Annotated in this window: 55 protein-coding genes (1 of these 55 running past the window's edge); 27 read left to right on the top strand and 28 right to left on the bottom strand. The window is 60.8% G+C overall.

All coding sequences use genetic code 11. The features are described 5' to 3' along the window. Positions 1–814, bottom strand: the 5' portion of a protein-coding gene (gene yegS / locus CFII68_RS20685) for a lipid kinase YegS (RefSeq protein ID WP_018603175.1). 104 nt of this gene lie to the left of the window's left edge; the window shows 814 of its 918 coding nt (coding positions 1–814); its start codon is at positions 812–814; its stop codon lies beyond the left edge, outside the window. Between the two features lie 348 nt (positions 815–1,162). Here yegS and CFII68_RS27835 point away from each other — a divergent pair, with 348 nt between their 5' ends. Continuing rightward, positions 1,163–1,471, top strand: coding sequence for a hypothetical protein (locus CFII68_RS27835; RefSeq protein ID WP_233903679.1), 309 nt, complete (start codon positions 1,163–1,165; stop codon positions 1,469–1,471). 60 nt (positions 1,472–1,531) lie between these two features. Here the strand turns inward: CFII68_RS27835 and glp are convergent, their stop codons facing one another. Next, a complete protein-coding gene (gene glp, locus CFII68_RS20695) occupies positions 1,532–2,719 on the bottom strand; it encodes a gephyrin-like molybdotransferase Glp (RefSeq protein WP_177325033.1) in 1,188 nt (395 codons plus the stop codon). A gap of 22 nt (positions 2,720–2,741) precedes the next feature. Further along, the gene (gene moaB / locus CFII68_RS20700) at positions 2,742–3,281 is read right to left on the bottom strand and encodes a molybdenum cofactor biosynthesis protein B (RefSeq protein ID WP_003183685.1); all 540 of its coding nucleotides are present in this window, start codon (positions 3,279–3,281) and stop codon (positions 2,742–2,744) included. 78 nt (positions 3,282–3,359) lie between these two features. Here moaB and mobA point away from each other — a divergent pair, with 78 nt between their 5' ends. Together mobA and CFII68_RS20710 are read left to right on the top strand one after the other, a co-directional pair. Next, positions 3,360–3,962: a molybdenum cofactor guanylyltransferase MobA gene (gene mobA, locus CFII68_RS20705; protein ID WP_018603171.1), complete on the top strand. Its 603-nt coding sequence runs from the start codon at positions 3,360–3,362 to the stop codon at positions 3,960–3,962. Between the two features lie 75 nt (positions 3,963–4,037). Then, complete coding sequence (locus CFII68_RS20710; RefSeq protein WP_018603169.1) at positions 4,038–4,259, top strand: YgdI/YgdR family lipoprotein; 222 nt, start codon at positions 4,038–4,040, stop codon at positions 4,257–4,259. 920 nt (positions 4,260–5,179) lie between these two features. Here the strand turns inward: CFII68_RS20710 and CFII68_RS20715 are convergent. The 3 genes from CFII68_RS20715 to CFII68_RS20725 all read right to left on the bottom strand — a co-directional run bounded on the left by CFII68_RS20715 (position 5,180) and on the right by CFII68_RS20725 (position 6,795). Beyond that, positions 5,180–6,070, bottom strand: coding sequence for a pseudouridine synthase (locus CFII68_RS20715; protein ID WP_018603167.1), 891 nt, complete (start codon positions 6,068–6,070; stop codon positions 5,180–5,182). 72 nt (positions 6,071–6,142) lie between these two features. After that, positions 6,143–6,463 (bottom strand): hypothetical protein, encoded by a 321-nt coding sequence (locus CFII68_RS20720; RefSeq protein ID WP_014337296.1) that lies wholly within the window; start codon positions 6,461–6,463, stop codon positions 6,143–6,145. A gap of 95 nt (positions 6,464–6,558) precedes the next feature. Further along, a complete protein-coding gene (locus tag CFII68_RS20725) occupies positions 6,559–6,795 on the bottom strand; it encodes a glutaredoxin family protein (RefSeq protein WP_018603163.1) in 237 nt (78 codons plus the stop codon). Positions 6,796–6,984: 189 nt separating this feature from the next. Here CFII68_RS20725 and CFII68_RS20730 point away from each other — a divergent pair, with 189 nt between their 5' ends. Further along, positions 6,985–8,697, top strand: a complete 1,713-nt coding sequence (locus CFII68_RS20730; RefSeq protein ID WP_018603160.1) for a monovalent cation:proton antiporter-2 (CPA2) family protein — start codon at positions 6,985–6,987, stop codon at positions 8,695–8,697. A gap of 8 nt (positions 8,698–8,705) precedes the next feature. Here CFII68_RS20730 and CFII68_RS20735 read toward each other — a convergent pair whose 3' ends face one another. Then, positions 8,706–9,914: an ammonium transporter gene (locus tag CFII68_RS20735; protein WP_018603159.1), complete on the bottom strand. Its 1,209-nt coding sequence runs from the start codon at positions 9,912–9,914 to the stop codon at positions 8,706–8,708. Between the two features lie 339 nt (positions 9,915–10,253). On the opposite strand from CFII68_RS20735, the gene CFII68_RS20740 reads away from it, so the two are divergent. The 7 genes from CFII68_RS20740 to CFII68_RS20770 all read left to right on the top strand — a co-directional run bounded on the left by CFII68_RS20740 (position 10,254) and on the right by CFII68_RS20770 (position 20,635). Further along, positions 10,254–10,568 (top strand): YqjD family protein, encoded by a 315-nt coding sequence (locus CFII68_RS20740; protein ID WP_003199441.1) that lies wholly within the window; start codon positions 10,254–10,256, stop codon positions 10,566–10,568. Positions 10,569–10,570: 2 nt separating this feature from the next. Then, positions 10,571–10,960 carry a phage holin family protein gene (locus CFII68_RS20745; RefSeq protein WP_024618372.1) on the top strand — a complete coding sequence of 130 codons (390 nt, stop codon included), beginning with the start codon at positions 10,571–10,573 and terminating at the stop codon, positions 10,958–10,960. Next, entirely contained in the window at positions 10,957–11,292 is a 336-nt protein-coding gene (locus tag CFII68_RS20750; protein ID WP_003199437.1) for a hypothetical protein, read from the top strand. Before CFII68_RS20745 ends, CFII68_RS20750 begins: the two co-directional genes overlap by 4 nt. 231 nt (positions 11,293–11,523) lie before the next feature. Further along, the gene (locus CFII68_RS20755) at positions 11,524–12,852 is read left to right on the top strand and encodes a deoxyguanosinetriphosphate triphosphohydrolase (RefSeq protein ID WP_003199435.1); all 1,329 of its coding nucleotides are present in this window, start codon (positions 11,524–11,526) and stop codon (positions 12,850–12,852) included. A gap of 459 nt (positions 12,853–13,311) precedes the next feature. After that, complete coding sequence (locus CFII68_RS20760; protein ID WP_003199430.1) at positions 13,312–13,938, top strand: response regulator transcription factor; 627 nt, start codon at positions 13,312–13,314, stop codon at positions 13,936–13,938. An 11-nt stretch (positions 13,939–13,949) separates the two neighbouring features. After that, positions 13,950–17,570 carry a transporter substrate-binding domain-containing protein gene (locus tag CFII68_RS20765; protein ID WP_033062467.1) on the top strand — a complete coding sequence of 1,207 codons (3,621 nt, stop codon included), beginning with the start codon at positions 13,950–13,952 and terminating at the stop codon, positions 17,568–17,570. 116 nt (positions 17,571–17,686) lie between these two features. Next, the gene (locus CFII68_RS20770) at positions 17,687–20,635 is read left to right on the top strand and encodes an HD domain-containing phosphohydrolase (RefSeq protein ID WP_018603153.1); all 2,949 of its coding nucleotides are present in this window, start codon (positions 17,687–17,689) and stop codon (positions 20,633–20,635) included. 125 nt (positions 20,636–20,760) lie between these two features. On the opposite strand, the gene CFII68_RS20775 is transcribed toward CFII68_RS20770, so the two are convergent. Continuing rightward, on the bottom strand, positions 20,761–21,243 hold the full coding sequence (locus tag CFII68_RS20775) for a GAF domain-containing protein (RefSeq protein ID WP_014337288.1): 483 nt from the start codon (positions 21,241–21,243) through the stop codon (positions 20,761–20,763). After that, positions 21,240–22,130: an ATP-binding protein gene (locus CFII68_RS20780; RefSeq protein WP_018603150.1), complete on the bottom strand. Its 891-nt coding sequence runs from the start codon at positions 22,128–22,130 to the stop codon at positions 21,240–21,242. The genes CFII68_RS20775 and CFII68_RS20780 overlap by 4 nt, the downstream gene beginning before the upstream one ends. A 163-nt stretch (positions 22,131–22,293) precedes the next feature. Here CFII68_RS20780 and CFII68_RS20785 point away from each other — a divergent pair, with 163 nt between their 5' ends. Further along, positions 22,294–24,615, top strand: a complete 2,322-nt coding sequence (locus tag CFII68_RS20785; protein WP_018603148.1) for a response regulator — start codon at positions 22,294–22,296, stop codon at positions 24,613–24,615. Here CFII68_RS20785 and CFII68_RS20790 read toward each other — a convergent pair. From CFII68_RS20790 to msrB, 3 genes are all read right to left on the bottom strand, one after another. Further along, on the bottom strand, positions 24,599–25,060 hold the full coding sequence (locus tag CFII68_RS20790) for a MarR family winged helix-turn-helix transcriptional regulator (protein ID WP_018603147.1): 462 nt from the start codon (positions 25,058–25,060) through the stop codon (positions 24,599–24,601). The genes CFII68_RS20785 and CFII68_RS20790 overlap by 17 nt on opposite strands. Continuing rightward, a complete protein-coding gene (locus tag CFII68_RS20795; RefSeq protein WP_003199416.1) occupies positions 25,057–25,542 on the bottom strand; it encodes a glutathione peroxidase in 486 nt (161 codons plus the stop codon). Before CFII68_RS20795 ends, CFII68_RS20790 begins: the two co-directional genes overlap by 4 nt. A 184-nt stretch (positions 25,543–25,726) precedes the next feature. Further along, positions 25,727–26,122 carry a peptide-methionine (R)-S-oxide reductase MsrB gene (msrB, locus tag CFII68_RS20800; protein WP_018603143.1) on the bottom strand — a complete coding sequence of 132 codons (396 nt, stop codon included), beginning with the start codon at positions 26,120–26,122 and terminating at the stop codon, positions 25,727–25,729. 220 nt (positions 26,123–26,342) lie between these two features. On the opposite strand from msrB, the gene CFII68_RS20805 reads away from it, so the two are divergent. The 3 genes from CFII68_RS20805 to CFII68_RS27640 all read left to right on the top strand — a co-directional run bounded on the left by CFII68_RS20805 (position 26,343) and on the right by CFII68_RS27640 (position 29,890). Then, on the top strand, positions 26,343–27,554 hold the full coding sequence (locus CFII68_RS20805) for a pyridoxal phosphate-dependent aminotransferase (protein ID WP_018603142.1): 1,212 nt from the start codon (positions 26,343–26,345) through the stop codon (positions 27,552–27,554). Between the two features lie 302 nt (positions 27,555–27,856). Then, positions 27,857–28,744: a protease HtpX gene (htpX, locus tag CFII68_RS20810; RefSeq protein WP_003183732.1), complete on the top strand. Its 888-nt coding sequence runs from the start codon at positions 27,857–27,859 to the stop codon at positions 28,742–28,744. Between the two features lie 711 nt (positions 28,745–29,455). Further along, positions 29,456–29,890: a hypothetical protein gene (locus CFII68_RS27640; protein ID WP_177325032.1), complete on the top strand. Its 435-nt coding sequence runs from the start codon at positions 29,456–29,458 to the stop codon at positions 29,888–29,890. 271 nt (positions 29,891–30,161) lie between these two features. Here the strand turns inward: CFII68_RS27640 and CFII68_RS20820 are convergent, their stop codons facing one another. Continuing rightward, positions 30,162–30,815, bottom strand: coding sequence for a thiopurine S-methyltransferase (locus CFII68_RS20820; RefSeq protein ID WP_018603135.1), 654 nt, complete (start codon positions 30,813–30,815; stop codon positions 30,162–30,164). Positions 30,816–30,919: 104 nt separating this feature from the next. On the opposite strand from CFII68_RS20820, the gene CFII68_RS20825 reads away from it, so the two are divergent. Next, positions 30,920–31,687 (top strand): class III extradiol ring-cleavage dioxygenase, encoded by a 768-nt coding sequence (locus CFII68_RS20825; RefSeq protein WP_018603133.1) that lies wholly within the window; start codon positions 30,920–30,922, stop codon positions 31,685–31,687. Positions 31,688–31,871: 184 nt separating this feature from the next. Here CFII68_RS20825 and CFII68_RS20830 read toward each other — a convergent pair whose 3' ends face one another. Together CFII68_RS20830 and CFII68_RS20835 are read right to left on the bottom strand one after the other, a co-directional pair. Continuing rightward, positions 31,872–33,545: a DEAD/DEAH box helicase gene (locus CFII68_RS20830; RefSeq protein ID WP_014337279.1), complete on the bottom strand. Its 1,674-nt coding sequence runs from the start codon at positions 33,543–33,545 to the stop codon at positions 31,872–31,874. Between the two features lie 489 nt (positions 33,546–34,034). Then, on the bottom strand, positions 34,035–34,790 hold the full coding sequence (locus CFII68_RS20835) for a spermidine synthase (RefSeq protein WP_003199402.1): 756 nt from the start codon (positions 34,788–34,790) through the stop codon (positions 34,035–34,037). 142 nt (positions 34,791–34,932) lie between these two features. Here CFII68_RS20835 and CFII68_RS20840 point away from each other — a divergent pair, with 142 nt between their 5' ends. Beyond that, positions 34,933–36,279 carry a class II 3-deoxy-7-phosphoheptulonate synthase gene (locus tag CFII68_RS20840; protein ID WP_003199400.1) on the top strand — a complete coding sequence of 449 codons (1,347 nt, stop codon included), beginning with the start codon at positions 34,933–34,935 and terminating at the stop codon, positions 36,277–36,279. Positions 36,280–36,412: 133 nt separating this feature from the next. On the opposite strand, the gene CFII68_RS20845 is transcribed toward CFII68_RS20840, so the two are convergent. Together CFII68_RS20845 and CFII68_RS20850 are read right to left on the bottom strand one after the other, a co-directional pair. Next, entirely contained in the window at positions 36,413–37,642 is a 1,230-nt protein-coding gene (locus tag CFII68_RS20845; RefSeq protein ID WP_018603128.1) for a winged helix-turn-helix domain-containing protein, read from the bottom strand. Between the two features lie 64 nt (positions 37,643–37,706). Next, complete coding sequence (locus tag CFII68_RS20850) at positions 37,707–37,925, bottom strand: DUF1127 domain-containing protein (protein WP_003199394.1); 219 nt, start codon at positions 37,923–37,925, stop codon at positions 37,707–37,709. Positions 37,926–38,022: 97 nt separating this feature from the next. Between CFII68_RS20850 and CFII68_RS20855 the strand changes: the two genes are divergently transcribed. Continuing rightward, complete coding sequence (locus CFII68_RS20855) at positions 38,023–38,877, top strand: LysR substrate-binding domain-containing protein (protein WP_018603125.1); 855 nt, start codon at positions 38,023–38,025, stop codon at positions 38,875–38,877. Here CFII68_RS20855 and CFII68_RS20860 read toward each other — a convergent pair. Then, entirely contained in the window at positions 38,867–39,616 is a 750-nt protein-coding gene (locus CFII68_RS20860; RefSeq protein WP_018603124.1) for a sulfite exporter TauE/SafE family protein, read from the bottom strand. The two genes, CFII68_RS20855 and CFII68_RS20860, sit on opposite strands and share 11 nt — an antisense overlap. A 144-nt stretch (positions 39,617–39,760) precedes the next feature. On the opposite strand from CFII68_RS20860, the gene CFII68_RS20865 reads away from it, so the two are divergent. The 3 genes from CFII68_RS20865 to CFII68_RS20875 all read left to right on the top strand — a co-directional run bounded on the left by CFII68_RS20865 (position 39,761) and on the right by CFII68_RS20875 (position 42,072). Beyond that, positions 39,761–40,222 (top strand): MarR family winged helix-turn-helix transcriptional regulator, encoded by a 462-nt coding sequence (locus CFII68_RS20865; RefSeq protein WP_003199391.1) that lies wholly within the window; start codon positions 39,761–39,763, stop codon positions 40,220–40,222. A gap of 381 nt (positions 40,223–40,603) precedes the next feature. Next, positions 40,604–41,023, top strand: a complete 420-nt coding sequence (locus CFII68_RS20870; RefSeq protein WP_003199389.1) for an organic hydroperoxide resistance protein — start codon at positions 40,604–40,606, stop codon at positions 41,021–41,023. 35 nt (positions 41,024–41,058) lie between these two features. Next, complete coding sequence (locus CFII68_RS20875; protein ID WP_018603120.1) at positions 41,059–42,072, top strand: alpha/beta hydrolase; 1,014 nt, start codon at positions 41,059–41,061, stop codon at positions 42,070–42,072. Between the two features lie 218 nt (positions 42,073–42,290). Here the strand turns inward: CFII68_RS20875 and CFII68_RS20880 are convergent, their stop codons facing one another. Together CFII68_RS20880 and earP are read right to left on the bottom strand one after the other, a co-directional pair. Then, positions 42,291–42,860 carry an elongation factor P gene (locus tag CFII68_RS20880; RefSeq protein WP_018603118.1) on the bottom strand — a complete coding sequence of 190 codons (570 nt, stop codon included), beginning with the start codon at positions 42,858–42,860 and terminating at the stop codon, positions 42,291–42,293. Between the two features lie 48 nt (positions 42,861–42,908). Next, the gene (gene earP / locus CFII68_RS20885; protein ID WP_018603116.1) at positions 42,909–44,042 is read right to left on the bottom strand and encodes an elongation factor P maturation arginine rhamnosyltransferase EarP; all 1,134 of its coding nucleotides are present in this window, start codon (positions 44,040–44,042) and stop codon (positions 42,909–42,911) included. Positions 44,043–44,163: 121 nt separating this feature from the next. Between earP and CFII68_RS20890 the strand changes: the two genes are divergently transcribed. Together CFII68_RS20890 and CFII68_RS20895 are read left to right on the top strand one after the other, a co-directional pair. Next, positions 44,164–44,550, top strand: a complete 387-nt coding sequence (locus CFII68_RS20890) for a hypothetical protein (RefSeq protein ID WP_014337272.1) — start codon at positions 44,164–44,166, stop codon at positions 44,548–44,550. Positions 44,551–44,552: 2 nt separating this feature from the next. Further along, complete coding sequence (locus tag CFII68_RS20895; RefSeq protein ID WP_003199378.1) at positions 44,553–45,035, top strand: GreA/GreB family elongation factor; 483 nt, start codon at positions 44,553–44,555, stop codon at positions 45,033–45,035. Positions 45,036–45,042: 7 nt separating this feature from the next. On the opposite strand, the gene cysB is transcribed toward CFII68_RS20895, so the two are convergent. The 4 genes from cysB to CFII68_RS20915 all read right to left on the bottom strand — a co-directional run bounded on the left by cysB (position 45,043) and on the right by CFII68_RS20915 (position 48,604). Continuing rightward, on the bottom strand, positions 45,043–46,017 hold the full coding sequence (gene cysB / locus CFII68_RS20900) for an HTH-type transcriptional regulator CysB (protein ID WP_018603112.1): 975 nt from the start codon (positions 46,015–46,017) through the stop codon (positions 45,043–45,045). Between the two features lie 110 nt (positions 46,018–46,127). Then, complete coding sequence (locus CFII68_RS20905; protein WP_014337270.1) at positions 46,128–46,628, bottom strand: universal stress protein; 501 nt, start codon at positions 46,626–46,628, stop codon at positions 46,128–46,130. 96 nt (positions 46,629–46,724) lie between these two features. Continuing rightward, the gene (locus CFII68_RS20910) at positions 46,725–47,630 is read right to left on the bottom strand and encodes a 5'-nucleotidase (RefSeq protein WP_018603109.1); all 906 of its coding nucleotides are present in this window, start codon (positions 47,628–47,630) and stop codon (positions 46,725–46,727) included. A gap of 20 nt (positions 47,631–47,650) precedes the next feature. Then, positions 47,651–48,604 carry a putative 2-dehydropantoate 2-reductase gene (locus CFII68_RS20915; protein ID WP_018603107.1) on the bottom strand — a complete coding sequence of 318 codons (954 nt, stop codon included), beginning with the start codon at positions 48,602–48,604 and terminating at the stop codon, positions 47,651–47,653. Between the two features lie 267 nt (positions 48,605–48,871). Between CFII68_RS20915 and CFII68_RS20920 the strand changes: the two genes are divergently transcribed. Further along, entirely contained in the window at positions 48,872–49,948 is a 1,077-nt protein-coding gene (locus tag CFII68_RS20920) for a 3-deoxy-7-phosphoheptulonate synthase (RefSeq protein ID WP_003199364.1), read from the top strand. 163 nt (positions 49,949–50,111) lie between these two features. Here CFII68_RS20920 and CFII68_RS20925 read toward each other — a convergent pair whose 3' ends face one another. Continuing rightward, positions 50,112–50,393, bottom strand: coding sequence for a GNAT family N-acetyltransferase (locus tag CFII68_RS20925; protein ID WP_014337268.1), 282 nt, complete (start codon positions 50,391–50,393; stop codon positions 50,112–50,114). A 632-nt stretch (positions 50,394–51,025) separates the two neighbouring features. Between CFII68_RS20925 and oprI the strand changes: the two genes are divergently transcribed. Beyond that, the gene (gene oprI / locus CFII68_RS20930) at positions 51,026–51,277 is read left to right on the top strand and encodes an outer membrane lipoprotei OprI (protein WP_003183784.1); all 252 of its coding nucleotides are present in this window, start codon (positions 51,026–51,028) and stop codon (positions 51,275–51,277) included. Positions 51,278–51,401: 124 nt separating this feature from the next. On the opposite strand, the gene CFII68_RS20935 is transcribed toward oprI, so the two are convergent. The 3 genes from CFII68_RS20935 to CFII68_RS20945 all read right to left on the bottom strand — a co-directional run bounded on the left by CFII68_RS20935 (position 51,402) and on the right by CFII68_RS20945 (position 53,589). Then, positions 51,402–52,373 carry a L,D-transpeptidase family protein gene (locus tag CFII68_RS20935; protein ID WP_014337267.1) on the bottom strand — a complete coding sequence of 324 codons (972 nt, stop codon included), beginning with the start codon at positions 52,371–52,373 and terminating at the stop codon, positions 51,402–51,404. A 260-nt stretch (positions 52,374–52,633) separates the two neighbouring features. Beyond that, positions 52,634–52,927 (bottom strand): hypothetical protein, encoded by a 294-nt coding sequence (locus CFII68_RS20940; RefSeq protein ID WP_003199347.1) that lies wholly within the window; start codon positions 52,925–52,927, stop codon positions 52,634–52,636. Positions 52,928–52,983: 56 nt separating this feature from the next. Further along, on the bottom strand, positions 52,984–53,589 hold the full coding sequence (locus CFII68_RS20945) for an arylesterase (protein ID WP_018603083.1): 606 nt from the start codon (positions 53,587–53,589) through the stop codon (positions 52,984–52,986). A gap of 10 nt (positions 53,590–53,599) precedes the next feature. On the opposite strand from CFII68_RS20945, the gene CFII68_RS20950 reads away from it, so the two are divergent. Then, entirely contained in the window at positions 53,600–54,283 is a 684-nt protein-coding gene (locus tag CFII68_RS20950) for an ABC transporter ATP-binding protein (RefSeq protein ID WP_018603081.1), read from the top strand. Then, a partial coding sequence (locus tag CFII68_RS20955; protein ID WP_018603079.1) for an ABC transporter permease occupies positions 54,283–55,412 on the top strand: 1,130 nt, incomplete at its 3' end. The genes CFII68_RS20950 and CFII68_RS20955, both read left to right, overlap by 1 nt.

Genomic DNA, 55,412 nt, shown 5'->3' with positions numbered 1-55,412 from the left:
CCTGCAACGGCTCGCCATCGAGATTGATATCCAGGCCTTGGGCGACCTTGATCTCCACCCATGGCAAGCGCGCGCGAACAAACATGTTGTCGATGCCCAGGCCGCCCGCCAGCAAGTCCTTCAACGTACTGACCACTTCCTGAGGCGCCGGCAGGATGCTGATGTCCAGCAACCCATCATCGGCCAACGCCTGCGGGCACAGCACATGGCCTCCCCCCGCCTGTCGACCATTGCCGATACCCAGCGCGAGCAAATCGCCCTGCCAGTGGAAATCGGGGCCTTGCAACTCACCATAGGCGGCACTCAGCTCACTGAATCGCGACAGGCCGGTGAACAGGTAGGCCGCGCCCCCCAGGACTTTCTTGAGGTCCTCGGAGGTGTTCGCCGTCACCTGGCTGCCAAAACCGCCGGTGGCCATGTTCAGGAAAAACCGACCGCAGACTTCGCCCACATCCACCGCCCGTGGCGCAACGTCAAGCAAATCCAGGGCCTGCGCCGGCTCCAACGGAACGCCGGCGGCCCGGGCGAAATCGTTGGCAGTGCCCAACGGCAGCAGTACCAGGCTGGCATCGCTCGCTTTGAGGACGATCGCTTCGGCGATGTCACGCAAGGTCCCATCGCCGCCGCCGGCGATCAGTCGCGTATAACCGGCCTCCAGCGCCTCGTCGACGCATCGTTGGGCATCACCGGCTTCCCAGGTCAACCGTACCGCCAGGTCCCAGCCCTGCTCGCGCTTGAGCATCACCGCCGTGCGAACCTCTTCGTTGAGCGCTTGCTTGCCATGCAAAATCAACAGCGCCTTGCCTTTGCTCATCGTTGTCTCCGTCATTGGAAAGTTCAGGAAATGTGACCGCTCATTCGACCGAAATAGCCTCGATGAAGCTCAATTCATTAAAAAAGGCAGGAAGGTTTGCCCCGGGAGAAAAACCGTTGGGCAGCTCGCACGACCGATACGCCTTGATTCGAAGAGTTTTCTTACAAGATCTGGCGAATCGGCTCAATTGACCCTCTAGCGGTATTGAGAGACCTTGGCCTTCTGTTCTGCTGGAACGCTAAAACCCTCATCACACAAGGAAGCACTTACCCATGGATGGATACGTCACGGCCCGTCGGGGCCGGATCAGTCGTTTGAACAGTTATGGCCAAGGGGATGAACCGTCCCATGCATAACCGTGAATACAAACTGTTGCCCCGGCAGCGCCCGTCCTTCGGGAACGGGCGGGCCGATACTCGGAACGAATGCAAAAGTTGCAGTAATCCCGCTGGAGGAATTGATTTGGAACCGCGCGTCGTTGAACTGGAAACCCACCTCAAATACATCCGCAAAGACATGGATGAAATTCGCACCGACGTAAAGGTGATCCGCCACCGGCTGGCCTATTCGGCTGGCGCTGCAGCGGTGGTGCTCGGCCTGCTGGGCTGGATTGCGAACAATCGATTCGATCAGTTGGTGATGCTGCTCACACGATGAAGGGTGAGACGCATGCAGGCCCGAGTATCCGACTCGGGCCGCAGAACACCTGCCACAGGGCTAGCCAAGGACTTCACTCAAGGGAATGAAGCCCACTTCATCGCCCTCCACCAGCGTCCGTCCCTCGAGCACTTCGACCAGCCCTTCGGCCCAGGCCGCGCTGCGCAGGACACCCGAGCTCTGATTTCGGTAGATGATCGCTCGACCATTCTCCATGCGGCCGCGCAAGTACTCTCGTCGACCGCCCGCCTTCGGCCAGGCGAAACCGGCCGGCACCTTGAACTTGAGCGGCGCCACCGACTGAACGCCCTGGCGTCTCAGCAGGTAAGGCCTTGCCAGCAATGCGAAAGTCACGAGGGTGGAGGCCGGGTTTCCAGGCAGGCCTATGACCGGCACGCCGCGGTAATGCCCGAACGTCAGCGGCTTACCCGGCTTGATGGCGAGTTTCCAAAGCGCCAGCTCACCGTCCTCGCGCAAGGCGATGCCCAGGAAGTCCGCCTCCCCCACCGATACCCCGCCGGTGGACAGGATCAGATCGACATCTGACAACTGTGCCAGGCGCTCGCGGGTGGCCGATAAATCATCGGGCAGGATACCCGCGTCAACCACCTCACACCCCATGCGTTGCAGCCAGCCACACAGCAGCACGCGGTTGCTGTTATAGATCTGGCCTGGGCCCAGCGCCTGACCGGGTTCGACCAGCTCATCCCCCGTGGACAGGACTGCGACGCGGACCTTGCGCACCACCTCCAGCGATGCACAGCCCAAGGAGGCCGCCAGCCCCAGCTCGATCGGCCCCAGGCGAGTGCCAGCAGAGAGAACCTGCTCCCCGACGGTGGTCTCCTGTCCCTGGGGGCGAATGTTCTGCCCGCTGACCATACGCTCGGTAAAGCGCACCCGCTGGTCGTCTTCAACCACGGCATTTTCCTGCATCTCGACGCAATCCGCGCCGGCCGGGACTGGCGCCCCGGTGAAGATTCGCGCGCACGTGCCAACGGCCAGCGGCTCCGGGGCCTGCCCGGCAAAAATCCGCTGGCTGACCCTCAACGGCTCGCCATTCCAGTCAGCCAGCCGCAAGGCATAGCCGTCCATGGCGCTGTTGGGCCATGGCGGCAAATCAAGGGTCGACACCAGATCCTCGGCGAGCACTCGCCCTAGCGCCGCGGCCAACGGCAAATGCTCGCGCTGGACAATCGGCGTGGCCGCCGCCATCTCGAGCAGTCGCTCCAACGCGACCTCAACGGCCATCAAGGCCCCGGCCTTGCCCGGTTTACCCACGGGATTCACAAGGCGCTGCCTGTTTCAAATGAGCCACGAAGTTGCACGGCCGATGCCGCACATCCAGTTGTTCAGCCAGGATGCCATCCCATCCGGTACGCACCGCATTGGTCGAACCCGGCAGGCAGCACACCAGCGTGCCATTGGCCAGGCCAGCCAGCGCCCGGGACTGCACGGTGGAAGTACCGATGTCGGCCACGGATATCTGTCGGAACAACTCACCAAAACCATCGACCTGCTTGTCCAGCAGGCACGTGACGGCTTCCGGCGTACTGTCACGCCCCGTGAAGCCGGTGCCGCCAGTGATCAACACCACCTGCACCACGTCCTCGGCAATCCAGGTCGCGACTTGCGCGCGGATCTTGTACAAATCATCTTTGAGCAGGACCCGCTCCGCCAGGTTGTGCCCGGCCGCCGTGAGCCGATCGACGAAGACCTGCCCGGACGTATCGGTTTCCAGGGTACGGGTATCACTGACAGTCAGCACCGCGATATTGAGCGGTACGAAAGGTACATCAGCCTTGGCTTTCATAGGCTCGTCCAGTTGTGGAGGAAACAGCCCGGTGTTATATCACAGCGCTTCATTTTTTCGCCCGTGCGGAGACACGCCATGACCTCGAACACGTCACTGCCACCCTGCTCCATCCTGCTCCTGGCGGGCGGGCGCGGACAACGCATGGGCGGCCAGGACAAAGGCCTGGTGCCGTGGCAGGGCGAACCGCTGATTGCCCATCTGCATCGCCAGACCCGCGCCATGAGCGATGATCTGATCATCTCCTGCAACCGTAATGCGCAACGTTATGCACCGTATGCCGATCAGTTGGTGCATGACGAGGAAGGCGACTTTCCCGGGCCACTGGCGGGCATCCGGGCAGGCCTCAAGGCTGCGAAGCATCCGTATTTGCTGGTGCTACCGTGTGATGTGCCGCAAATCGACGCCAACCTGCTCGACAACATGCGCAGGACGGCCAGCCAGCACCCCGACCAACCGTTGATGGTGCGCCACGGCGAGCATTGGGAGCCGTTGCTGTGCGTCATCCCGTTGACTCTGGCAGCACGCTTCGAACAGGCCTGGAGCGAAGGCGAACGCAGCCCCGGTCGCATCATGCGCGCGCTGCACGCCGTTGCCTTGCAATGCCCTGCCGACGATCCGCGGCTGGCAAATCTGAACACACCGGAGTTACTGGCCCGACACAAAGGCGTGTCAGATTGACACTAGCCAGGAACTTGCGCGCGATGTATACGTCTGAAGGTCAGTAACTTGAAGAATCCATTTCGGAGAAACACCATGACACAACGGACCCTCGCCACGTTCATGCTCGCTCTGGGCCTCGCCACCCTTGCCGGGTGCGCTTCGCCAACAGTGATCACCTTGAATGACGGTCGCGAAATCCAGACCGTCGATGCCCCACGTTACAATGAAGAAAGCGGCTTCTACGAATTCGAGCAACTGGATGGCAAGCAGACTCGCGTGAACAAGGATCAGGTTCGTACCGTTAAGGATTTGTAATCTGTAACGCTGCTGCCCGATGTCGCTAAAAAACGGCGCTTCCTGAAGAGGGACGCGCCGTTTTTTCTGGGGCTTGGTTTTGGGTGTATATCCGTTTTTTTGGTAACGGCGGCTTAGGGTTCCGCTCTTACAGCGGCTCACTTTTGAGAAGCGCAAAAGTAAGCAAAACGCTTCTGCCCCACCACTCGGCACCTCGCTTAGGCTCGGTGTGCCCTCACTCCGGCATTGCTCCGTGGGCCCGCCGCGAAGGGCCATCCATGGCCCAGCGCGGCTATCCCGGCATCCATGCCGGGATGCCCACTGCGCAATACCTGCGTTCGGCCAGCGTGGTTAACGGGGCGCCGAGATCAACGTCCTCCACGAGGCGGCCTTATAGCCGACCTGGTTCTTGGTGGGACCGCGTTTCTCCTGTGGGAGCGGGCTTGCTCGCGAAGGCGGTGGTTCAATTTGCAGTGATGTTGGATGTGCTGACGTATTCGCGAGCAGGCTCGCTCCCACAGGTGTTTGTGTCGTGTGCTGATGCTGTGAATACCCGCAGCCCCATGTGGGAGCGAGCCTGCTCGCGATAGCGGTGGCCCAGCCACACAGATGCTGGACATACCCCGCTCTTGCTTTGCTTTGGATTTTGATCTGGACGCCCCATCAAACCACGCTGGCCGAACGCAGGCATTGTGGAGTGGGTATCCCGGCATGGATGCCGGGATAGCCGCGCTGGGCCATGGATGGCCCTTCGCGGCGGCCCACGGAGCAATGCCGGAGTGAGGGCACACCGAGCCTAGGCGAGGTGCCGAGTGGTGGGGCAAGCCTTTTTTGCTTACTTTTTTTGGCGTTTGAAAAAAAGTGAGTCGCCGTAAGGGCGAAACCCTAAGTAGCCGTTACCGAAGAAACGGATATACACACCATTCCCCCTGAACAAAAAACTACCAGTGCAACGAAATACCACTCTCGAACACCCGCTCCTGACCAGTAACCGGATCAACAAAACGCAACCCTTGAGCCAGCAGCTTCAAAGGATTCGAGTAATCATCCTCAACATCCCGAAGCACATCAGGGTAAAACGGATCATTGCAGATCCCCGCCCCAAGGGCATTCATGTGAACCCGCAACTGATGCTTCTTACCCGTAACCGGATACAAGCCATAGCGCCACAATTCGCCGTTCCTTTCCAGCACTTCGATGGCCGTTTCGGTATTGGGCTCGCCCGGCCCTTCCTGCATCCGAAAGAATGGCTCACCATCGATCATCCGGCTTTTGTGCACCATGGGAAAGGCCAACCCAGGCAATGCCCGGGCAATGGCCTGGTAGCGTTTTTCAATCTGCCGCGTCGGAAATAACGACTGATACGCCGAGCGGGTGTTCGGGTTGGCCGAAAACAACACCAGCCCGGCCGTATGCCGATCGATGCGGTGCAAGGGCACCAGATGAGGGTTGTCCAACCGACGGATCAGCCGCCGCAACAAGGTTTGCTCGACATATTCGCCCGCCGGAGTGACAGGCAGAAAATGCGGTTTGTCTGCCACCACCAGGTGTTCGTCGGCGTACAGGATCGACTCCACCACCGGGATCGGCTTCTCATCGGGCACTTCACGAAAATAGTGGATGCGCAGGCCTTCGCGGTACGGCAAGTCGACCTGGATAGCCTTGCCCTCCCCGTCCAATACCCGGCCCCGAGCGATCCGGTCCAGCCACTGCTCGCGACTGATGGCGCTGAAATGCTCGCACAGGCACTCCAGCACCGTCTGCCAGGAACCGGGTGGCAGATACAACGTACTGGCCTGATGATGAGCGGCGGAAAACGATGAACCGGACATTGAAAACTCTTAGGCATTTTTGCAGGGTGGCATTATCCGACAGTCGCACCAGCCAGCCCAGCAATGATTGCCCTACGCCGTGACTGAAGTCGGTTTTGCCGCCGCTTCGGTGAACTCTTTCAACCAGCGCAGCACTTCCACCGCCTCCCAGCGACCTGGATCGTACAGCGCGTACAACAGGCCCTGGTAACCCACCACATCCAACTGTTTGTGATAGCCGGCACGCTGGAACAACGCTTCGATCTCGGCGAAACAGGTGTTGAAATGCAGTTTATTGAAGGGGGTCTTGCCTTCGGTAACCAAGCCATCCAGGCGCAGTTCCAGGACTGCCTCGCGCACAACGTCCGCGGACATCCTGTTCACGCTGCTCTTCAGTTGTTCGACATTGACCAAGGGGACGCACTCCAGATAGCTGTATGGGCATACAGTAACCGAAGACTGCAATTTTCGCCAATGGCTGCGCGCGGATACGATGAATGGAGAGACTATCAACGCAGAAACGCGACAACCTGTTCGGCGTCAAAAGGCCAGTCAAGCTCTGCGTCAGTATCGATTCGGCGCAGGACAGGGATACGTAGCCCATAAGTTTCGGCTGTAGCTTCGCTCTCGGCGATATCCACCAACTCCACCAACAATCCATGTTCGACGAAAGGCATCAGTTCAGCTTCGGCTACTTCGCAAAGATGACACCCCAGGGTGCCGAACAACTGGCATTCAGGAAGCATGGCGGGTAGACCCAAAAAAGATAGACGGTCATTCTAGGCCCGACCCAGGAAACCGTCGAGTCGCTGGCTCGCTTCAAGGTGTTTCGGTAAAACGCTGATGCAAATCACTGAGCGCCAATGCTTTTCCAGCGACGCTTGTCGCATTTTCCCCTCTACGCTGTGCGTTGTAGCCTTGAAACGGAGTTCCCCTTGTTTGCCAACCTGCTGATCATCCTTGCCTCGTCCCTGGTGGTCATCGCCTTGTTCAGACGGCTGCGCCTGCCACCCGTGCTGGGTTATCTCTGCGTCGGGCTGGCGGTCGGGCCTACCGCGCTGGACTGGGTCAACGACAGCGAAGAACTGCCAGACCTGGCCGAGCTCGGGGTGGTGTTCCTGCTGTTCTCGCTGGGCCTGGAGTTTTCCCTGTCGAAAATGCTCGAACTGCGGCGGGTCGTGTTCGGCCTCGGCAGCCTGCAGGTGCTGTGCTCGGGGGCGGTCCTGGCGGGATTGCTGGCATTAGGCGGCGCGCCTGCGATCGCCGCGTTGTTGCTCGGTGCCGGGCTGGCCTTGTCCTCCACTGCCATCGTCAGCAAGGAGTTGACCAGCCTGGGCGAGATTTTCAGCAGCCACGGCCAGAACGCCATCGGCGTGTTGTTGTTCCAGGACGTGGTCGCGGTGCTGCTGTTGACCCTGGTACCGGTCTTCGCTGGCAGTAGCGAGCACCCGTGGTACTGGGCGCTGCCCTTGACCCTGGGCAAGACCTTGGTTTTGTTCGGTGGCCTGCTACTGGCCAGTCGGCTGCTGTTGCCCCGGCTGTTCCATGAAGTGGCGGCGTCCCGATCCGCAGAACTGTTCGTGCTGCTGGCCCTGGTGATCGTGTTGCTGACGGCATGGCTGACCCACCTGCTCGGTTTGTCACCGGCCCTGGGTGCGTTCCTGGCGGGCATGCTGCTGGGGGAAAGCCACTACCGACATCAGATCGAAGCCGACATACGCCCGTTCCGCGACATCCTGCTGGGGCTGTTCTTTGTCAGCATCGGCATGCTGATCGACCTGCAGCTGTTCCTCGATGACGGCTTGTTGATCCTGGGATTGACCCTCGGTTTGATGCTCATCAAGGGCTGCGTGGTCGCCATCCTGGTGAAATGGCGCGGCAGCGACGGTGAAACCGCCTGGCGCAGCGGCCTGGCGCTGGCCCAGGGCGGCGAATTCTGCTTTGCCCTGATGGCGCTGATGCAGCAGAACCGCCTCATGCCCGCCGACATCAGCGGCCTGCTGCTGGCCGCGACATTCTGCTCGATGCTGCTGACCCCGTTGTTGCTGCGCGCCGCGCCACGCGTCGCCGCGCACCTGCATCGCAAACCCAACGAAGAGGCGCAACTGGACCAGATCAGCGCACTCAATGCCGGCTTGTCGGGCCATGTGGTCATTTGCGGCTACGGGCGCGTCGGCCAGTCCATCGGGCGGTTCCTGCGCCGCGAAGGCCAGGCGTTCGTCGCCCTGGATGACGACCCGGTGATCATCCAGGAAGCCACCGTCGGGGAAAACTGCGTGCACTATGGGGATTCACGACGAGGTGACCTGCTTGCGGCCGTTGGCTTGAGCCGCGCCAGGTTGCTGGTGATCGCGGTGGACAAGACCGACATCGCCATCACCGTGCTCAAGGCGGCCCGCCAAGTCAACCATCAAGTACCGATCCTGGTGCGCACCCGTGACGACAGCCAACTGGCCGAATTGCAGGCAGCCGGGGCCAGCGAAGTGGTCCCGGAACTGCTCGAGTCAAGCCTGATGCTGGCTTCCCACGCCCTGATCATGCTCGGCCTGCCCGAGCAGCAGGTCCAGCAGCATGTGGATCAGGTCCGTCATGACCGCTATCGCCTGCTCCATGGCTTTTATCCTGGCAACCAGGACAAGGAGCCTTAGTGCAACGCTCAGTCCTGGCTGACCGCGCCGATCTTGTGAATCGACAGGTCGGCGCCGTAATACTCTTCTTCCTGGGTCAGGCGCAGCCCCAGCACGGCCTTGATCACGCCATAGACCGCAAACCCGCCGGCCAGGGCGACGACAACACCCAGCGCCGTGCCAATCAACTGGCTGATCAGGCTGACCCCACCCAGGCCGCCCAGGGCACTCTGGCCAAAGACGCCACAGGCAATGCCGCCCCAGACCCCGCACAGCCCGTGCAACGGCCAGACGCCGAGCACATCGTCGATCTTCCACTTGCCCTGGGCCGCCGTGAAGCACCAGACAAACAAGGCACCGGCAATGGCACCGGTGGCCAGCGCACCGACCGGGTGCATCAGGTCGGAACCGGCACAGACCGCCACCAACCCGGCCAGCGGGCCGTTGTGCAGGAAACCCGGGTCATTGCGTCCGACAATCAATGCCGCCACGGTACCGCCCACCATGGCCATCAACGAATTGACCGCCACCAGCCCGCTCACCCCGGGCAAGGTCTGGGCACTCATCACGTTGAAACCGAACCAGCCGACAATCAGGATCCACGACCCCAGGGCCAGGAATGGAATGCTCGAAGGCGCGAACGCCACCAGGCGACCGTCCCGGTAGCGGCCGTTACGCGGGCCGAGCAAGAGCACGGCAGCCAGCGCCAGCCAGCCGCCCATGGCATGTACCACCACGGAGCCGGCGAAGTCATGGAAACTGGCGCCGAACCGGGCTTGCAGCCACGCCTGCAGGCCAAAATTGCCGTTCCAGACCACGCCTTCGAAAAACGGATAGACAAACGCCACGATCAACACCGTGGCGCACAACTGCGGGGCGAACCGCGCACGTTCGGCAATACCGCCGGAAATGATGGCCGGGATCGCGGCGGCAAAGGTCAGCAGGAAGAAGAACTTCACCAGGCTGTAGCCATGATCGGCACTGAGCACCGCCGCCGGTTGCAGGAAGGTCACGCCGTAGGAAATCCAATAACCGACAAAGAAATAGGCCAGGGTCGAAACCGCGAAATCGCTGAGGATTTTCGACAGCGCATTGACCTGGTTCTTTTGCCGGACCGTTCCCACTTCAAGAAACGCAAAGCCGGCGTGCATGGCCAGGACCATGACTGCGCCGAGCAGGATGAACAGCGTATTGGAGCTGTGGACCAGACTGTCCACGGCACTTTGCATATTTTCCATGGTATTGGCAGACCTGAAAAAGTTGAAAAAAGCACCAAATCGGTTCGCTTGCCTTGCGAGCGCACCAAGTTGAAACGACTCATTGGCCGGACGCAGCCCGCTGAACCGCTTTGGTGCGCAAGAACGGTCAAAACGAAATCCCGCCTGGAGGTGCTTCGCGGGTTTTGATTATTTGGGTTAAGGTTTTTCGGGCTTTCGCCCAGCTTCAGCGCACTGGCGCAGGCTGACGCACCAGTACATGGCAAAAGCCTGAGCAAAAGTTGTACCAGTCACTTGTACTGAACCTTCCAGCAAGGCTCATACTCGAACGTTTCAGACGTCACTTACGGAGATTCACCGATGGCCAGAACCCAGGCAAAGACTGCTCAAGAAACCCTGATGGAAGATTTCCAGACGCTGGTCAGCGACACGGAACGGTTGCTCGATCACACCGCGACGCTGGCAGGCGATCAAGCGGATGCACTGCGCAGTCAGATTCACGAAACCCTCCTGCGCGCCCGCGAAACGCTCAAGCTGACGGAAGATTCCATGCGCGAACGCGGCCAGGCTGCGGTGGTCGCCACCGAGGAATATGTACAGGCCAACCCTTGGCAATCCGTGGGCATTGCCGCGGGCGTTGGCTTTCTGATTGGCCTGCTGGCAACACGGCGCTAATGATGGGTATCGACGAATCCGGCTCGTCCGAAGCGGGCACACAACCGACAGCACGTCGCCTGGGCGCGGCGTTCCTTGGCTTGTTGCATAGCCACGTCGAATTGTTCGGCATGGAGTTGCAGGAACAGAAGGCACGCACCGTCAGCCTCCTGCTGTTCGCCGGCCTTGCGCTGGTGTTCGGCTTGCTGCTGTTGGTCGGGCTTTCGGCACTGGTACTGATCCTGGTGTGGGACACCTATCGCCTGGCGGGCATTATCGGCCTGTGCCTGTTCTACCTGCTGGCAGCGCTGTTCTGCGGTCTGCGGCTCAAGGCAGCGATCTATGACGAGTCCTCCCCTTTTAACGCCACCCTCGAAGAGCTGGCCAATGACCGGGAGCGCTTGCTGCCATGAGCCTGCCTGATATCCCTCAAGCCCGAACCCGACAGGAAATGCGCAAGGCGCTGGTGCGTCTGCGCATGGAAATGCATCGCCAGGAAATCCGTCAGGAAACGCGCCAGTTGCTGCAGCCCTTGCAACGGGTGCGCGGCTTGACGCAAAGCTGGCATGAAGGTTTCGGCATCAAGCACGCGCCACTGTGGGGCGTGGCGGCGGTGTCCCTGCTCGGTTTCATCACCGGCAAACGGACCCGCAATGGTGGTGGCGGTGGCTTGACTGGCCTGATCCGCCTGGCAACCACATTGCTGCCGTTGGTCAAGCTGGCCAAAGACCTGCGCAAACCCTGACGACCGACACCCCGTGGCGAGGGGATTTATCCCCGCTGGGTTGCGCAGCAGCCCCAAAACCAGGCAACTCGGTGTGCCAGGAAGATTGAGTTGACTGATTGAGGGCCGCTGCGCGCCCCAGCGGGGATAAATCCCCTCGCCACAAAGGTCCATACAGGCCTATAGGTCTTGCAGGGCAGCCCACGAACCGGGAAGCTAGGACACCGACATCATCAAACGGAGCAACCGGCCTTGGATTGGCATACCCTGCTGACTCGCGAACGCCTCGGAAAACCGCTGCACAGTCCGCAAGAGCTGGGCCGTAGTCCTTTCCACAAGGACCACGACCGCATCATCTTTTCCGGCGCCTTCCGCCGCCTCGGACGCAAGACGCAAGTTCATCCGGTCTCCAGCAACGACCACATCCACACGCGCCTGACCCATTCCCTGGAAGTCAGCTGCGTCGGCCGTTCCCTGGGCATGCGCGTGGGGGAAACCATTCGCAATGCCCTGCCTGACTGGTGCGAGCCAAGCGACCTGGGCATGGTGGTGCAATCGGCCTGCCTGGCCCACGACATTGGCAACCCGCCGTTCGGTCACTCCGGCGAGGATGCTATTCGCTATTGGTTCCAGCAGGCCGCCGGCCGTGGTTGGCTCGATGCAATGAGCGAAGCCGAGCGCAACGACTTCCTCAATTTCGAAGGCAACGCCCAAGGATTTCGCGTTCTCACCCAGCTTGAATACCATCAGTTCGACGGGGGGACGCGTCTGACCTATGCCACCCTCGGCACCTATTTGAAGTACCCCTGGACCGCCCGCCACGCCGACTCGCTGGGCTACAAGAAGCACAAGTTCGGTTGCTACCAGAGCGAACTGCCACTGTTGGAGCAGATTGCCCACAAGCTCGGCTTGCCACAGATCGAGGATCAACGCTGGGCGCGGCATCCCTTGGTGTACCTGATGGAGGCCGCCGATGACATCTGCTACGCGCTGATCGACCTGGAAGACGGCGTGGAGATGGATCTCCTGGAATACCCCCAGGTGGAATCGCTGCTCCTGGACCTGGTGGGCGACGATCTTCCGGACACTTACCGCCAGCTTGGGCCGCTGGACTCGCGGCGACGCAAACTGGCGATCCTGCGGGGCAAAGCCATCGAACACCTGACCAACGCCGCCGCCCGGGCTTTTGTCGAACAGCAGGAAGCATTGCTTGCCGGTACATTGCCAGGGGATCTCGTAGAGCATATGCACGGCCCGGCAAAACGCTGCGTGTTGAATGCCAAGGACATGGCGCGCCGGAAAATTTTCCAGGACAAGCGCAAGACCCTGCATGAAATCGGTGCCTACACCACGCTGGAAATCCTGCTCAACGGATTTTGCGGGGCCGCCCTCGAACAGCACGGAGGCCGTACGCCTTCGTTCAAGAATCGCCGCATTCTCGACCTGCTGGGGAACAACGCGCCAGATCCCAACGGCCCCTTGCATAGCGCTTTCCTGCGAATGATCGATTTCATCGCCGGGATGACTGACAGCTACGCCAGCGAAATGGCCCAGGAGATGACCGGCCGCACGCGCCAATAAAAGGCGTGGATCGACGAAGTGCTGCGCCTGGCACAAAACCTGTGGGAGCGAGCTTACTCGCGATGGCGGTGGATCTGTGCGCATCAATGCAGGATGTGCCACCGTCATCGCGAGCAAGCTCGCTCCCACAGGGATTGGCGGTGAATGTGAATTTTGTAGCGCTGCGCCACAAGGAGTTTGAAGTAGATAAACAACTGTATGGTTTACACAAACCTCGATTGAAACGCTTCTTTTGTTTGCACAAACAACACTATCAAAGAAATATCCCTTCACACACCGCCAACACATCCCCCTCTTATTGTCGCCCACCGACTAAAAAACCGATTACCTCGTAATATCTTGCCTCTTTTTTTGTAGGAAACTTCTGAAATTGAAGTTGCATGCCCGTCTCTTCGTACGGCCCTGGTTGTAAGTGGGCTAAGGTGCGCGCTTTATTCAAGTTCGCAGGGTAATTTATTCATGAACTCCGTTTTCATTGTCGACGATCATCCGGTCATCCGCCTCGCTGTTCGCATGCTTCTGGAGCATGAGGGCTATAAGGTCGTAGGAGAAACTGACAACGGCGTCGATGCGATGCAAATGGTGCGCGAATGCATGCCAGACCTGGTTATCCTGGACATCAGCATTCCCAAACTCGACGGGCTGGAAATCCTCTCGCGCTTCAACGCCATGACCACTCCGCTCAAGACGCTGGTGCTCACGGCCCAGTCGCCGACGCTCTTCGGCATTCGATGCATGCAGTCCGGTGCCTCTGGTTACGTTTGTAAACAGGAAGACCTCAGCGAACTTGTCAGCGCAATCAAAGCGGTATTGTCCGGCTACAACTACTTTCCCAGCCAGGCGCTGAATCCGGTACGCCCGGATGACCCACGCAGTATCGAGCTGGACCTTTTCAAAAGTGTCAATGATCGGGAACTGATGGTGCTGCAACTTTTTGCCCAGGGCCGTACCAACAAGGAAATAGCCAAAGGCATGTTTCTAAGCAATAAAACCGTCAGTACTTATAAGAAGCGGCTGATGCAGAAGCTCAAGGTCAAGTCCCTGGTCGATCTGATTGAAATGGCGAAGCGCAACGCGCTGGTGTGAGAAGAAACAGGATGCTCAGACGCATAACCGAATGTCTCCTGCTGATCAGCGCAGCGTTATATGCAGGAGTGCTCATGGCGGCACCGGATGCGCCCGAGCACTATACGTTGCTGGGCCGTTCGTCCATGGCCCATACCGAGATCAAGCTGGATGACGTTCACCGCGCCTGGCTACAGGATCGGCAAGCGCTGGTCCTGGGAACGTCCGCGCCGGATTACCCGCCCTTCGATCTCTCCAGCAGCGGACGCGACTACGAAGGCCTGACGGCCGATTACGCCGACATCATCGCCAAAGCCACCGGCCTGCCCATGAGCGTCCTGCGCTTCGACTCCCGCGAGGCGGCCATGGCCGCACTCAAGGATGGGCAAATCGATATGCTTGGCACCGCCAACGGCTTCGAGGCGCGCAACCCCGATATTGTGCTGTCGACGCCGTACGCAGTGGACCAACCCGTTCTCGTCACCCGAACGAATGAAAGCCGATCCCTGACTGACGATCTCGAAGGGTTACGGCTGAGCATGGTCTATCACTACCTGCCGCTACGGGAAATTGAAAAACTCTACCCCAAGGCACTCATCACCACCTACCCGTCCTACCAGAACGCCATCAATGCCGTCGCCTTCGGTCAGGCCGACGTATTTCTCGGCGATACCCTTTCCACCCACTACATGATCAACAAGGGCTACTTGAGCAATATCCGCATGGCCAGCTTCGGCAAACACGAATCCCATGGGTTCGGTTTCGCCGTACGACGTAGCGACACCCGCTTGTTGGAAGTCATCAACGCTACGCTGAGCCAGGTCTCCATTGCCGAGCAAGCCGCGATCTCCAAGCGCTGGAGTGCAGGCAGCGACCTGTATCTCACGGACCACAGGATACAACTGACCGACCGCGAGCAACGCTGGCTGGCCAGGCATCCGGTGGTTCGGGTGGTGGTGAACGACACCTCCGCGCCCTTCACCTTCTTCGATGCCGATGGGGACTTTCGCGGCATCAGTGCCGACCTGCTGGAACTGATCCGGCTGCGCACCGGCCTGCGCCTGGACATCCAGCGCCGCCAGAACGACAGCGAAATGATTACCGCGGTCCTCAACGATCAAGCCGACATCATCGCCGCACTTTTGCCCAGCAGTGAACGACAACTCCAGTTGAAGTTCAGCCGCCCCTACGTCGACAGCTCGTTCGTCCTGCTGACCCGCAAACAGTCCGACACGCCCACGACACTCGATCAGTTCGGCCACGCCAGCCTGGCAATCGCCAAAGGCAATCCGGTCATTGAATGGCTACGCAGCCAATACCCAAACATCCAAATCATCGAAACGGACGGCCCCTTGCGCGCCGTGGAAATGCTCGTCCACGGCCAGGTCGACGGCAGCGTGAACTCGCAGGTGATGGCCAACTACTTCATCTCCTCCTATGCATGGCGCGACAGGTTGCAAATCAGCAGCACGGTGGGCACCCAACAGGCCATGTTCGCGCTGGCCACGGCAAAAAACGCCACAGAGTTGAACGCCATCCTCGACAAGGCCCTGACCAGCATCGACCCTGACGAGCTGGGCGTCATCAACAACCGCTGGCGCGGTTACGTCTCGCCCTCGGAACACACCTGGCGCACCTACAACCGCCTGTTCCTGCAGATCGGCGCGGGCATTGGCCTGTTGTTGCTGTTTTCCCTGGCGTGGAACGCCTACATGCAGCGCCAGATCAGGCAACGTCAACGGGCGGAACTGGCCCTCAATGATCAACTCGAATTCATGCATTCACTGCTCAATGGCACCCCCCACCCCATCTACGTGAGGGATCGCAACGGCATCCTGCAAAGCTGCAACGACAGCTACCTGCAAACGTTCGACGTCAAACGCGAAGACGTCATCGGCAAGAGCCAGATGCCAGGTTCCATGAGCAACGCCTTCGAAGCGCAGGAGTACCAGGCGGACTACCAGCGTGTCATGGCCGAAGGCACCGCCCTGATCGTCGATCGGCCCCTGCACATCGGGGACAGGCAACTGACGATCTATCACTGGATCCTCCCCTACCGAAACTCCGCCGCCGAAGTGCGAGGCATCATCGGCGGCTGGATCGACATCAGTGAGCGGCGCCAGCTGTTCGAGGAACTGCGCGCGTCCAAGCAACGGGCCGATGACGCGAACCGCGCCAAAAGCACGTTCCTGGCAACCATGAGCCATGAAATCCGCACCCCCATGAACGCGGTGATCGGCATGCTTGAGCTGGCGCTGAAACAGGCCGACAAGGGCCGCGTGGACCGTTCGACCATCGAAGTCGCGTACGAGTCGGCCTCCGGCATGCTCGAACTGATAGGCGATATCCTGGACATCGCCCGTATCGAATCCGGCCACCTGAGCCTGGCCCCCGAACGCGTCAATCTCAGGGCCCTGCTGCAATCGGTCATTCGGGTATTCGAGGGCGTGGCCCGGCAGAAAAACCTGGCGCTGTCCCTGCAGTTCGACGCCGCCGAGGGCAGCCCTGACGTGTTGATGGACCCGTTGCGGTTCAAACAGGTGCTGTCGAACCTGATCAGCAATGCCCTCAAATTTACCGAGCAGGGCCAGGTCGTGGTCAAGGTCCGGCTGTCTCCAACCAACCAGGACGACGTTCTGCAAATGCATCTGGAGGTCAACGACAGCGGCATCGGTATTGGTCCGGCGGACCTGCAACGTTTGTTCGAGCCGTTTGCCCAGGTCGATAACACCAGCCGGATGGCCCGCAACGGTGCGGGGTTGGGGCTGGTGATCAGTCGCAACCTGTGCCGGATGATGGGCGGCAACCTGCACATGAACAGCCAACCCGGCAGCGGCACCCAGGTCCAGGTCTGCCTGCAACTGACCGTCCTGTCGACGGCGCCGGTTCGCCCGCCACCTGAACCGGTCATCGAAACGGCCCAGGCCACCCTGAACGTCCTGATCGTGGACGATCATCCCGCCAACCGCCTACTGATGTCGCAGCAATTGGAATACCTGGGCCATCACTACCAGGTCGCCCATGATGGTGCCCACGGGCTCGAGGTCTGGCAAAAAAATCATTTCGATCTGGTCATCGCCGATTGCAACATGCCCATCATGAACGGCTACGAACTGGCCCGATCGATTCGTCGCGATGAGTCCGAGCAGCAACGGCCACCTTGCACCCTCCTGGGGTTCACCGCCAATGCACAACCGGAGGAAAAACAACGCTGCCAGGACGCTGGAATGGATGACTGCCTGTTCAAGCCGATCAGCCTGAGCGCCTTGAGCCAATGGATCAAAGCAGTCAAACCCGCCGGACGCCCCACCGTTTTCAGTGTACAAAGCTTGCAGGCGTTGACCGGCGGCGACCCTTCGTCCAACCGGCGCCTGCTGGCTGAATTACTCAGCAGCAGCCGCTCGGACCGCCAGGAATTGCTCGACGTCGCCCGCGGCGCAAACCGGCAAGCGCTGACCGAAATAGCGCACAAGATAAAAGGCGTCGCCCGCATCGTCCAGGCGACCTCGCTGATCCAGCGGTGCGAGGCGTTGGAGCGCGCTTGTCACCAGGCGCAGGCACCTGGACGAATCAGCGATTGCATCGACGCCCTCGACCGCGCCATGAGCGAACTGGAGCGGGCCCTCGAAACGGAGATCGCCAAGGCAAAATAATCCAGCGTTTACTATGCTATTCGCTCAGCAGTGCGTACCTGGGGGGTTCTCGATCGGTTTCCCTTGCACGCGGGAACACCCATCGAGAACACCCCCTGACACTTGGAGTGACTGCAATGCCCAGCGCACCGCGTCCGGACAAACGCCGGTTCCCCCTGCACGTCCACATCAGCGTGATGTTTACCCTGCTTTTGCTGCTGACCGGGGTGGTGCTGGGGGTTTTCAATTACCGGCAAACCACGCAAATCATCCTCTCCAGCAGTGAAAAACTGTTCAACCGTATTGAACAGGACGTGCGCCTGGATTTGTACGACACCTACGAACCCATCCGTCACCTGTTGAGCCTGCTGGCTGACTACCCGGCGACGCGCACGCCGCAGATGGCGCAACGCCTGGCCCTGCTCGTGCCCTTCAGCCAGGCGCTGCGGGACAACCCTAACCTGGCATCGTTGTACCTGGGCGATCAGCGCGGCAATTTCCTGATGGTCCGGCCGCTGCGCACCGCGGCCCTGAAAGCCGCCCTGCAGGCGCCGGCCAACTCGGCCTACCAGGTCTGGACCGTGGAACGGGCCACCGAGCAAGGCCCGGTTCATTCCCAGTCGCGGTTCTACGACGAGGCCCTGACACTCATCGGGCGCCGGGACATAGCCGACGAAATCTACGATCCCCGCGGCCGCAGCTGGTTTCGCAGCGCCGTCGGCAGCACCGAGCAGATTACCACCGAGCCCTACGTTTTTTTCTCCACCCAAAACGTCGGCACCACCCTCGCCCGACGCAGTGGCGAGCAGGCTGTCATCGGCGCCGACCTGACCCTGGTGGCCCTGTCCCAGACCCTGGCCAAGCACAAGGTGACGGCTGGCACCGAGGTCGTGCTGCTCGATCCCAGGGGCAACGCTGTGGGTTATCCCGACAGCCGCCGGCTGCTCGCCGACGCCCAGTCGACACGCCTGATCAAGGCCCGCGACCTCAGCCCGGCCATCGCCGCCGCACTCGACAACAACACTGACACCACGCGCCTGGAAGCGGCCGGACGCCAGTGGATCGTGTCTCGCAGCCACATGCAGGAAGGCGGGCCCCAAGGCCTGGAACTGGCGTTGCTGGTCCCTGAAGATGAGCTGCTGGACAATGCCTACCGCATGCGCTGGCAAGGCGCGCTCATCACCCTCGCCACCCTGCTGCTGTGCCTGCCCCTGGGCTGGCTGACGTCCAGGATCCTGGTCAAGCCTTTGCGCGAACTGGTGCAGGAGGCCGATGCCATTCGCAGCTTTGACTTCAACTACCCGGTGTCCCGTCGCTCCCCGGTGCTGGAGGTCGATCAGTTGAGCGTCTCGATGGCGCGCATGAAAGAGACCCTGGCAAGTTTCTTTGAAATCACCGCCAGCCTGCGCGCCGAAACCCGCTTCGCCCCGTTGCTGGAACGGGTGTTGTTTGAAACCGTGAAGATCGGCCAGGCCCAGGCCGGCCTGATCTACCTGCGCGAGAACGACGACAATCGGGTCAAGCCGTATGGGCTGGTGATCGATGGAACGCCCAGGGACCTCGACGCCTTCAAGTTGCGCAGCCATGCGCTACAAGCGAGCGCCAGCCCGCCATGGCTCCAGCAACTGGCTACCTCGGACAACCTCGTGGCATCCCTGGGCTTCGAACAGGCGGGCGACCTGCAGGGCGTGCTGCGGGAGCTGGACTCCCCACGCGTCCACTTGATCGGTATTCGCCTGCGCAATCGGCATCAGGAAACCGTCGGCGTACTGGTGTTGCTGGTCACCGACAGCGGCACCGAAGCCGACCTGGAAAAACTGCAGCCCGACCGCATCGCCTTCCTCCAGGCCGTGTCCGGCGCCGCCGCCGTGAGCATCGAGGCCCAGCGCCTGCAAGCCAGGCAAAAGCAATTGCTGGACGCCTTCATCCAATTACTGGCCGGCGCGATCGATGCCAAGAGTCCCTATACCGGCGGCCATTGCCAGCGGGTGCCGGTCCTGACCCTGATGCTCGCCCAGGCCGCCGCTGCCAGCCAGGCACCGGCATTCGACGCCTACCGGCCAACGGAGGATGAATGGGAAGCCCTGCACATCGCCGCCTGGCTGCACGATTGCGGCAAGGTCACCACTCCCGAATACGTGGTCGACAAAGCCACCAAACTGGAAACCCTGAACGACCGGGTCCACGAAATACGCACCCGCTTCGAAGTGCTCAAGCGCGACGCCTGGGTCGACTACTGGCAGGCCGTGGCAAGCGGCGGCGAGCCGTCATCCCTGGCGCAACAGCGTGACGCGACATTGACGGCCCTGGATGACGACTTCGCCTTCGTCGCCCGTTGCAACCTGGGCGCCGAAGCCATGGCCGAGGCCGACCTACAACGCCTGCAGCAGATTGCCCAACGCCCGTGGACCCGGACCCTCGACGATCGCCTGGGGGTTTCCTGGGAAGAGAACCGACGCCAGAATCGCACGCCCAAGCCGACACTACCGGTCACTGAGCCGCTGCTGGCAGACAAGCCCGAACACCTGCTTGAGCGCCACGCGGCCGAACTGATCCCGGCGGACAACCCATGGGGCTTCCAGCTCGATGTTCCGGCCTGGAAATACAACCGCGGCGAACTCTACAACCTGAGCATCACGCGCGGCACGCTGACCCGCGAGGAGCGCTACGTCATCAATCATCACATGGTGCAGACGATCCTGATGCTCAGCCAGTTGCCCTTCCCCAGTCACCTGGACAGCGTGGCGGAGATCGCTGGCGGTCATCACGAGAAAATGGATGGCAGTGGTTACCCCAAGCGCCTCCAGCGCGAAGAGATGAGCCTGCCGGCGCGCATGATGGCCATTGCCGACATTTTCGAAGCACTGACGGCGGCCGACCGCCCCTACAAGAAAGCCAAGAAACTGAGCGAGGCCCTGGGCATCATGGCCACCATGTGCCGTGACGCCCATATCGATCCCGAGCTGTTCGGGCTGTTCATCGAAGAAAAAATCTACGAGAGCTACGCCAACCAGTTCCTCGACCCACACCAGATCGATGAAATCGACCCCCACGGCCTGCTGGTCAAGGCAGGGTTGAAGGCATGAAGGCTATCCCTGTAGGAGCTGACGAGCGAAGCGAGGCTGCGATCTTTCCCCTGACGCTTGAACCTCAAGCGAACGATCAAAAGATCAAAAGATCACAGGCTTCGCCAGCTCCTACGCAAAGCGAGTCAGCAATCCGTCAGGCGCAGGAAGATCGCGGCCAACTGCTCGATGCCGGCTTGATCATGTTCGGTAAAGCGCGCCAGTTTCGGACTGTCCAGGTCGAGCACGCCGATCAGGCGCCCGTCCTTGACCAGCGGCACCACCAGCTCGCTGTTCGACGCGCTGTCGCAGGCGATGTGCCCGGCGAAGGCATGGACGTCTTCGACGCGCTGGGTCTGCCGGGTCGCGGCCGCCGTACCGCATACACCGCGGCCAAAGGGGATCCGCACGCAGGCGATCTGGCCCTGGAACGGTCCCAGGACCAACTCTTCGTTGCGATTGAGGTAGAAACCGGCCCAGTTCAGATCATCCAGCTGACTGGACAGGAAAGCCGAGAACTGCGCGGCGTTGGCAATGAAGTCACGCTCATCGGCCAGCAAGGATTCCAGCTGTGCCGATAACAGCGCGTAGCCGTCAAGGCCGACTCCGGTGCCCTTCAAATCGATCATGCCTTGTGCTCCAACAATTTCAGGCCAACCCAATAACGGGCAAACTGATAGGCGCAACGTCCGTTGCGATTGCCGCGACCGGTTGCCCAGCGCACCGCCAGTACATCCAGCGCTTCGTCGCGCTGCCAGGCCAGCCCGGCCTTGGCCGCCAGTTCGCCGATCCAGTGCTCCACCACGTTGAGGAAATGCTCCTGGGTAAACGGATAAAACGACAGCCACAAGCCAAAGCGGTCGGACAAGGCGATCTTGTCTTCTACCGCTTCGCTGGGGTGAAGTTCGCCGTCGACCCGCTTCCAATTCTCGTTGTCGCTTTCCTTTTCCGGCACCAGGTGACGACGGTTGGAGGTGGCATACAGCAGCACGTTGTCCGGCGCCTGCTCCAGGGATCCATCCAACACGCTCTTGAGCACGCGGTAATCGCCTTCACCGGATTCGAACGACAAGTCATCGCAGAACAAAACGAAGCGCTGGGGCAGTTTCGCCACCTGCTCGACCACGCGGGGCAGATCGGCCAGGTGATCGCGTTCGATCTCGATCAAGCGCAGGCCATGCTGGGCATGCTCAGCCAACAGGGCGCGCACCAGGGACGACTTGCCGGTGCCACGCGAGCCCCAGAGCAAGGCATGGTTGGCGGGCATGCCATCGATGAATTGCCGCGTGTTGCGGCCCAGTTGTTCAACCTGGCGCTCCACGCCGATCAGGTCCGACAAGCGCATGTCGAGGCTGACCTGCAGCGGCATCAGATAGCCGCTGCGCCCGTCACGCTGCCAGCGGGCGGCCAGGGTCTGGGTCCAATCGATGGAGGGCCGAGGCGCCGGCAGCAAAGGTTCGATCCGGGCCAGCACGGCATCGGCACGCTCAAGAAAAGCATTCAATCGCGAGTCCACGTCTTCTCCTCGGACAGGTTCACAGTAATGATGGCGCTCCAGCAACGAAACGCCGTATCCAATGGCGGGTCTACTTCACACAATACACACCGGCTGCACCGGTATTCAGAGATGATCAGCTATGCTTGACCGGCGAAGGGAAACGTAAGTGGCTCATCACTCAATGGACATCAGATTCACCCAACGGCTTTCCTACAAGCAGGCCCGCCTGACCGTCCTGGTGGGCTTCGTGCTGGGCACCTTGCTCAGCCTGATGCAGATTGGCATCGATTATGCCAGCGAAGACGCGTCGATCAACCGTGAAATCCTCTCGCTGCTGGAAATCAGCCACAACCCGGCCTCGCGCATCGCCTACAACATCGACGCCGAACTCGCCCAGGAGTTGTCCATGGGCCTGTTGCGCTCACCGGCCATCATCGGGGCCGAGCTGATCGACAACAACAATACCGTGCTGGCCAGCGTCAAGCGGCCCGAGCTGCAAAGCAGCTACCGGTTCATCAGCGACTTCCTGTTCGGCGCCCAGCGGCAGTTCGAGGACCGGCTCTACCTGGATCACTTGCCCAGCGAATCCCTGGGCATGCTGCGACTGGACGTCGACACCTATGCGTTCGGCAGTCGTTTCCTGCGCCGTGCCGAGGTCACCTTGCTCAACGGCTTCGCCCGTAGCCTGATCCTGACCGGCCTGCTGCTGGCGCTGTTCTACGTGATGCTGACCAAGCCCCTGGTGCGGGTCATCCGCGAACTGAGCAGCCGCGACCCGAGCAGCAGCGAACAGAGCCACCTGGAATGCCCTGCCGGCCATCAGTCCGATGAAATCGGCGTGCTGGTGTCCGTCGCCAACCAGCAGTTCGAAAACATCTCCGCCGAAATCCAGCAGCGGCGTACGGCCGAAAATCGCCTCACTGAATACCTGGCGCAACTGGAGAACATCGTCTCGGCACGCACCGCCGAACTCAAGGCCATCAATACCCGCCTCAGCCAGTCCAACGAGGAGCTGGAAGTGGCCCGGCGCACAGCCCTGGACATGGCCGAAGCCCGCTCCGCGTTCCTCGCCAACATGAGCCACGAGATCCGCACACCGCTCAACGGCCTGCTGGGCATGATCGCGCTCTCCCTGGATGGCCCCCTGACGGCCGAACAACAGCAGCAGCTATCGATTGCCCATGACTCGGGCAAGGTATTGGTCGAACTGCTCAACGACATCCTCGACCTGTCGAAATTCGACGCCGGCCAACTGGAACTCGAACGCATTCCGTTCGATCTCGGCTCCCTGGTGGAGGATACCGCCAACCTGCTTTCCCAGAACGCGGCCCCCAGTGTCGAACTGGCGTGCCTGATCGACCCGCAGTTCCCGGCGCAGGTAGTCGGCGACCCGACCCGGGTGCGCCAGATCGTCAGCAACCTGCTGTCCAACGCACTGAAGTTCACGCGCTTCGGTCGGGTCGACGTGAAGATGAGTCATTACGAAGGCGGCGTGCGAATCGAGGTCTGCGACACGGGCATTGGCATTCCCCAGGAAGCCCAGGCGAGAATCCTGCAACCGTTCACCCAGGCTGGCGCCGGGATTACCCGCCAGTTTGGTGGCACCGGCCTGGGCCTGGCATTGACCTACAACCTCTGCGAAGCCATGCAGGGCCGGTTGACGATCAGTTCCGAAGCCGGCTTTGGCAGCCAGTTCTGTGCCGATCTGCCCCTGCCGTGCCATACCCCGGCGACGCCGGTCGAACCGTTGCACGGCAACGTCGTCGCCATCACCGCCAGCAGCAGCGGGCTGGCCGAGTTGCTGGGCATGCTGTTGCCGGGATGGGGCCTGGATTATGTGCAGCGCTCCATCGAGGACAGGTTGCTGGGGCTCACGCCCGACGTACTGATTACCGACTGCCCGGAATGCCTGTTCAACCTGCGGCCGACCTTTGACGCGCCGATCCTGCTGGTGACCGCCTATGGCAGCTTCATGCCCAGCGAGGAAGCCGCCGCCCTCGCCCCGCTGATACAACAGGCCCGGCCGCTGGCGCGCCATGCGCTGTACCAGATTCTGCGACGCGCCATGCAAAGCGAGGCGACCATCATCAATGACGCACAGATCGAAGCCCTGGCGCCTGCCAAGCGTGGACGGGTGCTGCTGGTGGAGGACAACCCGGTCAACCAACTGGTGGCCAAGGGGATGTTGGTGAAGCTGGGCTGCGAAGTCACTGTCGCGGCCCATGGCGTCGAAGCCCTGGATCAACTGGAACAGCGGGTGTTCGACCTGGTGTTGATGGACTGCAACATGCCGGTGATGGATGGTTACGAAGCCAGCCGGCAGATCCGCCGCAGCGGGCGCTGGTCGGACCTGCCGATTGTGGCCCTGACGGCCAACGCGATGCCCGAGGAACGCGAGCGCTGCCGTGCGGCCGGCATGAACGATTACCTGTCCAAGCCGTTCCGCCGCGAAGAACTGGCGGCAGTGCTGGACCAGTGGGTGCCGACTACGTCAGCGCTTTGATCTGGCCCAGCAGGTGATCGAGACCGTCTCGCAACGTTCCGAGGCGGTCCAGGTCAACACCGCTGTCACACAACAGGCGGGCCTTGAGCGGGCCGACCTGTTCACGCAACGCTCGCCCTGCTGCCGACAGGCTCAAGTGCACCTCCCGCTCGTCCCGGGCCGAACGCTGGCGCTGGACCAGGTCCAACTGTTCCAGGCGCTTGAGCAGTGGCGTCAGCGTGCCGGAATCCAGCGCCAAACGCTCACCCAGGGCCTTGACCGTCGGCTGTTGCGGGGCCGTGTCCTGCCATTCCCACAACACCAGCATCACCAGGTATTGCGGATAGGTCAGGCCGAGCTGATCGAGCATTGGCTTGTAGCCACGAATCACCGCACGCGAAGCGGCGTACAGCTTGAAGCACAACTGGCTGTCGAGTTTCAGCGAATCGGCTGACAGGTCATTCATTTGAGCAGCGCTTCGATCTCACCGGTCAGGTCCTGGGGCTTGGTGGTCGGGGCAAAACGCTTGACCACCTGACCGTCCTTGCCGATCAGGAACTTGGTGAAATTCCACTTGATGCCTTTGGACCCCAGCACGCCAGGCGCCCGCTGTTTAAGCTGGACGAACAGGGGATGGGCGTTGGCACCGTTGACCTCGATTTTCTTGAACAGCGGAAAACTCACACCGAAGTTCAGCTCGCAAAACTCGGTAATCGCCCCTTCGTTGCCCGGCTCCTGCTTACCGAACTGATTGCAGGGAAAGCCCAGCACCACCAGGCCCTGGTCCTTGTAGGTCTGCCACAGCGCCTCAAGCCCCTTGTACTGCGGGGTGAACCCGCACTGGCTGGCCGTGTTGACCACCAGCACAGCCTTGCCGGCGAAATCGGCGAGGGTCTTTTGCTCACCCTTGATGGTGGTGCACGGGATGCTCAGCAGGTTGTCGCTCATGGCAAGGCTCCAGATGGGAAGAAGAGGAGCTTGAAGATAGCGAGCAATTAAATTGCATGCAATTTAATTATCGAAAAAACCCACACAACAGACTGTGGGAGCAAGGCTTGCCCGCGATGAAGGCGATGCGGTCTTTCAGAGATCGAGGCGCCCTGTTTCGCGAGCAAGCTTTGCTCCCACTGAATTACCCCCGTGGGACCAGATCCAGGCACACCGAGTTGATGCAGTACCGCAAACCCGTGGGCGGCGGGCCGTCGGGGAAGACGTGGCCCAAGTGGGCGTCGCATCTGGCGCAGACCACCTCGGTGCGAATCATGCCGTGGCTGACGTCCCGCACCTCCACCACCGCGCTGCCCTCGATCGGCGCGTAGAAACTCGGCCAGCCGCAGCCGGAATCGAATTTGGTCTGCGAATCGAACAACGGTTCGTTGCAGCAGATGCAGTGGTACACACCGTCGGTCTTGGTGGCGTTGTATTTACCGGAGAACGGCCGTTCGGTGCCCTTCAATCGACAGACGTTGTACTGCTCCGGGTCGAGCATGGCGTGCCATTCTTCAAGGGTTTTCTCCAACTTTTCCATCGTCCCACCTCGGCAATTGAAAAAGCCCGATCCGACGCTTTTCCGCAGATCGGGCGGCACGTATGATTGCGCCTCGTCAGACGCCAGTCTGGCAGCCACGTCATGCGCATTCAAACGGATTGTGACGCATGTACCGCGCCAGGCCTGGGCAAAGACGCAGGATCCCCAGTACGGCCGTTCATACGCCACCTGGATCGTTCATTTTCGGGAACACATCGCCATGCAGGTCAGCAAATCGAACAAGCTCGCCAACGTCTGCTACGACATTCGCGGCCCGGTGCTCAAGCACGCCAAACGCCTGGAAGAGGAAGGCCATCGCATCCTCAAGCTGAACATCGGCAACCCGGCCCCCTTTGGTTTCGAAGCGCCCGATGAAATCCTCCAGGACGTCATCCGCAACCTGCCGACCGCCCAGGGCTACAGCGACTCCAAGGGCCTGTTCAGTGCCCGCAAGGCCGTGATGCAGTACTACCAGCAGAAGCAGGTCGAAGGGATCGGCATCGAGGACATCTACCTGGGCAACGGCGTGTCCGAGCTGATCGTGATGTCCATGCAGGCCCTGCTCAACAACGGTGACGAAGTGCTGGTGCCGGCACCGGACTATCCGCTGTGGACCGCTGCCGTGAGCCTGTCCGGTGGCAACCCGGTGCATTACCTGTGCGACGAACAGGCCAACTGGTTTCCCGACCTGGCGGACATCAAGGCCAAGATCACGCCCAATACCAAGGCACTGGTGATCATCAACCCGAACAACCCGACCGGCGCCGTGTATTCCAGGGAAGTGCTGCTGGGCATGCTGGAACTGGCCCGCCAGCACAACCTGGTGGTGTTCTCCGACGAGATCTACGACAAGATCCTCTACGACGATGCCGTGCATGTGTGCACCGCGTCCCTGGCGCCAGACCTGCTGTGCCTGACCTTCAACGGCCTGTCCAAGTCCTATCGGGTCGCCGGTTTCCGCTCCGGCTGGATCGCCATCTCCGGGCCCAAGCACCATGCCCAGAGCTACATCGAAGGCATCGACATGCTGGCCAACATGCGCCTGTGTGCCAACGTGCCGAGCCAGCATGCGATCCAGACGGCGCTGGGCGGCTACCAGAGCATCAACGACCTGGTCCTGCCCCAGGGCCGGCTGCTGGAACAGCGCAATCGCACCTGGGAACTGCTCAACGACATCCCCGGCGTCAGTTGTGTCAAGCCGATGGGCGCGCTGTATGCCTTCCCGCGGATCGACCCGAAGGTCTGCCCGATCCACAACGATGAAAAATTCGTCCTCGACCTGCTGCTGTCCGAAAAGCTGCTGGTGGTCCAGGGCACGGCGTTCAACTGGCCGTGGCCGGATCACTTCCGCGTCGTGACCCTGCCGCGGGTCGATGACCTCGACCAGGCCATTGGCCGGATCGGCAACTTCCTCAAGTCCTACCGTCAATAAGCCGGACGGCGTGCGAGGCGTCCTCACCTCGCACGCTGTTTGATTCAGCAACATATCCGTTCTGCCGACTCTGCAAGGCCTTCTACACTACGGGCGGGACCGCCGACGTCCCCCCAAGCTCAACGTTCACGGGGGGCAGGCGTCGTATTTCTTTTCCCCATTCACTTTCAGAAAAGTCTTTCAAACATTTAGGACGCCTGTAGGACACAGTTTGAAATAGTCGGCGAGTTGAATAGCCTGCGGCAGCACCTTATATACCCCGCATAACGCTACATCTTTAGCACGAGGAGATTTTCACAACCATGATGCGCATCCTGCTGTTCTTGGCCACTAACCTGGCGGTCGTGCTGATTGCCAGCATCACCCTAAGCCTCTTCGGCTTCAACGGGTTCATGGCGGCCAATGGGGTTGACCTCAACCTCAATCAGCTGCTGATCTTCTGTGCGGTGTTCGGTTTCGCCGGTTCCCTGTTCTCGCTGTTCATCTCCAAGTGGATGGCGAAGATGAGCACCGGCACCCAGATCATCAGCCAGCCGCGCACGCGTCACGAACAATGGCTGCTGCAGACCGTCGAGCAACTGTCCCGCGAAGCCGGTATCAAGATGCCGGAAGTCGGGATCTTCCCGGCCTACGAGGCCAACGCCTTCGCCACCGGCTGGAACAAGAACGACGCACTGGTCGCCGTCAGCCAGGGGTTGCTCGAGCGGTTCTCGCCCGATGAAGTCAAGGCCGTGCTGGCCCACGAGATCGGCCACGTCGCCAACGGCGATATGGTGACCCTGGCGCTGATCCAAGGCGTGGTGAACACCTTCGTGATGTTCTTCGCCCGCATCATCGGCAACTTCGTCGACAAGGTGATCTTCAAGAACGAAGAAGGCCAGGGTATCGCCTACTACGTGGCGACCATCTTCGCCGAGCTGGTATTGGGCATCCTCGCCAGCGCCATCGTCATGTGGTTCTCGCGCAAGCGCGAGTTCCGCGCCGACGACGCCGGTGCACGCCTGGCCGGCACCAGTGCCATGATCGGTGCCCTGCAGCGCCTGCGCGCCGAGCAAGGCTTGCCGGTGCACATGCCCGACACCCTGAATGCCTTTGGCATCAACGGTGGCATCAAGCAGGGCCTGGCACGCATGTTCATGAGCCACCCGCCGCTGGAAGAGCGTATTGACGCACTGCGTCGTCGGGGTTGATCGCCGGGCTCAAAAAACCCGCAGTAATGTTGTTCACCTAGAAAAAACGGCGCTTCTTTCAGAAATGGGAAGCGCCGTTTTTTTTGGTTTTGTTGTTTTGGTGTGTATATCCGTTATTTAGGTAACGGCTGCTTATGGTTCCGCTCTTACAGCGGCTCACTTTTGAGAAGCGCAAAAGTAAGCAAAACGCTTCACCATATCCGTTGCTGCGGTAACGGCGGCTTATGGTTCCGCTCTTACAGCGGGTCACTTTTGGAAGAGCGCCAAAAGTAACCAAAAGCGCTTTGCCCCACCACTCGGCACCTCGCCTAGGCTCGGTGTGCCCTCACTCCGGCATTGCTCCGTGGGCCCGCCGCGAAGGGCCATCCATGGCCCAGCGCGGCTAACCCGGCATCCATGCCGGGTTGCCCACTGCGCAATGCCTGCGTTCGGCCATCGTGGTTAACGGGGCGCCGAGATCAACATCCACGCCGAGGCGGCCTTATAGCCGACCTGGCTCTCCCGGTCATACACCCATCAGAACTGTGGGAGCAAAGCTTGCTCGCGATGGCGGTGGCTCAGTCACATGGATGTTGGGTTTGCTGGCCTCATCGCGAGCAAGCTTTGCTCCCACAGGGGATTTGGGTGTTCATGAGTCTTGTGTTCACTGCAGCCCCATTGTGGGAGCGAGCCTGCTCGCGATAGCGGTGGCTCAGCCACATAGATGCCGGCATGCGCCCAGCTCTTGCTCTTGCTCTTGCTCTTGCTCTTGCTCTTGCTCTTGCTCTTGCTCTTGCTCTTGCTCTTGCTCTTGCTCTTGCTCTTGCTCTTGCTCTTGCTCTTGCTCTTGCTCTTGCTCTTGCTCTTGCTCTTGCTCTTGCTCTTGCTCTTGCTCTTGCTCTTGCTCTTGCTCTTGCTCTTGCTCTTGCTCTTGCTCTTGCTCTTGCTCTTGCTCTTGCTCTTGCTCTTGCTCTTGCTCTTGCTCTTGCTCTTGCTCTTGCTCTTGCTCTTGCTCTTGCTCTTGCTCTTGCTCTTGCTCTTGCTCTTGCTCTTGCTCTTGCTCTTGCTCTTGCTCTTGCTTTGGATCTTGATCTGAACGCCCCGTTAACCACGCTGGCCGAACGCAGGCATTGCGCAGTGGGCATCCCGGCATGGATGCCGGGTTAGCCGCGCTGGGCCATGGATGGCCCTTCGCGGCGGGCCCACGGAGCAATGCCGGAGTGAGGGCACACCGAGCCTAGGCGAGGTGCCGAGTGGTGGGGCAAAGCGCTTTTGGTTACTTTTGGCGCTCTTCCAAAAGTGACCCGCTGTAAGAGCGGAACCATAAGCCGCCGTTACCGCAGCAACGGATATGTACTCGATCAACAAAATCCAGGCCACCTGTCAGGCCGCCATCGGGAGCGAGCATGCTCCCGATGGCATCAGCACAACCACCGCTTCAACCTCTGGACAGCCGATAAACACGCTCATCCAACCGTTTCACACCCGCCTGCAAAAACTTCCAGCTCTCCCCCAGTACATCCTGCTCCTGCAACACCTCCAACTGCCAGACACCTCCCAGCAGCCGCTGCACCTCATCATCCCCGACGGAAAACGGCGGGCCAGGCATTTCATCCTGGTTGTAATCCAAGGTAATCAACAAGCCGACCCCATCGGGCAGGATCTTCTGCAGATGAGCCGCGTACCGTTCCCGCATCGGCACGGGCAACGCGATTAATGCAGCGCGGTCGTACAGAGCCGTGCAATCGGCCACATCCTGCGGGTCCAGGGCAAAGAAATCACCGCAGCGAATCTCGATATCACCGGCACGGAACACCCTGAAAGCGCCCTCTTCACTCACAACCGCCTCAAGCTGATGCTCAAGGAAAAAATCCGTGGCGGCTTTTTCCGACAATTCCACGCCCAACACCGAATAACCCTGATGAGCAAGCCACAGCAGATCCAGGCTTTTGCCACACAACGGCACCAGCACCCGACTGCCCTGGGCCAAGCCCAATTGCGGCCAGAAACGTTGCAGGTAGGGGTTCACCTCTGGCAGGTGAAAACCAATCTGGTTCGATGACCAGCGCTTGTGCCAAAACTCGGGCTCCATGATTCGCTCCAAAAAAATCGATCAAAACGGGCTAAAACTTATATTAGATTTAGATCATTGACCTGACGGAAGATGACTCCATCTTAACGCTCAGGAGTCCCTTCATGCTGCCCAGCCTGTTTATCTCCCATGGCTCACCGATGCTCGCCCTGGAGCCCGGCGACAGTGGTCCGGCATTGGCTCGCCTGGCCGCTCAATTGCCCAAGCCCAAGGCCATCGTCATCGTGTCCGCCCACTGGGAAAGCAACGAACTGCTGGTCAGCGCCAATCCGCAGCCGCGCACCTGGCACGACTTCGGCGGCTTTCCACCAGCCCTGTATGAGGTGCAGTACCCCGCGCCTGGCGATCCTCAACTGGCCACGCAAGTCGCAGCCATGCTCAACACCGCGCATCTGCCGACACGCCTCGACCCTCAACGGCCGTCCGACCATGGCGTCTGGGTGCCGTTGTCTTTGATGTACCCCGAGGCCGACATCCCGGTGGTGCAGGTTTCCCTGCCCAGCCGCCAGGGACCGGTGTTGCAGACACAGGTCGGCCAGGCCCTCGCGAGCCTGCGTCAGCAGGGCATCTTGCTGATCGGTTCCGGCAGCATCACCCATAACCTGCGCGACCTGGACTGGAACGCCGGCCCCAACAGCATTGAGCCCTGGGCCAAGGCCTTTCGCGATTGGATGGTTGAGACGCTGGCGGCCGACGACGAGGCCGCGCTGCATGATTACCGTCGCCAGGCGCCGAACGCCGTGCGCAGCCACCCCAGCGATGAGCACTTGCTGCCGCTGTATTTTGCCCGGGGTGCGGGGGGCAAGTTCAGCGTTACCCATGCGGGGTTCACGATGGGGACGCTGGGGATGGACATCTATCGGTTCGACTGACTGATGGACCGGGTCGCTTCAATCGCGAGCAAGCTCGCTCCCACATTGGATTTTCTGTGGGAGCGAGCTTGCTCGCGATTGGCCTCCACACCACTTTCCATGACAGAACACCAAACGACAGGCATAAAAAATCCCCGAACCAGTCGGGGATTTTTCATGTTCGATCAATCAGCCCAAGAGCCGATCAATCTTCGCGGTAGCGACGCAGTTTGAGCTGCTTGCCAGCCACGCGGGTGTCTTTCAGCTTGGTCAGCAACTTCTCCAGACCATCTTCCGGCAGCTCTACCAGACTGAAGCTATCACGCACCTGGATGCGGCCGATCGCTTCGCGGGCCAGGCCGCCTTCGTTGAGGATGGCACCCAGCAGGTTCTTGGCAGCGATGCCGTCACGGGCACCCAGCGCGGTACGGCAGCGAGCACGACCTTCGGCCAGCGGGATCGGAGCACGACGCTCGCGATCACCACGGTCCGGACGATCACCGGTACGCTCAGGACGATCGCCACGCGGTGCGTTGTTCGGCACCAGGGGACGTTCCTTCTCGATTGCAGCCAGGTTCAGCGCTTGGCCATTGGTGGCCTTGCGCAGCAGTGCGGCGGCCAGGGCGCGTGGGGTGCAACCGATGTCGGCGGTCAGGCGATCGAGCAGATCACCGTGGGTCGATTCGGCGTCAGCCACCAGTGGCGACAGGCTGTTGGTCAGTTTCTTGATGCGAGCATCGAGAACGGCCTGGGCGTCCGGCAGGCGAACTTCAGCTACCTTCTGGCCAGTTACACGCTCGATCACTTGCAGCATGCGACGCTCACGCGGGGTGACCAGCAGCAGCGCACGGCCTTCGCGACCGGCACGGCCAGTACGGCCGATACGGTGAACGTAGGATTCCGGATCGTACGGCATGTCCACGTTGAATACGTGGGTGATGCGCGGAACGTCCAGGCCACGGGCAGCAACGTCGGTCGCCACAACGATGTCCAGGCGGCCATCCTTGAGGGAGTCGATCACGCGCTCACGCTGGTTCTGGGCAATGTCACCGTTCAGCGCAGCGGCTTTGTAGCCTTTGGCTTCCAGGGCGCTGGCCAGGTCCAGGGTCGCTTGCTTGGTGCGCACGAACATGATCAGGGCGTCGAAGTCTTCCACTTCCAGCAAGCTGAGAACGGCAGACGTCTTCTGATCAGCGTGAACCAGCAGGTGAGCCTGCTCGATCGCGGTGACGGTCTGGGTCTTGGTCTGGATCTTCACGTGTTGCGGATCGCGCAGGTGGCGCTCGGCAATGGCACGGATCGATTGCGGCAGGGTGGCCGAGAACAATACAGTCTGGCGAGTCGCTGGCAGGGCCTTGAAGATGACTTCCAGGTCATCCATGAAACCCAGCTTGAGCATTTCGTCGGCTTCGTCGAGAACCAGGTGGTTCACGGTAGCCAGGACTTTTTCGTCACGACGCAGGTGATCGCACAGACGACCCGGAGTGGCGACAACGATCTGCGCGCCATTACGGATGGCTTTCAGTTGTGGGCCCATCGGGGCACCGCCGTAAACGGCCACAACGGTAACGCCAGGCATCTGCTTGGAATAGGTTTCGAAAGCGGTTGCTACTTGCAGCGCCAACTCACGAGTTGGCGCCAGGATCAGGGCTTGCGGTTCGCGCTTGGCAGGATCGATGCGATGCAGGATCGGCAGGGCGAACGCAGCGGTTTTACCCGTACCGGTTTGCGCCTGGCCAATCATGTCGTGGCCGGCCATGATGATCGGGATCGATTGCTGCTGAATCGCCGAAGGTTCTTCGTAGCCGGTCGCAGTGACGGCAGCAAGAATGTTCGGGTTGAGATTAAAAGCGGCGAAGCCGCCGGTTTCCTGGGTCATGGGTCTGCCTCTAAGTGCATCCGCAAAGACCCATGCTCCAAAGCTGCGCGTGCCGTGTTGAGACTCAAGAGTCGCCCTGGCTGCTTTGTCGGCGGGGATTTGCGAAAACGAATGAATGAAAAAGAACGTCGTGGAAGCATCCGTTGTGCGGACATGCAACCGAAGCTGACTTCGGGGAATTGCGCTACCTTGACGCGGCCCGGCTAAAGGCCGGCGCGCACTATACCGGAATTCGCCCAAAAAGGGAGCTTTTTTTATTGCCTGAGCCCGTTATGGGGCTCGCTGTGACAAGGCCTTGGGGTTAACGGTACAACCGTTTGTTTTACAGAGGCCCAGCGTTGCGGGGATGGGTGCTAAAACGGTTCATCTTTACCTGTGGGAGCAAAGCTTGCTCGCGATGCAGACACCGCGATTTCCGCAAAGGTCTGAGTGGTGTTCATCGCGAGCAAGCTTTGCTCCCACAGGAGGTTGTCACACCTTGGACGGGGGTCAGGTCGCCGGGCGGATGGCCTTGATCAACGACTGCAACGAATAACCCAGCCTCGGCGCCAGCCCTTCGGCCCTGGCGACCAGTCCCTGCATGTCCAGCTCCTGATCCAGGTCCGCCGGCACGATCAGGATCACGTTGCCCTCCTTCACCGGCAGCTCCCAATAATGCCGGTGGTACAAGCCGCGCAACAGCGCCGCGCCCAATGGCTTGCCGTCATCCGTGGCCCACTGGTTGATCACCAGCCAGCCACCCGGGTTGAGGCGTTTCTGGCAATTTTCCAGGAAGCCCCAGGCCAGGTGCCCGACGCCGGGACCGACATCGGTATAGAGGTCGACGAAAATCAGGTCCGCCGGCTCGGCGCTTTCAAGCAGTTCCAGTGCATCGCCGACGCGGATGTACAGGCGCGGATCGTCATCCAGCCCCAGGTATTCGATGGCCAGGCGCGGCACGTCGGGGCGCAATTCAATGGCCTCGACATCTTCCAACGGCAGGAACTTGAGGCAGGCCTGGGTCAACGTACCGGCGCCCAGCCCCAGGAACAGCGCACTTTCCGGCTGCTCGTGACACAACGCGCCGATGAGCATGGCGCGGGTATAGTCATATTCGAGCCAGCTCGGGTCGGCTGTGAACACGCAACTCTGCTCGATGGCATCGCCAAACTCGAGAAACCGGTAATCGGCCACTTCGAATACGCGAATCATGCCGAACTCGTCGTGCACCTCGGCGAGCAAATGCTCGACGCGCTCCTCTGTCATTTCATCTCCTGATGGTGGCCGTGCCGGCTTGAGCCTGCGAATACGGGACAAAGGCGCGATTGTCCGCGAAGCGACCGGAGCAGGTCACGCACTAATTTGCTGATAACATGGCCGTCCGAGCGTAAATCACCTAGAGATCATGATGAGCCAACCCTGGAGCCCTGACAGCTGGCGCGCCCTGCCGATCCAGCAGCAACCCCGCTACCCCGACGCCGCGCACCTGTTGCAGGTGGAGCAGACCCTGGCCAGTTATCCGCCACTGGTGTTTGCCGGTGAAGCCCGGGAGTTGCGCCGTCAGTTCGCCGAGGTGACCCAGGGCCGGGCGTTCCTGCTGCAAGGCGGCGACTGCGCCGAAAGCTTTGCCGAGTTCTCGGCGGCCAAGATCCGCGACACCTTCAAGGTGCTCTTGCAGATGGCGATCGTCATGACCTTTGCCGCCGGCTGCCCGGTGGTCAAGGTCGGGCGCATGGCCGGGCAGTTCGCCAAGCCGCGCTCGGCCAACGACGAAACCATCGACGGCGTGACCTTGCCGGCCTACCGGGGCGATATCGTCAACGGTATCGGTTTCGACGAGAAAAGCCGCGTACCGGACCCGGAGCGGTTGCTGCAGTCCTACCACCAGTCCACCGCCACCTTGAACCTGCTGCGCGCCTTCGCCCAGGGCGGGTTCGCCGACCTGCACCAGGTGCACAAGTGGAACCTGGACTTCATCGCCAATTCGGCCCTGGCGGAAAAATACAGCCACCTGGCCGACCGCATCGACGAAACCCTGGCATTCATGCGCGCCTGCGGCATGGACAGCTCGCCGCAACTGCGCGAAACCAGCTTTTTCACTGCCCACGAAGCGTTGCTGCTCAACTACGAAGAAGCCTTCGTGCGCCGTGACAGCCTGACCAACGACTATTACGACTGCTCGGCCCACATGCTGTGGATCGGCGACCGCACCCGTCAGTTGGACGGCGCCCATGTCGAATTCCTGCGCGGGGTGAACAACCCGATCGGGGTCAAGGTCGGCCCGAGCATGGACCCGGACGATCTGATACGCCTGATCGACGTGCTCAACCCGCAGAACGACCCCGGCCGACTGAACCTGATCGCCCGGATGGGCGCTAACAAGGTCGGCGAACACTTGCCGCCGCTATTGCGCGCCGTGCAGCGTGAAGGCAAGCAAGTGCTGTGGAGCTCAGACCCGATGCATGGCAACACCATCAAGGCCAGCAGCGGCTACAAGACCCGCGACTTTGCGCAGATCCTCGGTGAGGTGAAGCAGTTCTTCCAGGTCCACGAAGCCGAAGGCACCTATGCCGGCGGGATTCACATCGAAATGACCGGGCAAAACGTCACCGAATGCATCGGCGGCGCACGCCCGATTACCGAGGACGGGCTGTCGGACCGCTACCACACCCACTGCGACCCGCGGATGAATGCCGATCAGTCGCTGGAATTGGCTTTTCTGATTGCTGAGACGTTGAAGCAGGTTCGGCGGTGAATCAGTAGATCCTTCTTCGCCGGTTCAATCGCCTCGCGAGCAGGCTCGCTCCCACAGGGATATGCGGTGACCACAGCTTTTGTGTCCACGGCAAATCAAATGTGGGAGCGAGCCTGCTCGCGATGAGGCCAGGTCAGTCACCACTTAATTGGGCCAACGCCACCGCCAACCGCCCCCCACTCACTCGCTGGCAATTGAGCTGCACCCGCTCCAGCCCCAGCCACCGGGCCATACGCCTCAGGTTCAGCGCCAGGGCCTGCATCCCCTCCTCGTCCAGCCCCGACGCATCCTCGTGCACGGCATGCACGGCCAACTGCCCCAAGGCCCGTTCTGCCCGCAGGTCCACCCGCGCGGCAATGCGTTCGTGGTGCAGGAACGGCAACACGTAATAGCCATACACCCGCTTGTGCACGGGGGTGTAGATCTCCAACCGGTAGCGAAAGTCGAACAACCGCTCGGTACGGCCGCGCTCCCAGACCAGCGAGTCGAACGGCGACAACAAGGCACTGGCGGCGACCTTGCGAGGAATTTTCGCCGCAGGTCGGCACCAGGCCGGTTGTTTCCAGCCTTGCACCTGGCAGCGCAGCAGTTCCCCGGCCTCCTCCAGCTCGGCCAGGCGCCCGCGACAGTCGGCCGGAGCGAGGCGAAAGTAGTCGCGCAGGTCTTTCTCGGTGGCAATGCCCAAGGCGTCGGCAGCATGCATCAGCAAGCCGCGTTGGGCCTGGGCCTCGTCCGGCAACGGTTGCTGCAGGATCGCGGCCGGCAGTACCCGTTCCGGCAAGTCGTAGAGCCGCTCGAACCCGCGTCGCCCCGCCACCGTGACTTCGCCCGCGGCGAACAGCCACTCCAGCGCATGTTTCTCCGCGCTCCAGTCCCACCAAGGCCCGGCCTTTTCCTTGCGCGTAGACAAACTGCCCGCACCCAGGGCGCCCTGTTCCTGGACCGCGGCCAGGACGCGGCGGATGACATCCTGGCGTTCTTGGCCGAAACGCGCCAATTGCTGGTAGATCCCTTCGCCACCCGAAGCCCGATCCATGCGCCAGCGCATCAGCGGATACATCGACATCGGCAGCAGCGACGCTTCATGGCCCCAATATTCGAACAGCGTGCGACGTCGGCCCTGGCTCCAGGCTGCTTGATCGAGCAAATCGCGATTGTAGTGACCGAGGCGGGAGAACAGCGGGAGGTAATGCGAGCGCACCAACGCATTGACTGAGTCGATCTGCAGGACGCCGAGGCGTTCGATCAGGCGGTTGAGGCGTGAGGGTTGCACCGAAGCTGGCGGTGAGCGCCCATCGAATCCTTGGGCGGCCAACGCCAGACGCCGGGCCTGTTTGAGGGTAAAGGACAGAGTCGCGGGCATGAAGATCTCCTTGTCTGCTCGCAACCTACCTCACCAGTAAGGGGTTTGTGTAGGAAAGGATGGCTCATTTGTGCATTGGGTCGTCCCAGAATGGCCGAACCACTTCCTGCTCCACGTCGGCACGACTCACACCGATGTCCTTGAGCGCCTCGTCGCTCATTCCGGCCAGCAGTTCACGCTCGTGGTGCAATTCGTACCAGCGGCTAAACTTGTGCAGCAGGGCGCTGACGGAAAAGCCGTGGGAGAGTTTGTCTATCAGTAGATAACCTTTTTGACCTTTCATCGTGATGTCCTCCGTTGGGGATGGATCAAGTCTCGCGCTAACGATAAGATCAATCCAACGAATGTTTCTTATGCAATACATCTCGGAGATTGATCAATTGTCGAGTTACCCGAGCATCGATACGGAAGTGCTGCGTACCTTTGTCGCCATCGCCGACCAGGGCGGGTTCACCCGGGCCGGGGAATTGGTCAATCGCACCCAGTCTGCCGTCAGCATGCAGATGAAGCGGCTGGAAGAAGACGTGTTGCAACGACGGCTGTTCGAGCGTGACGGGCGCCAGGTCAAGCTCACCGCCGAAGGCCAGGTGCTGCTGGGTTACGCGCGGCGGATCCTCAAGCTGCACAGCGAAGTGTTCAATACCCTGCGCGAACCGCACATGGTCGGCACGGTGCGCATCGGCACGCCGGACGATTACGTGATGCGCTTCCTGCCAGGCATCCTGCAGCGCTTCGCTCAGTTCTACCCGCTGATCGAAATTGAAGTGCACTGCGAATCGTCCAAGCAGTTGCTGTTGCGCCAGGACCTGGACCTGTCCATCGTCACCCGCAAACCGGGGGACGAAATCGGCCAGTTGCTGCGCAAGGAGCGCTTTGTCTGGGCCGAAGCCGCCTGCTTCAACGTCCACGAACAAACACCGCTGCCCCTGGCGATGTTCAACAGTGACTGTTTCTGCCGGCAATGGGCCTGCAATGCGCTGGATGCCATGGGCCGCGATTATCGCGTGGCGTACAACAGCTCGAGCCTGTCGGCGCTCATGGCGGTGGTGGGCGCCGGCCTGGCAATCACGGCGCAACTGGAAAGCCTGCTGACCCCGGACATGCGCGTGCTGGGCGAAGCTGAAGACCTGCCGGAACTGCCCGAGGCCAGCATCATGCTGATCCGTAACCTGCATAACCCCTCGCCGATCACCGAGTGCCTGGCCGAGCACATCATCGAAGGCTTCAAACTTTAAAGGCGAGCAGCACCGCGCACAGCACCAGGAAACCGCAGAACAGCCCGCGCAACAGCCGCTCCGGCAAGGCGTGGGCGACCTTCACCCCCCAACTGATGCTCAGCAGGCCACCGACGGCCAGCGGCAGGCCGATGCTCCAGTCCACCTCATGGTGAAACGCATAGGTGGCGAGGGTCACGCCGGTACTGGGCAAGGCCAGTGCCAGGGATAACCCTTGGGCGACCACCTGGCTGGTGCCAAAGATGCTGGTCAGGATCGGCGTCGCGACCACGGCCCCGCCAACACCGAACAAACCACCCATGGTCCCGGATGCCGCCCCCAACACGGCGAGCCATGGCCAGCCATAACGCATCTGCGCCGACGCCGGTGCGGTGGCGGCGAACATGCGGGCCAGGTTGTAGAGGGTCAGCGCGATCAGGAACGCGACGAAGCCGATCCGCATGCTGTTCGCGTCGATCCCCACGGCCCAGATCGAACCCAGCCAGGCAAAGCAGAAACCCATGGAAGCCAACGGCAGGACATGGCGCAATTCGATGCGATTGCGCTGGTGATAGCGCCACAACGCGAGCATCACGTTGGGTACCACCATGACCAGCGCCGTACCTTGGGCCAGTTGCTGGTCGAGGCCGAACCAGACGCCCAGCACCGGAATGGCAATCAAGCCGCCGCCGATCCCGAACAATCCCCCCAGGGTGCCCAACACGGCACCAAACACCAAAAACTGCACAAATTCGAACAAGACGATTCCCCTTTCATCAGGGTGCTTATCCTACGCAGTCGGCGCCAGCGGGGAAACGTAACATCTCTCATGACGTCAGAATTATCTGGCGCATTAAAGATTCGCCCGCTAGATTCGTATCGATCATTGATTGAAGGTTTTGCCATGAACACCCTGCGTGACACCCCCGAAGCTTGCGAAGCCCTGTTGCTCGACAACCAGGTCTGTTTCGCCTTGCACTCCACGTCGCTGCTGATGACCAAAGTCTATAAGCCGCTGCTACAGGCCTTGGGCCTGACATATCCGCAATACCTGGCGATGATGGTGTTGTGGGAAAAGGACGGATTGACCGTCGGTGAAATCAGCACACGCTTGCTGACAGACCCCGGCTCGCTGACGCCACTGCTCAAGCGCCTGGAAGCCGAAGGCCTGTTGAGCCGCACCCGCAGTCGTGAAGACGAACGCGTGGTGATTGTCGAACTCACCGAACAGGGCCGCGCCCTGCGCGAAAAAGCCCTCGACATCCCCCAATGCATCCTCGCCGCCAGCGGCCTGACCCTGGAGCAGTTGAAGAAGCTGCAACTTGACCTGCAGGCACTGCGCGGGCATTTGCAGGACAGCCTCTGACCTCTCCTGTGGGAGCGGGCTTGCTCGCGAAGGCGCCGGCACATCCAATACCCCCACCAACTGATCCACCGCTATCGCGAGCAGGCTCGCTCCCACAGTGGTTCTGTGTCGGACATGAATTTTGTGTTCGCAGGAGATCCAGTGTGGGAGCGAGCCTGCTCGCGATAGCGGCAGCCCTGTCTACCCTGTCCTCCTCAAAAAATTTTTACGCTCAATAACCGCTCTAGCTAAAGGCTTTCAGGCCTTTTCAGATTGCCGATTCCATCTCGCCTCGAAAATTTATCTTGCGCGCAAAATATTAGCGCTATACATTCGCTTCACACCTACTTAGCGCGCAAACATTTAGCGCAACAACACCAACCCAGAAGCGAGGCTCTCATCATGCAAACTCTCTACACCGCAATCGCAACCTCCACCGGCGGCCGTGATGGTCGTGCGATCTCCAGCGACAACATCCTCGACGTCAAACTCGCCACGCCCAAGGAACTCGGTGGTGCAGGCGGTGCGGCGACCAACCCTGAGCAACTGTTCGCCGCCGGCTACTCGGCCTGCTTCATCGGCGCACTGAAATTCGTGGCCAGCCAGAGCAAACGCAAGATCCCGGACGACGCCTCGATTACCGCCCATGTCGGCATCGGCCAGATCCCCGGCGGTTTCGGCCTCGACATCGACCTGCACATCAGCCTGCCAGGGCTGGACCAGGCCGACGCGCAAAGCCTGGTGGATGCGGCTCACCAAGTCTGCCCGTACTCCAACGCCACCCGCGGCAACGTTGATGTGCGCCTGCACGTCACCGTCTGACAACCGACCCTGGACCCAAACCTAAGGAGATGCACATGAACACGCTCAGCAAAGCCTTGACCGCCACCCTTCTCACCCTCAGCGTCAGCAGTGCCTTCGCCGACGGCATCGTCGAACACAACACCCAGGCGTTTCTCGACGCGCTGAATGCCGGCACCGGCAAGCCCCTGGAGCAACTGTCGCCCAAGGACGCCCGCGCCGTATTGGTGGGCGCCCAGGCAGGGGTAAAACTGACCCTGCCCAAGGCCGACGTCAGCGAGAAAACCATCCAGGTCGATGGCCAGCCGATCAGCCTGACCATCGTTCGCCCAGCCGGGGTCAAGGGTGAGTTACCCGTGTTCATGTTCTTCCACGGCGGTGGCTGGGTATTGGGCGACTTCCCAACCCACGAACGCCTGGTCCGGGATCTGGTGGCGGGCTCGGGCGCTGTCGCGGTGTTCGTCAACTACACGCCCTCACCCGAGGCGCATTACCCGGTGGCGATCAACCAGGCCTACGCCGCCACGAAATGGGTGGCCGAACACGGCAAGCAGATCAACGTCGACGGCAAGCGCCTGGCCGTGGTGGGCAACAGCGTCGGCGGCAACATGGCGGCGGTCGTGGCCTTGATGGCGAAGGACAAAGGCACGCCGGCGATCCGTTTCCAGGCGTTGCTGTGGCCGGTGACCGATGCCAGCTTCGAGACGGCGTCCTACAACCAGTTCGCCGAGGGGCACTTCCTCAGTAAAAACATGATGAAGTGGTTCTGGGACAACTACACCACCGATGCCGGGCAACGCAGCGAGATCTATGCCTCGCCGTTACGCGCCAGCACCGCACAACTCAAGGGCCTGCCGCCCGCGCTGGTACAAACCGCCGAGGCCGACGTCTTGCGTGATGAAGGTGAAGCCTATGCCCGCAAGCTGGACGCGGCCGGTGTACCCGTCACGGCCGTACGCTACAACGGCATGATCCACGACTATGGTTTGCTCAACGTGGTCAGCCAGGTGCCCGCGGTGCGTTCGGCAATGCTGCAGGCGTCGCAGGAGCTCAAGCAACACTTGAAGTGATTTGTGGTGAAACACTGTGGGAGCAAGGCTTGCCCGCGATGAGAACAGTGCGGTGTCTCTGGAACCGAGGCGTCTGTATCGCGAGCAAGCTTTGCTCCCACAGGGCAGGGATAAATCCCCTCACCACAGATCCCATCCGGTCCCTCGGTCTGAACATGATCCGCAGGCATAAAAAAGCCCGACTCAATGGTCGGGCTTTTTCATACACAAGGCTTCGCTTATTTAGCGCGGCCTTTGTAGGAACCGCCTTCGCGGGTATCGATCTCGATCTTGTCACCGATTTCGATGAAGTCAGCAACTTGCAGCTCAGTACCGTTGCTCAGTTTGGCAGGCTTCATGACCTTGCCGGAAGTGTCGCCGCGAGCGGAACCTTCAGTGTAGTCAACGACACGCACGATAGTGGTCGGCAGTTCTACGGAAACCAGGCGCTCTTCGAAGAACACGGCTTCGCAGACGTCGGTCATGCCTTCTTCGATGAATGGCAGAACGCTTTCGATGTCTTCGGCGTTCAGCTCGTACATGGTGTAGTCAGTGGTGTCCATGAACGTGTAGGTGTCGCCGCTGATGAAGGACAGGGTCGCTTCTTTGCGGTCGAGGATCACGTCGTCCAGTTTGTCGTCGGCGCTGTAGACGATCTCGGTCTTGTAACCGGTCAGCAGGTTCTTCAGCTTGGTCTTCATGATCGCGCTGTTACGACCCGACTTGGTGAACTCAGCTTTCTGAACCAGCCAAGGATCGTTTTCGAGACGGATCACGGTCCCGGGTTTCAGTTCTTTACCAGTTTTCATTGCGAATATCCGAATTTGGATGGGATTTACAAAAATCTAGGCCGCGTATCATATCCAATTTACATAAAACTTCACCAGCGCTGCGGCAAGATCAGCTCGCGAGGCCTGTTCCAGACACCACGCCTGGGCATGTTCGGCCAGTTCCTGCTGCTGTTCACGGCTGGCTTTCCAATGTTCGGTCATGTCCTGGCCGGCATTCCAGGCCCGCCAAAGACCGCTGGTCGCTTTTTGCGCCGCCGGCGAAAGCCCCTGATTGTAGAGCCTGAGAAACGCCTCGAGTTTTTCCAGGTGGACGTCTTCTTCCTGCTGGTAGATATGCCAAAGCAACGGCCGGCCAGCCCATTGGGCGCGCACGAAAGAGTCTTCGCCACGCACGGCGTTGAAATCGCAGCACCATAGCAGTTGGTCGTACTGGTCCTGGCGAATGAACGGCAACACCTGCACCGTCAGTGCGCCGCGTCGATGTACCGCACCGACCGCCAGGTCATCGACCCCAAGCCAACGCTCGACATCACCCAGCACCCGCCCCTCGGGAACCAACACATGAAACGCCTGGGCATCGGCGGCCATTGCGTCAAACCAGCTCGCCAACCCGGCGTTCTCGTAGGCAAACAGCGAGATCAGGCAGGCCTGCGGCGCCCGTTCGACGCCCAATCCTTGCAGGAAAACGCGTTGTGCTTCGGCGTCCTGCTGAAATTGCCGACGGCGTTCCAGAAGACCCGCCTCACGCAGCAGGCCGCCGGTTCCCTCCTGGAAGCCCGGGAAAAAGAAATATTTCTGCACGTGCTTGTATTTCACCGACGGCAAGCCGTGGCAACCGATCACCCAGTCCTCGGCGCTCAAATAATCGAGGTTCATCCACAGGGGCGTCGTCTGGCGCGCGGCCATCACATCCATGTAGGCGCTCGGCAGCTGACAGGCAAACGCAGCGATCACCACGTCGGCGGCTTCGGTGGCCGCCCACTCCCCGGGCCAGTGACGCACCTGCACGCCCTGCTGCCATTGCTCGGACAGGGTGATGTCGATTTCCGGGCACAGTCGTTCGAAGGCACGCAGGTCGTCGACCCATAGCCGCACCGCGCATCGATGCTCGGCCACCAACTGCCGAGCCAGGCGCCACGTGACACCAATGTCGCCAAAGTTATCGACGACGGTGCAAAAAATATCCCAACGCACGGTCATTCCCGACTCCCTGTGGCAAAGGCCTGATTGTCCCGAATAAACCGATCACGCAGAAGAGCCGACGGCGATTAATCTTCATGCGACAATCATCGCCTGCCCATGCCCCTGCCAGGAAGCAGCCATGCCCGATCACTCGACACCCTCGCGCCTCACGGCTTTGCAATTGACCTTCAGCATCGCCCTGGGCCTGTGGCTGGGGTTCCTCGCCATCGTATTGACGGGCTGGCTGCTGTCCAGATTTCTGTTCAACGAACAACTGGCACCCGTGGCCGCCGCCGTCCATCAACTGGCGCAACCACCGGCGGTGCAACCACCCCCAGAGCCGCCCACACCGATGTTCGAGCAGTACCAGCAGAACCTGCAGAGGAACGAGCAGCGCCAAGCGCTCGATCAGGCCCGCAACAATCCGCGCAACCTGTCCAACCCCAAGTGCCAGTTCTGGCTGCAACAGGACCAGAATGCGCCCAGTGAAAAAAGCCGCGCCAACGTCCTGCAATTCTGCGAATGACCATGAACAAACAGACCGTCCACCAGCTGATTCTCGACAAGCTCAAGATTGATCTCGACATCGCCGAACGCGCCGCGCAGACCGCCTACGAAACCGCGACCCACGAAGAAAACATCGCCGAGAACAAGTACGACACCCTGGGCCTCGAGGCGTCCTACCTCGCCGCCGGACAAGCCAGGCGCGTGGAAGAAATCCGCCAGGCCCTCACCCTCTGCCAGAACCTGACGCTAAGGCCTTACGACGAACAGCGCGGTATTCAGGTCGGCACCTTGATCGGGCTGGAAGATGAGGACGGTCGCCAGCAATGGCTCTTCCTGGGGCCGGATGCGGCGGGCTTGAAGGTCTCGCTGGTGGGCCAGCCGATCACCGTCATCACCCCTCGCTCACCGCTGGGCCGCGGCCTTTTGGGCAAGTTCGAAGGGGATGAAGTAGAGATCGTGGTAGCGGGCGCCCGGCAACAGTTCGCTGTCACCGAGGCGATCTAGAAGGGTCTTAGTGCACCGGTAGTTCGACGCCGTCGAACAACTCTTCGAGTTCTTGCTTGTTGTGGCACTGAATGGCCTTGGCCATGACTTCCCGGGTCAGGTGCGGTGCAAATTTCTCGATGAAATCGCACATGAAACCCCGCAGGAACGTGCCACGACGGAAGCCGATCTTGGTCACGCTGGATTCGAACAACTCGCTGGCATCCAGCACCACCAGGTCACCGTCGAGCTTGGTATCCACGGCCATCTTCGCGACGATGCCCACGCCCAGGCCCAGGCGAACGTAAGTCTTGATCACGTCGGCGTCGGCGGCGGTGAACACCACTTTCGGCGTCAGGCCACGATGGCTGAAGGCTTCGTCGAGCTTGGAACGACCGGTGAAACCGAAGACGTAGGTCACGATCGGGTATTCGGCCAGGGCTTCGAGGGTCAGCTTTGGCAGCTTGGTCAACGGATGGCCCTGGGGCACGACCACGCAGCGGTTCCAGCGATAGCACGGCATCATCACCAGGTCCCCGAACAACTCCAGGGCCTCGGTGGCGATGGCGAAATCCACTGTGCCATCGGCGGCCATCTCGGCGATCTGCATCGGCGAACCCTGGTGCATGTGCAGCGCCACGTCGGGGTATTGCTTGATGAAATTGCTGATCACCGGCGGCAGCGCGTAGCGGGCCTGGGTGTGGGTGGTGGCGATCGACAGGGTGCCTTTTTTCTCGTTGGAGAATTCCTGGGCGATCTGCTTGATGCTTTCGACCTTGCGCAGAATCTCGCCAGCCGTAGTAATGATGCGCTCACCAGCCGGAGTCACGCGGGTCAGGTGTTTGCCACTGCGGGCGAAGACTTCGACGCCCAGTTCATCTTCCAACAGGCGGATCTGCTTGCTGATGCCGGGTTGCGATGTGTAGAGGCTTTGGGCAGTAGCGGAAACGTTGAGGTCGTGGTGCGCCACTTCCCAGATGTAGCGCAGTTGTTGAAGCTTCATATGTATCCCTCAAAGCAGTTGGACGCCACGGGCATCAGCGACGGTATATAACTATATGAAAGGTTTCGACAATAAATCTAGAACTTTTTATAAAAAGCCATCATTTCGCCTCAGGCCTCTCCCTGGCGTCGGCGCTGTACCAGCGGTACCAGGTAGACCGGTACCCGGGATAACTGCAATACCCGTGCAGCGGTTCGGCCCAAGGGGGTTTCACCGCTTGCCCCTTGGCAATGACTGCCTACGATCAGCAAGTCGACGGAGAGTTTCGCAGCCTGCTCCAGGATGACTTGGGAAGGATCGCCCTGGTACACCCTGACCGACTTGATCAGTTTCAAGTCCTGCTGCCCTTCCCCCAACTCCTCGCGAAAACTGTCGAGCACCCGCTGTTCGATATTGGCCATCACCGTATTCAGACCCTGGCGGTGGAATTCGTTCAGCGCCTGCTCGTCAAGATAGCTTTGCAACACCGACTCGGCGAACAACCCCATCGGTTCTACCGCATGCACCACATACAACTCGGCTTCAAACGTCCGTGCTAACGCCAAGGCATGCTGCATCACATAAGGGGCATAGAGGCCCAGGTCTGTGGCGTACAGCATCGAACGAATCATGTGACCTCCTCGCGTGCCAAAATGGCGGAGATTGATTCAGCTTAGCAGCGCCTCGGGGACTGCGACGTGCGGCTTGACGTCCCGGACCAAGGGCAGTCAGGGCTTCATTTCATTACTGATACCGTGGGGCACGTGGCCGGTGGCAACCACCTCACGAGCCAGTTCGCAGTGGCCGGCCTGGTCATCGAAAAAAACATCGGCGGCGAAGGCTTCGAGGAAAGCCGATTTGGTCAGGCCGCCCAGGAACAGCGACTCGTCCAGGCGAATATCCCACTCACGCAAGGTCCGGATAACCCGCTCGTGAGCCGGTGCCGAACGGGCCGTCACCAGCGCCGTACGAATGGGGCAGGCGTCCTCGGGAAACTCGCGCTGCAGTGCATTGAGCGCCGCCAGGAAGCCCTTGAACGGCCCGCCTCGCAGCGGCTCGCGGGCGGCCTGTCGTTCGCTGGCCTGGAAAGCTTCCAACCCATCGGCCTGATAGACGCGCTCCGATTCATCGGAAAACAGCACGGCGTCGCCATCGAAGGCAATGCGCAGTTCCTCGCTGGCCGCGCGACTGGCACCACCCGACAGGATGGTCGCGGCGGCAAATCCGGCGTCCAGGGCGCTGCGCACGTCTTCAGCGTGGGTGGACAGAAAGAGATCGCAACCGAATGCCTTGAGGTAAGGGTAAGGACTGCGGCCGCCAACGAAGGCAGCGCGGGAAATCGCCAGCCCATAATGATGAATCGAGTTGAACACTCGAAGGCCGGTGTCGGCGCTGTTGCGCGAAACGAGAATTACCTCGACCCGGGCACGCCCCAGGTGCTCGTTGAGGTTCAGCAGCTTTTGTACGAGGGCGAAGGCATCACCGGGTGCCAGGACTTCGTCTTCATGCTCGATCTGGTATTGCCGATAGGCTTCGACGCCACTCGACAAGTACACCTTGTGGCTTTCCCGCAGGTCGAACAGCGCCCGCGACGAAATCGCCAGCACTAGTTTGTCGTCGATATTGTTTGCCATGCCGCTCCCCTTTCGCCCGCTCAGCGGTGATATCGGTCCACGAACGCCAACGCCTGGTACAAGGCTTCGATTTTCGGCAGCTCACACCCTGCCGCTTTCGCTGCCGCCAACGGCCGGCCGTAGATCGCGTCCAGCTCCAGCGCACGCTTGTGGGAATAATCGTGGTACATGCTCGGCCAGTAGTCGGGCATCTTCTCGGTCATCGTGAACAGATACTCGGCATAACCCGGCGCGATGTGATGCCCGCAGGCTTGCGCACCGCGGACCACCTCCCCCATCAGTGCCTGGATCAATTCGCGGCTATGGTCGTTGGCCATCAACGGCGTGGTACTGGCGCCCAACAGAACCGAAAGACCGTTGTATGGCACATTCCACACCAGCTTCTGCCAGCGGGCCTGTTGCAGGCCCGGCATGGCCTGGGCGTCGATACCGGCGCTGCGGAACAACGTCGCCGCCTCTTCGACGATCACCATGCGTTGTGCCTGATCGGCGCAAGGACCGCTGTGATAGCCGACGTTGACCGCACCAAGGGCCTGGTGGGTGACGACACCAGGGCCGACGCGATGCACGCAGATCAGGCACAGGCCACCCAACAGGTGCAACGAGTCGGGCAACAAAGGTCGAAGATCGTCTTCGACATCCAGGCCGTTCTGCAGCAACAGGACTTTTGCACCATCAGCGGCAGCCTGGGTAATGGCCGGGGCCAGCTCGGCATTGCTGGTGGTCTTGGCGCCGACCAGCAGCCAGTCGCAGGGCGGCATATCGGCTGCCGAGCGATACGCCTGGACGGGGTTGAGGGCCAGCGCACCGTGAACCGCGCTGTCGATCCGCAAACCGGCTTCGGCCACGGCAGCAAATTCACTGCGCAGTAAAAAGTGCACGTCAAAACCGGCACGCGCCAGCATCACGCCGTAGAACCCACCGATCGCCCCGGTGCCGATCATCCCGATCCGCGGTTTCACGCCTGCCTGCATCGTTGCAACTCTCCTGGTAAAAGTCCCTGCACACTATCAGCGCGAGCGGCATGGCATGCAATCTTCATTACATCTGCTCACGAATCTGTTGCAGAGCCATCTCCAAGGCCTTTTCCCCAGCCTTTAGGGCATTAAACCCGTCCCAGCCCATTGTCGAGCAGCCTCGTAACGCGATAAGGTTCGGCTCCCCGACGCGCTTAAAATCCGCTGTGCACCGCCGCGCGGGGATCGCTGGCGGCCGGCACCCGTGACCTGACGAGTAACACGATGGCTGATTTACCGATCAACGACCTTAACGTCGCCTCCAACGAGACCCTCATCACGCCTGACCAGCTCAAGCGCGATATTCCCCTGAGCGACGCTGCCCTGCGCACCGTGACCAAGGGCCGGGAAGTCATCCGCAACATCCTGGACGGCACCGATCATCGCCTGTTCGTGGTCATCGGGCCCTGCTCGATCCATGACATCAAGGCCGCCCACGAATACGCCGAGCGCCTCAAGGTGCTGGCTGCGGAAGTCTCCGACACCTTGTACCTGGTCATGCGGGTGTATTTCGAGAAGCCTCGGACCACCGTCGGCTGGAAAGGCCTGATCAACGACCCGTACCTGGACGACTCCTTCAAGATCCAGGACGGCCTGCACATCGGTCGCCAATTGCTGCTGGACCTGGCGGAGATGGGCCTGCCCACGGCCACTGAAGCCCTGGACCCGATCTCGCCGCAATACTTGCAGGACCTGATCAGCTGGTCGGCCATCGGCGCGCGCACCACCGAATCCCAGACCCACCGCGAAATGGCCTCCGGCCTATCGTCGGCAGTGGGCTTCAAGAACGGCACCGACGGTGGTCTCACCGTGGCGATCAACGCCTTGCAGTCAGTCTCCAGCCCACACCGTTTCCTGGGCATCAACCAGGAAGGTGGCGTATCGATCGTCACCACCAAGGGCAACGCCTACGGTCACGTGGTGCTGCGCGGTGGCAACGGCAAGCCGAACTACGATTCGGTCAGCGTCGCGCTGTGTGAACAGGCGCTGAACAAAGCCAAGATCAAGCCGAACATCATGGTCGACTGCAGCCACGCCAACTCCAACAAGGACCCGGCACTGCAACCGCTGGTGATGGAGAACGTGGCCAACCAGATCCTGGAAGGCAACCAGTCGATTATCGGCCTGATGGTCGAAAGCCACTTGAACTGGGGCTGCCAGGCGATCCCGAAAGACCTCGCCGACTTGCAGTACGGCGTCTCCATCACCGATGCCTGCATCGACTGGAGCGCGACCGAGAACACCCTGCGCAGCATGCATGCCAAGCTCAAGGATGTATTGCCGAAGCGGCAGCGCGGCTGAAAAAGATCGCAGCCTCGTTTCACTCGACAGCTCCTACACAGCTCCTATACATATTTGGAGCGGGGATGTAGGAGCTGGCGAAGCCTGCGATCTTTTACTTTCCTCAAGCCATAAAAAAACGCCGGGCTCTTCAGCCCGGCGTTTTTTTTGGGAATCCGTTTTCTCAGAGTTTCGCCGCGTGCCGCTGGTGACGCTCCATGTAGCGCTCCACGTAGGAGCAGGACGGGATCACCGTGTAGCCCATTTCTTCGGCGTACTGCAGCGCCCGTTCGGTCAACGCGGCTGCGATGCCCCGGCCACGCAAGGCGTTGGGCACGAAGGTGCGATAGATGTCCAAGGTCTGCTTGCCCAGGTCCATATAGGTCAGATAGGCACGATGACCGTCCACATTGGTCTCGAACTGATGACCAGCCTGGTCATGGTGGATGGAAACCGCCTCGCTCATCACTACTCCTCGCGGGTCTGAATGCGACCCCTACCTTACCGATGTTTTTCCGGCGAAGGAACATCTACGCCACCCCGTGCCTTCCTGGTCACCGAGCGCCAAAACCGATCCGCTCAAACCCGAGCACGTCGTGAATAGTAGGCACCAATGACGCAAATGCTCAAGGCACGCCTGTCATCGAAGGGGTAACCTGGTCGGGTTTATCGATTGAGCGCCATCGTCGCGCTGTAGTCGGTCACGGTGCAATAGCTGAACATCGCCAGTTGTTGAGTCTTGAGACGAGCGCGCGTAGTTAAAGTCACCGCCAATACCAATAAAGATGCCTGGGGCATTGCACAAAAAATGTACAAAAGTGTAGGTGAATCAATAAACAACGACGTTAGCGAGGGCTGCAAGAGTTCGCCCCGCTGCGGAACTTTTTTCCGCCAGCACGCCCCAGCCATGGGCTTGGGCCTGTATATTTTTTAAACAATCCGAAGAAAAGTTGCTCGAAAAAGAATCACCGCCTACAATTTTTTTGCTTCTTGCGCTACGTCAGTTTACTTACTACAAGTAATGGGTAGTATGTACGCCGGCTAACTCCTCAGTCTGGGGAGACAGTCACTAATAGAAAGTCCTTGAAGGGGAAACCGATGAACAACGTTCTGAAATTCTCTGCTCTGGCCCTGGCCGCAGTTCTGGCTACCGGTTGCAGCAGCGCATCGAAAGAAACCGAAGCACGTCTGACTGCTACCGAAGACGCAGCAGCTCGCTCCCAGGCTCGTGCAGACGAAGCTTACCGTAAAGCTGATGAAGCTCTGGCTGCTGCTCAAAAAGCACAACAGACTGCTGACGAAGCTAACGAGCGTGCTCTGCGCATGCTGGAAAAAGCTAGCCGCAAGTAATAGTCCTTCGGGATTGTTATCGAGCCGACCCATTTTTGGGTCGGCTTTTTTATTGCTTGAGTTTTAGCAGGCAATAAAAAACCCGCCGACATCGCGAAACGTCGGCGGGTTGTTTTCGAGTTTTTTACTGCTGCAAGTCGATCGGCGCGCTCGTGACCATCGGTGCCGAGGTGTTCGGAATAGCGATTTCCACCGGCAGGCCATCTTCGGCCGCCACCACGTCCCGCACCACGTCCCAGTTCATACGCAGGTTGCTGGTGATGTCTTCACGCTTGAGCATCGCGTTGATCACTGCGGTGTGCTTGTCCACCACCGACGGGTTGCCCTTGTCGTCCAGCGGCGTATGCGCTTCCAGGTACACCTTGCCACCGCTCAAGCCCAGCTTGTAGGGGTCATTGATGATCCGCACCGATGTACCCACCGGCACCATGCCGGCCATTTCCAGGACGTTGTTGTTGAACATCCGGAAGCAGCCGTGACTGGTCCGCATGCCGATGCCGAACTTCTTGTTCGAACCATGGATCAGGTAGCCCGGGGTGCCCAGGGTGAACTTGAACGGCCCCAGCGGGTTATCGGGACCGGCCGGCACGACATTTGGCAGCGGGTCGCCGTCGGCAGCGTGTTCGGCCTTGATCGATGCCGGCGGGGTCCAGGTCGGGTTCGGTGTCTTGGCGATGATGCTGGTGTGGGCGATCGGCGATCCCCAGCCCTCACGCCCAATCCCCAGCGGGAAGGTGTAGACCACGTTCCGCCCCTTGGGGAAATAGTAGAGACGGTACTCGGCCAGGTTGATCACGATGCCCTCGCGCGGACCCGGTGGCAGGATGAAGCGAGTTGGCAGCACGATCTCGGTGCCAGCGCCCGGCAACCAGGGATCGACCCCCGGGTTGGCGGCGACCATCTCGCTGTAGCCCAGGTCATAGGTGGTGCCCAGGTCGGCGAAGGTGTCTTCGTATTTGGCCTTGATGACCTGCACCTGGCCAATGATGTCTTCACCCGGCGGTGGCAGAGGCAGCTCCAGGGCGGCAACGGGGCCCGCCATACACAGGGCGGCAAGAGACAGGCAGCGGGCGACGGCAGGCAAGCGCGGCAACATCCGGGAAATCCTTCGCAGATCGAACAGGGTATGAAAACGGCGATTGTACACTGCCACCTGTTATTTCGGGGAGAGCGGTACAAAGGCGTCCGATGTGCAGCATTGTTTCAGGCGTTCACATCTATGGACGGTTCGACCAAATCCCTGTGGGAGCGAGCCTGCTCGCGATAGCGGTGGGTCTGCTTGCATTAATGTTGAATGTGCCGCCGCCATCGCGAGCAGGCTCGCTCCCACAAGGGACATGTCGGAAATCTGAGGAATTACAGCTCGAACCGCAGCTCAGGCCAGATCGGCGAAGTGCCGCGCTTCTGGGACTCCAGGATCGCCCGGCACAGCGAGCACAGGCGATGATCCTGGAAAATCTTGCGATCGACGCTCGACCAGCGCGGCTGGGCCGGCAGCAGGCTGCCGCAGAGGGTCCGGTCGGCCGAGCCACCGAGTTCCAACTGCCGGGTCACCAGGTGCACCCGTACTTCCTGGCAGGCGAACAGATCCAGCTGCTCGTCAGGCTCGATCAGTTGGTAGGCAAACAGGGACCAGGCGGGACGCGGCATCGGGGGCTCCAAATCGGGGGCGCCACATTAGCCGAAAGCCCGCCCTTAGAAAAGCGTCAAAGCAGCGGTTTCAGCGTCGGCCAGACATTTTCCAGCAACTGACCCTGGGCCGCGACGGACGGGTGCAATCCGTCGCCTTGCATCATGGTCGGGATGCCACCGACGTCCTTGAGGAAAAACGGCACCAACGGGATTTTTTTCTCCTCGGCCAGGGTGCTGTAGACCCGGGTAAAGGCCTCGGTGTAGCGCCGCCCGTAATTGGGCGGCAGTTGCATGCCCAGCAAAAGCACCTTGGCTCCGCTGGCGCGGGCGCTGTCGATCATCGCTGCAAGGTTTTGTTGCAATTGTGTTGGCGGCTGTCCGCGCAAGCCATCGTTGCCACCCAGTTCCAGGATCACCAGGTCCGGCTTATGGGCTGCAAGCAGCGCCGGCAGCCGCGCCTGGCCTCCGGCACTGGTGTCGCCACTGATGGACGCATTGACCACTTTATCGTCAAAACCCTCGGCCTTGAGCCGTTGTTCGAGCAACGACACCCACCCTTGCCGGGTATCCAGGCCGAAAGCCGCGCTGATACTATCGCCAACGATCAGGACTGTACCCGCCGCTGCGTTCTGGGCCATGCACATCAAGGCCAGGCCGGCACTCAAAAACCACACACGCATCGGACTCTCCATGGGCTCAAGCATTCTCACCGCGACGGACCTTAGCAAAGTGGTCTCCAGCGCGGAAGGTGAACTGACCATCCTGCACGAACTCAGCCTCGAACTGAATAGAGGCGACAGCCTGGCCATCGTTGGCGCATCCGGTTCCGGCAAATCCACCCTCCTGGGTCTGCTGGCCGGCCTCGACCTGCCCAGCAGCGGCGAAGTGACGCTCGCCGGCCAGGCCCTCAGCGCACTGGATGAAGACCAGCGCGCGCGGATCCGCGCCGAGCATGTCGGTTTCGTCTTCCAGTCGTTCCAGTTGCTCGACAGCCTCAACGCACTGGAAAACGTCATGCTGCCGCTGGAACTGGACGGGCGCAAGGATGCCCGCGAACGTGCCACGCAACTGTTGCAGCGCGTTGGCCTGGGCCAGCGCCTGACCCACTCGCCGCGCCAGCTCTCCGGTGGCGAACAGCAACGGGTGGCGATTGCCCGCGCCTTTGCCGCCGAGCCCGACGTGCTGTTTGCCGACGAACCCACCGGCAACCTCGACAGCCACACCGGCGAGCGCATCAGCGACCTGCTGTTCGAATTGAACAAGGAACGCGGCACGACCCTGGTGCTGGTGACCCATGATGAACGCCTGGCACATCGCTGCCGGCGCCTGATCCGACTTGAAGCCGGCGAGATGGTCGCCCCTCTGGAGCCTTGATGGCACGCTTGCCGCTGTTGCGCCTGTTCAGTCTCGCTGTCCGTCAATTGCTTCGCGATGCCCGCGCCGGTGAGTTGCGGGTGTTGTTCTTCGCCCTGCTGGTGGCGGTGGCGGCAAGTACCGCCATCGGTTACTTCGGCGCACGCCTCAACGGCGCGATGATGATGCGCGCCACCGAGTTCCTCGGTGCCGACCTGCTGCTCGAAGGCAGCTCCCCCGCCCGCCCGGAGCAGATCCGCAGCGGCACCGAACTGGGCCTGGAACACGCCCGGGTCGTGGAGTTCTCCAGTGTCGTGGCCACCGACAACGGCATCCAGCTGTCCAGCGTCAAGGCGGCCGATGACAGCTACCCATTGCGCGGCGAGCTGAAAAGCACCCCAACCCCGTTCGCCCCGGAAGAAATCGGCGGACGTCCGAACCCTGGCGAGGCCTGGGTCGAAGCACGACTGCTGACGGCACTGGACCTGAAGATCGGCGACAGCATCGACGTCGGCAACCAGACCTTGCGCCTGAGCCGCGTACTGACTTACGAGCCCGATCGCGCCGGCAACTTCTACAGCCTCACCCCGCGGGTGCTGATCAACCTCAAGGACCTGGAAGCCACCGGCGTGGTCCAGCCGGGCAGCCGTGTCAGCTATCGAGACCTGTGGCGTGGCCCTGCGCCGGCGCTGCAAACCTACCGTGACCTGGTCAAGCCGGGCCTTGAAGCCAACCAACGCCTGCAGGATGCCCGCGACGGCAACCGGCAGATCGGTGGGGCCCTGGGCAAGGCCGAACGCTACCTGAACATGGCCAGCCTGGTAGCGGTGTTGCTGTCCGGTGTCGCCGTCGCGCTCTCGGCCAACCGCTTTGCCACCCGACGTTTCGATGCCAGCGCGCTGCTACGCTGCCTGGGCCTGTCACGCCGGGAAACCATGGTGCTGTTCAGCCTGCAATTGACGGTGCTGGGCCTGCTCGCCAGCATCAGTGGCGCCCTGCTCGGCTGGATCGCCCAACTGGGCCTGTTCGCCCTGCTGCATGACCTGCTACCCACCACCGTTCCGCCGGGTGGCCTGCTGCCGGCGATCGCCGGGATCGGCACCGGGCTGGTGGCGCTGGCAGGGTTCGCCCTGCCGCCACTGGCTGCGCT

Source organism: Pseudomonas sp. CFII68 (genome assembly GCF_000416195.1).
GTDB classification, from domain to species: Bacteria; Pseudomonadota; Gammaproteobacteria; order Pseudomonadales; family Pseudomonadaceae; genus Aquipseudomonas; species Aquipseudomonas kilonensis.
Note: the sequence above shows the minus strand (reverse complement) of the source record. Positions and strands in the feature narration are given on the sequence as shown.

Excerpts from the sequence above, each read along its gene's own strand:
- CFII68_RS27835 (WP_233903679.1), top strand. The coding sequence starts at position 1,163 with ATGCATAACCGTGAATACAAACTGTTGCCCCGGCAGCGCCCGTCCTTC.
- glp (WP_177325033.1), bottom strand. The coding sequence starts at position 2,719 with ATGGCCGTTGAGGTCGCGTTGGAGCGACTGCTCGAGATGGCGGCGGCC.
- moaB (WP_003183685.1), bottom strand. The coding sequence starts at position 3,281 with ATGAAAGCCAAGGCTGATGTACCTTTCGTACCGCTCAATATCGCGGTG.
- mobA (WP_018603171.1), top strand. The coding sequence starts at position 3,360 with ATGACCTCGAACACGTCACTGCCACCCTGCTCCATCCTGCTCCTGGCG.
- CFII68_RS20710 (WP_018603169.1), top strand. The coding sequence starts at position 4,038 with ATGACACAACGGACCCTCGCCACGTTCATGCTCGCTCTGGGCCTCGCC.
- CFII68_RS20715 (WP_018603167.1), bottom strand. The coding sequence starts at position 6,070 with ATGTCCGGTTCATCGTTTTCCGCCGCTCATCATCAGGCCAGTACGTTG.
- CFII68_RS20725 (WP_018603163.1), bottom strand. The coding sequence starts at position 6,795 with ATGCTTCCTGAATGCCAGTTGTTCGGCACCCTGGGGTGTCATCTTTGC.
- CFII68_RS20735 (WP_018603159.1), bottom strand. The coding sequence starts at position 9,914 with ATGGAAAATATGCAAAGTGCCGTGGACAGTCTGGTCCACAGCTCCAAT.
- CFII68_RS20740 (WP_003199441.1), top strand. The coding sequence starts at position 10,254 with ATGGCCAGAACCCAGGCAAAGACTGCTCAAGAAACCCTGATGGAAGAT.
- CFII68_RS20745 (WP_024618372.1), top strand. The coding sequence starts at position 10,571 with ATGGGTATCGACGAATCCGGCTCGTCCGAAGCGGGCACACAACCGACA.
- CFII68_RS20750 (WP_003199437.1), top strand. The coding sequence starts at position 10,957 with ATGAGCCTGCCTGATATCCCTCAAGCCCGAACCCGACAGGAAATGCGC.
- CFII68_RS20760 (WP_003199430.1), top strand. The coding sequence starts at position 13,312 with ATGAACTCCGTTTTCATTGTCGACGATCATCCGGTCATCCGCCTCGCT.
- CFII68_RS20765 (WP_033062467.1), top strand. The coding sequence starts at position 13,950 with ATGCTCAGACGCATAACCGAATGTCTCCTGCTGATCAGCGCAGCGTTA.
- CFII68_RS20770 (WP_018603153.1), top strand. The coding sequence starts at position 17,687 with ATGCCCAGCGCACCGCGTCCGGACAAACGCCGGTTCCCCCTGCACGTC.
- CFII68_RS20775 (WP_014337288.1), bottom strand. The coding sequence starts at position 21,243 with ATGATCGATTTGAAGGGCACCGGAGTCGGCCTTGACGGCTACGCGCTG.
- CFII68_RS20785 (WP_018603148.1), top strand. The coding sequence starts at position 22,294 with ATGGACATCAGATTCACCCAACGGCTTTCCTACAAGCAGGCCCGCCTG.
- CFII68_RS20790 (WP_018603147.1), bottom strand. The coding sequence starts at position 25,060 with ATGAATGACCTGTCAGCCGATTCGCTGAAACTCGACAGCCAGTTGTGC.
- CFII68_RS20795 (WP_003199416.1), bottom strand. The coding sequence starts at position 25,542 with ATGAGCGACAACCTGCTGAGCATCCCGTGCACCACCATCAAGGGTGAG.
- msrB (WP_018603143.1), bottom strand. The coding sequence starts at position 26,122 with ATGGAAAAGTTGGAGAAAACCCTTGAAGAATGGCACGCCATGCTCGAC.
- CFII68_RS20805 (WP_018603142.1), top strand. The coding sequence starts at position 26,343 with ATGCAGGTCAGCAAATCGAACAAGCTCGCCAACGTCTGCTACGACATT.
- htpX (WP_003183732.1), top strand. The coding sequence starts at position 27,857 with ATGATGCGCATCCTGCTGTTCTTGGCCACTAACCTGGCGGTCGTGCTG.
- CFII68_RS27640 (WP_177325032.1), top strand. The coding sequence starts at position 29,456 with ATGCGCCCAGCTCTTGCTCTTGCTCTTGCTCTTGCTCTTGCTCTTGCT.
- CFII68_RS20820 (WP_018603135.1), bottom strand. The coding sequence starts at position 30,815 with ATGGAGCCCGAGTTTTGGCACAAGCGCTGGTCATCGAACCAGATTGGT.
- CFII68_RS20825 (WP_018603133.1), top strand. The coding sequence starts at position 30,920 with ATGCTGCCCAGCCTGTTTATCTCCCATGGCTCACCGATGCTCGCCCTG.
- CFII68_RS20830 (WP_014337279.1), bottom strand. The coding sequence starts at position 33,545 with ATGACCCAGGAAACCGGCGGCTTCGCCGCTTTTAATCTCAACCCGAAC.
- CFII68_RS20835 (WP_003199402.1), bottom strand. The coding sequence starts at position 34,790 with ATGACAGAGGAGCGCGTCGAGCATTTGCTCGCCGAGGTGCACGACGAG.
- CFII68_RS20840 (WP_003199400.1), top strand. The coding sequence starts at position 34,933 with ATGAGCCAACCCTGGAGCCCTGACAGCTGGCGCGCCCTGCCGATCCAG.
- CFII68_RS20845 (WP_018603128.1), bottom strand. The coding sequence starts at position 37,642 with ATGCCCGCGACTCTGTCCTTTACCCTCAAACAGGCCCGGCGTCTGGCG.
- CFII68_RS20850 (WP_003199394.1), bottom strand. The coding sequence starts at position 37,925 with ATGAAAGGTCAAAAAGGTTATCTACTGATAGACAAACTCTCCCACGGC.
- CFII68_RS20865 (WP_003199391.1), top strand. The coding sequence starts at position 39,761 with ATGAACACCCTGCGTGACACCCCCGAAGCTTGCGAAGCCCTGTTGCTC.
- CFII68_RS20870 (WP_003199389.1), top strand. The coding sequence starts at position 40,604 with ATGCAAACTCTCTACACCGCAATCGCAACCTCCACCGGCGGCCGTGAT.
- CFII68_RS20875 (WP_018603120.1), top strand. The coding sequence starts at position 41,059 with ATGAACACGCTCAGCAAAGCCTTGACCGCCACCCTTCTCACCCTCAGC.
- CFII68_RS20880 (WP_018603118.1), bottom strand. The coding sequence starts at position 42,860 with ATGAAAACTGGTAAAGAACTGAAACCCGGGACCGTGATCCGTCTCGAA.
- earP (WP_018603116.1), bottom strand. The coding sequence starts at position 44,042 with ATGACCGTGCGTTGGGATATTTTTTGCACCGTCGTCGATAACTTTGGC.
- CFII68_RS20890 (WP_014337272.1), top strand. The coding sequence starts at position 44,164 with ATGCCCGATCACTCGACACCCTCGCGCCTCACGGCTTTGCAATTGACC.
- CFII68_RS20895 (WP_003199378.1), top strand. The coding sequence starts at position 44,553 with ATGAACAAACAGACCGTCCACCAGCTGATTCTCGACAAGCTCAAGATT.
- cysB (WP_018603112.1), bottom strand. The coding sequence starts at position 46,017 with ATGAAGCTTCAACAACTGCGCTACATCTGGGAAGTGGCGCACCACGAC.
- CFII68_RS20905 (WP_014337270.1), bottom strand. The coding sequence starts at position 46,628 with ATGATTCGTTCGATGCTGTACGCCACAGACCTGGGCCTCTATGCCCCT.
- CFII68_RS20910 (WP_018603109.1), bottom strand. The coding sequence starts at position 47,630 with ATGGCAAACAATATCGACGACAAACTAGTGCTGGCGATTTCGTCGCGG.
- CFII68_RS20915 (WP_018603107.1), bottom strand. The coding sequence starts at position 48,604 with ATGCAGGCAGGCGTGAAACCGCGGATCGGGATGATCGGCACCGGGGCG.
- CFII68_RS20920 (WP_003199364.1), top strand. The coding sequence starts at position 48,872 with ATGGCTGATTTACCGATCAACGACCTTAACGTCGCCTCCAACGAGACC.
- CFII68_RS20925 (WP_014337268.1), bottom strand. The coding sequence starts at position 50,393 with ATGAGCGAGGCGGTTTCCATCCACCATGACCAGGCTGGTCATCAGTTC.
- oprI (WP_003183784.1), top strand. The coding sequence starts at position 51,026 with ATGAACAACGTTCTGAAATTCTCTGCTCTGGCCCTGGCCGCAGTTCTG.
- CFII68_RS20935 (WP_014337267.1), bottom strand. The coding sequence starts at position 52,373 with ATGTTGCCGCGCTTGCCTGCCGTCGCCCGCTGCCTGTCTCTTGCCGCC.
- CFII68_RS20940 (WP_003199347.1), bottom strand. The coding sequence starts at position 52,927 with ATGCCGCGTCCCGCCTGGTCCCTGTTTGCCTACCAACTGATCGAGCCT.
- CFII68_RS20945 (WP_018603083.1), bottom strand. The coding sequence starts at position 53,589 with ATGCGTGTGTGGTTTTTGAGTGCCGGCCTGGCCTTGATGTGCATGGCC.
- CFII68_RS20950 (WP_018603081.1), top strand. The coding sequence starts at position 53,600 with ATGGGCTCAAGCATTCTCACCGCGACGGACCTTAGCAAAGTGGTCTCC.